Source organism: Gemmatimonadaceae bacterium (genome assembly GCA_019752115.1).
Taxonomy (GTDB): Bacteria; Gemmatimonadota; Gemmatimonadetes; order Gemmatimonadales; family Gemmatimonadaceae; genus Gemmatimonas.
The window spans coordinates 1-56761 of the sequence record JAIEMN010000033.1; the positions used below are offsets into that span (position 1 = coordinate 1).

51 protein-coding genes and 9 tRNA genes (1 of these 60 cut by a window edge) are annotated in these 56761 nt (G+C 68.6%); 24 read left to right on the forward strand and 36 right to left on the reverse strand.

Translation table 11 applies throughout. The features are described from left to right. From K2R93_16180 to K2R93_16195, 4 genes are all read left to right on the forward strand, one after another. Positions 1-370, forward strand: a 370-nt coding sequence (locus tag K2R93_16180) for an FMN-binding protein (GenBank protein ID MBY0491383.1), incomplete at its 5' end; no start/stop codon positions are given. Next, on the forward strand, positions 367-1320 hold the full coding sequence (locus K2R93_16185) for an FAD:protein FMN transferase (protein ID MBY0491384.1): 954 nt from the start codon (positions 367-369) through the stop codon (positions 1318-1320). The genes K2R93_16180 and K2R93_16185, both read left to right, overlap by 4 nt. 19 nt (positions 1321-1339) lie before the next feature. Beyond that, positions 1340-2179 carry an RnfABCDGE type electron transport complex subunit D gene (locus K2R93_16190; protein ID MBY0491385.1) on the forward strand — a complete coding sequence of 280 codons (840 nt, stop codon included), beginning with the start codon at positions 1340-1342 and terminating at the stop codon, positions 2177-2179. Then, positions 2176-2610 carry an acyl-CoA thioesterase gene (locus tag K2R93_16195; protein ID MBY0491386.1) on the forward strand — a complete coding sequence of 145 codons (435 nt, stop codon included), beginning with the start codon at positions 2176-2178 and terminating at the stop codon, positions 2608-2610. The genes K2R93_16190 and K2R93_16195 overlap by 4 nt, the downstream gene beginning before the upstream one ends. A gap of 19 nt (positions 2611-2629) precedes the next feature. On the opposite strand, the gene K2R93_16200 is transcribed toward K2R93_16195, so the two are convergent. Next, complete coding sequence (locus K2R93_16200) at positions 2630-2959, reverse strand: hypothetical protein (protein ID MBY0491387.1); 330 nt, start codon at positions 2957-2959, stop codon at positions 2630-2632. A gap of 100 nt (positions 2960-3059) precedes the next feature. On the opposite strand from K2R93_16200, the gene K2R93_16205 reads away from it, so the two are divergent. Further along, positions 3060-4100: an LLM class flavin-dependent oxidoreductase gene (locus tag K2R93_16205; protein ID MBY0491388.1), complete on the forward strand. Its 1041-nt coding sequence runs from the start codon at positions 3060-3062 to the stop codon at positions 4098-4100. A gap of 50 nt (positions 4101-4150) precedes the next feature. After that, positions 4151-7765 carry a response regulator gene (locus K2R93_16210; protein MBY0491389.1) on the forward strand — a complete coding sequence of 1205 codons (3615 nt, stop codon included), beginning with the start codon at positions 4151-4153 and terminating at the stop codon, positions 7763-7765. Positions 7766-7776: 11 nt separating this feature from the next. Here K2R93_16210 and K2R93_16215 read toward each other — a convergent pair whose 3' ends face one another. From K2R93_16215 to K2R93_16235, 5 genes are all read right to left on the reverse strand, one after another. Further along, entirely contained in the window at positions 7777-9267 is a 1491-nt protein-coding gene (locus K2R93_16215) for a hypothetical protein (protein ID MBY0491390.1), read from the reverse strand. Beyond that, positions 9267-10070, reverse strand: coding sequence for a hypothetical protein (locus K2R93_16220; GenBank protein MBY0491391.1), 804 nt, complete (start codon positions 10068-10070; stop codon positions 9267-9269). The genes K2R93_16215 and K2R93_16220 overlap by 1 nt, the downstream gene beginning before the upstream one ends. Beyond that, positions 10067-10660, reverse strand: coding sequence for a sigma-70 family RNA polymerase sigma factor (locus tag K2R93_16225; GenBank protein ID MBY0491392.1), 594 nt, complete (start codon positions 10658-10660; stop codon positions 10067-10069). Before K2R93_16225 ends, K2R93_16220 begins: the two co-directional genes overlap by 4 nt. Positions 10661-10704: 44 nt before the next feature. Continuing rightward, positions 10705-11223 carry a tryptophan-rich sensory protein gene (locus tag K2R93_16230; protein MBY0491393.1) on the reverse strand — a complete coding sequence of 173 codons (519 nt, stop codon included), beginning with the start codon at positions 11221-11223 and terminating at the stop codon, positions 10705-10707. 91 nt (positions 11224-11314) lie between these two features. Then, positions 11315-11388: transfer RNA gene (locus K2R93_16235), tRNA-Pro, on the reverse strand. A 119-nt stretch (positions 11389-11507) separates the two neighbouring features. On the opposite strand from K2R93_16235, the gene K2R93_16240 reads away from it, so the two are divergent. Beyond that, positions 11508-13835 carry a hypothetical protein gene (locus tag K2R93_16240; protein MBY0491394.1) on the forward strand — a complete coding sequence of 776 codons (2328 nt, stop codon included), beginning with the start codon at positions 11508-11510 and terminating at the stop codon, positions 13833-13835. 32 nt (positions 13836-13867) lie between these two features. On the opposite strand, the gene K2R93_16245 is transcribed toward K2R93_16240, so the two are convergent. From K2R93_16245 to K2R93_16265, 5 genes are read right to left on the reverse strand one after another with little or no spacing between them, the layout of a single operon-like run. Continuing rightward, entirely contained in the window at positions 13868-15781 is a 1914-nt protein-coding gene (locus tag K2R93_16245) for a response regulator (GenBank protein MBY0491395.1), read from the reverse strand. Continuing rightward, positions 15778-18045 (reverse strand): hypothetical protein, encoded by a 2268-nt coding sequence (locus K2R93_16250; protein ID MBY0491396.1) that lies wholly within the window; start codon positions 18043-18045, stop codon positions 15778-15780. Before K2R93_16250 ends, K2R93_16245 begins: the two co-directional genes overlap by 4 nt. Further along, positions 18032-18883 (reverse strand): polyphosphate kinase 2 family protein, encoded by an 852-nt coding sequence (locus tag K2R93_16255; protein MBY0491397.1) that lies wholly within the window; start codon positions 18881-18883, stop codon positions 18032-18034. Before K2R93_16255 ends, K2R93_16250 begins: the two co-directional genes overlap by 14 nt. Then, positions 18880-19335 (reverse strand): pyridoxamine 5'-phosphate oxidase family protein, encoded by a 456-nt coding sequence (locus K2R93_16260; GenBank protein ID MBY0491398.1) that lies wholly within the window; start codon positions 19333-19335, stop codon positions 18880-18882. The genes K2R93_16255 and K2R93_16260 overlap by 4 nt, the downstream gene beginning before the upstream one ends. Next, positions 19332-20237 (reverse strand): cation diffusion facilitator family transporter, encoded by a 906-nt coding sequence (locus K2R93_16265; protein MBY0491399.1) that lies wholly within the window; start codon positions 20235-20237, stop codon positions 19332-19334. The genes K2R93_16260 and K2R93_16265 overlap by 4 nt, the downstream gene beginning before the upstream one ends. A gap of 36 nt (positions 20238-20273) precedes the next feature. Between K2R93_16265 and K2R93_16270 the strand changes: the two genes are divergently transcribed. Both K2R93_16270 and mtgA read left to right on the forward strand, forming a co-directional pair. Then, complete coding sequence (locus K2R93_16270; GenBank protein ID MBY0491400.1) at positions 20274-21212, forward strand: lysophospholipid acyltransferase family protein; 939 nt, start codon at positions 20274-20276, stop codon at positions 21210-21212. 5 nt (positions 21213-21217) lie between these two features. Further along, complete coding sequence (mtgA, locus tag K2R93_16275; protein MBY0491401.1) at positions 21218-22009, forward strand: monofunctional biosynthetic peptidoglycan transglycosylase; 792 nt, start codon at positions 21218-21220, stop codon at positions 22007-22009. A 27-nt stretch (positions 22010-22036) separates the two neighbouring features. Here mtgA and fabG read toward each other — a convergent pair whose 3' ends face one another. Further along, positions 22037-22816: a 3-oxoacyl-ACP reductase FabG gene (gene fabG / locus K2R93_16280; protein MBY0491402.1), complete on the reverse strand. Its 780-nt coding sequence runs from the start codon at positions 22814-22816 to the stop codon at positions 22037-22039. A gap of 201 nt (positions 22817-23017) precedes the next feature. Here fabG and K2R93_16285 point away from each other — a divergent pair, with 201 nt between their 5' ends. From K2R93_16285 to K2R93_16305, 5 genes are read left to right on the forward strand one after another with little or no spacing between them, the layout of a single operon-like run. Further along, complete coding sequence (locus tag K2R93_16285; protein ID MBY0491403.1) at positions 23018-24109, forward strand: hypothetical protein; 1092 nt, start codon at positions 23018-23020, stop codon at positions 24107-24109. A 45-nt stretch (positions 24110-24154) separates the two neighbouring features. Continuing rightward, a complete protein-coding gene (locus K2R93_16290; protein ID MBY0491404.1) occupies positions 24155-24727 on the forward strand; it encodes a gluconate 2-dehydrogenase subunit 3 family protein in 573 nt (190 codons plus the stop codon). Continuing rightward, entirely contained in the window at positions 24720-26459 is a 1740-nt protein-coding gene (locus K2R93_16295) for a GMC family oxidoreductase (protein ID MBY0491405.1), read from the forward strand. The genes K2R93_16290 and K2R93_16295 overlap by 8 nt, the downstream gene beginning before the upstream one ends. Next, positions 26459-27331, forward strand: coding sequence for a TIM barrel protein (locus K2R93_16300; GenBank protein MBY0491406.1), 873 nt, complete (start codon positions 26459-26461; stop codon positions 27329-27331). The genes K2R93_16295 and K2R93_16300 overlap by 1 nt, the downstream gene beginning before the upstream one ends. After that, positions 27328-27666 carry a hypothetical protein gene (locus K2R93_16305; protein ID MBY0491407.1) on the forward strand — a complete coding sequence of 113 codons (339 nt, stop codon included), beginning with the start codon at positions 27328-27330 and terminating at the stop codon, positions 27664-27666. Before K2R93_16300 ends, K2R93_16305 begins: the two co-directional genes overlap by 4 nt. Here K2R93_16305 and K2R93_16310 read toward each other — a convergent pair. Next, the gene (locus K2R93_16310) at positions 27663-28394 is read right to left on the reverse strand and encodes a hypothetical protein (protein ID MBY0491408.1); all 732 of its coding nucleotides are present in this window, start codon (positions 28392-28394) and stop codon (positions 27663-27665) included. The two genes, K2R93_16305 and K2R93_16310, sit on opposite strands and share 4 nt — an antisense overlap. Beyond that, the gene (locus K2R93_16315; GenBank protein MBY0491409.1) at positions 28394-28879 is read right to left on the reverse strand and encodes a hypothetical protein; all 486 of its coding nucleotides are present in this window, start codon (positions 28877-28879) and stop codon (positions 28394-28396) included. Before K2R93_16315 ends, K2R93_16310 begins: the two co-directional genes overlap by 1 nt. A gap of 327 nt (positions 28880-29206) precedes the next feature. Between K2R93_16315 and K2R93_16320 the strand changes: the two genes are divergently transcribed. The 3 genes from K2R93_16320 to K2R93_16330 all read left to right on the forward strand — a co-directional run bounded on the left by K2R93_16320 (position 29207) and on the right by K2R93_16330 (position 31541). Further along, positions 29207-29581, forward strand: coding sequence for a BlaI/MecI/CopY family transcriptional regulator (locus tag K2R93_16320; GenBank protein ID MBY0491410.1), 375 nt, complete (start codon positions 29207-29209; stop codon positions 29579-29581). Beyond that, the gene (locus K2R93_16325) at positions 29578-31080 is read left to right on the forward strand and encodes a TonB-dependent receptor plug domain-containing protein (GenBank protein MBY0491411.1); all 1503 of its coding nucleotides are present in this window, start codon (positions 29578-29580) and stop codon (positions 31078-31080) included. Before K2R93_16320 ends, K2R93_16325 begins: the two co-directional genes overlap by 4 nt. Before the next feature lie 308 nt (positions 31081-31388). After that, a complete protein-coding gene (locus K2R93_16330; GenBank protein MBY0491412.1) occupies positions 31389-31541 on the forward strand; it encodes a hypothetical protein in 153 nt (50 codons plus the stop codon). 63 nt (positions 31542-31604) lie between these two features. Here K2R93_16330 and K2R93_16335 read toward each other — a convergent pair whose 3' ends face one another. Beyond that, a complete protein-coding gene (locus tag K2R93_16335; GenBank protein ID MBY0491413.1) occupies positions 31605-32753 on the reverse strand; it encodes a metallophosphoesterase in 1149 nt (382 codons plus the stop codon). Beyond that, positions 32753-33280, reverse strand: a complete 528-nt coding sequence (locus K2R93_16340; protein ID MBY0491414.1) for a hypothetical protein — start codon at positions 33278-33280, stop codon at positions 32753-32755. The genes K2R93_16335 and K2R93_16340 overlap by 1 nt, the downstream gene beginning before the upstream one ends. A 163-nt stretch (positions 33281-33443) precedes the next feature. Between K2R93_16340 and K2R93_16345 the strand changes: the two genes are divergently transcribed. Then, positions 33444-38171, forward strand: coding sequence for a 2-oxoacid:acceptor oxidoreductase family protein (locus K2R93_16345; GenBank protein ID MBY0491415.1), 4728 nt, complete (start codon positions 33444-33446; stop codon positions 38169-38171). 99 nt (positions 38172-38270) lie between these two features. Here K2R93_16345 and K2R93_16350 read toward each other — a convergent pair whose 3' ends face one another. From K2R93_16350 to K2R93_16365, 4 genes are all read right to left on the reverse strand, one after another. After that, entirely contained in the window at positions 38271-39416 is a 1146-nt protein-coding gene (locus K2R93_16350; protein MBY0491416.1) for a metallophosphoesterase, read from the reverse strand. Positions 39417-39496: 80 nt separating this feature from the next. After that, positions 39497-40051, reverse strand: a complete 555-nt coding sequence (locus K2R93_16355) for a hypothetical protein (GenBank protein ID MBY0491417.1) — start codon at positions 40049-40051, stop codon at positions 39497-39499. A gap of 157 nt (positions 40052-40208) precedes the next feature. Next, a tRNA-Gly gene (locus K2R93_16360) sits at positions 40209-40281 on the reverse strand. A gap of 56 nt (positions 40282-40337) precedes the next feature. Next, positions 40338-41642: an MFS transporter gene (locus K2R93_16365; GenBank protein ID MBY0491418.1), complete on the reverse strand. Its 1305-nt coding sequence runs from the start codon at positions 41640-41642 to the stop codon at positions 40338-40340. A gap of 90 nt (positions 41643-41732) precedes the next feature. Here K2R93_16365 and K2R93_16370 point away from each other — a divergent pair, with 90 nt between their 5' ends. Next, entirely contained in the window at positions 41733-42602 is an 870-nt protein-coding gene (locus K2R93_16370; protein MBY0491419.1) for a hypothetical protein, read from the forward strand. Between the two features lie 147 nt (positions 42603-42749). Here the strand turns inward: K2R93_16370 and K2R93_16375 are convergent. The 10 genes from K2R93_16375 to K2R93_16420 form a co-directional block, all read right to left on the reverse strand. Further along, positions 42750-42821 (reverse strand) — tRNA-Thr (locus tag K2R93_16375). 60 nt (positions 42822-42881) lie between these two features. Continuing rightward, positions 42882-42963: transfer RNA gene (locus K2R93_16380), tRNA-Leu, on the reverse strand. Positions 42964-43021: 58 nt separating this feature from the next. Beyond that, positions 43022-43096, reverse strand: a tRNA-Asp gene (locus K2R93_16385). A 29-nt stretch (positions 43097-43125) separates the two neighbouring features. Then, a tRNA-Glu gene (locus K2R93_16390) sits at positions 43126-43197 on the reverse strand. A 24-nt stretch (positions 43198-43221) separates the two neighbouring features. Further along, positions 43222-43294, reverse strand: a tRNA-Glu gene (locus K2R93_16395). 9 nt (positions 43295-43303) lie between these two features. Then, positions 43304-43376, reverse strand: a tRNA-Trp gene (locus K2R93_16400). Between the two features lie 33 nt (positions 43377-43409). Then, a tRNA-His gene (locus K2R93_16405) sits at positions 43410-43483 on the reverse strand. 105 nt (positions 43484-43588) lie between these two features. Then, positions 43589-44155: an elongation factor P gene (efp, locus tag K2R93_16410; GenBank protein ID MBY0491420.1), complete on the reverse strand. Its 567-nt coding sequence runs from the start codon at positions 44153-44155 to the stop codon at positions 43589-43591. 180 nt (positions 44156-44335) lie between these two features. Then, a complete protein-coding gene (locus tag K2R93_16415) occupies positions 44336-44941 on the reverse strand; it encodes a hypothetical protein (protein ID MBY0491421.1) in 606 nt (201 codons plus the stop codon). 9 nt (positions 44942-44950) lie between these two features. Continuing rightward, positions 44951-45517 carry an arylesterase gene (locus K2R93_16420; protein ID MBY0491422.1) on the reverse strand — a complete coding sequence of 189 codons (567 nt, stop codon included), beginning with the start codon at positions 45515-45517 and terminating at the stop codon, positions 44951-44953. Positions 45518-45689: 172 nt separating this feature from the next. Between K2R93_16420 and K2R93_16425 the strand changes: the two genes are divergently transcribed. Both K2R93_16425 and K2R93_16430 read left to right on the forward strand, forming a co-directional pair. Further along, positions 45690-46427 (forward strand): ABC transporter ATP-binding protein, encoded by a 738-nt coding sequence (locus tag K2R93_16425; GenBank protein ID MBY0491423.1) that lies wholly within the window; start codon positions 45690-45692, stop codon positions 46425-46427. Continuing rightward, complete coding sequence (locus K2R93_16430; protein ID MBY0491424.1) at positions 46424-49237, forward strand: ABC transporter permease; 2814 nt, start codon at positions 46424-46426, stop codon at positions 49235-49237. The genes K2R93_16425 and K2R93_16430 overlap by 4 nt, the downstream gene beginning before the upstream one ends. Positions 49238-49280: 43 nt before the next feature. On the opposite strand, the gene K2R93_16435 is transcribed toward K2R93_16430, so the two are convergent. After that, positions 49281-50039 carry a hypothetical protein gene (locus tag K2R93_16435; GenBank protein ID MBY0491425.1) on the reverse strand — a complete coding sequence of 253 codons (759 nt, stop codon included), beginning with the start codon at positions 50037-50039 and terminating at the stop codon, positions 49281-49283. A 308-nt stretch (positions 50040-50347) separates the two neighbouring features. On the opposite strand from K2R93_16435, the gene K2R93_16440 reads away from it, so the two are divergent. Continuing rightward, the gene (locus K2R93_16440) at positions 50348-51547 is read left to right on the forward strand and encodes a tetratricopeptide repeat protein (GenBank protein ID MBY0491426.1); all 1200 of its coding nucleotides are present in this window, start codon (positions 50348-50350) and stop codon (positions 51545-51547) included. 44 nt (positions 51548-51591) lie between these two features. Here K2R93_16440 and infA read toward each other — a convergent pair whose 3' ends face one another. Beyond that, positions 51592-51813, reverse strand: coding sequence for a translation initiation factor IF-1 (gene infA, locus K2R93_16445; GenBank protein MBY0491427.1), 222 nt, complete (start codon positions 51811-51813; stop codon positions 51592-51594). Positions 51814-51943: 130 nt separating this feature from the next. On the opposite strand from infA, the gene K2R93_16450 reads away from it, so the two are divergent. Both K2R93_16450 and K2R93_16455 read left to right on the forward strand, forming a co-directional pair. Then, entirely contained in the window at positions 51944-52801 is an 858-nt protein-coding gene (locus K2R93_16450) for a hypothetical protein (protein ID MBY0491428.1), read from the forward strand. 4 nt (positions 52802-52805) lie between these two features. Beyond that, positions 52806-53219 (forward strand): hypothetical protein, encoded by a 414-nt coding sequence (locus K2R93_16455; protein MBY0491429.1) that lies wholly within the window; start codon positions 52806-52808, stop codon positions 53217-53219. On the opposite strand, the gene apaG is transcribed toward K2R93_16455, so the two are convergent. From apaG to K2R93_16475, 4 genes are all read right to left on the reverse strand, one after another. After that, entirely contained in the window at positions 53212-53625 is a 414-nt protein-coding gene (gene apaG / locus K2R93_16460) for a Co2+/Mg2+ efflux protein ApaG (GenBank protein ID MBY0491430.1), read from the reverse strand. The two genes, K2R93_16455 and apaG, sit on opposite strands and share 8 nt — an antisense overlap. Further along, positions 53615-55189 carry a family 10 glycosylhydrolase gene (locus K2R93_16465; protein MBY0491431.1) on the reverse strand — a complete coding sequence of 525 codons (1575 nt, stop codon included), beginning with the start codon at positions 55187-55189 and terminating at the stop codon, positions 53615-53617. The genes apaG and K2R93_16465 overlap by 11 nt, the downstream gene beginning before the upstream one ends. A 107-nt stretch (positions 55190-55296) precedes the next feature. Beyond that, a complete protein-coding gene (locus K2R93_16470) occupies positions 55297-56499 on the reverse strand; it encodes an aminotransferase class I/II-fold pyridoxal phosphate-dependent enzyme (protein MBY0491432.1) in 1203 nt (400 codons plus the stop codon). Between the two features lie 10 nt (positions 56500-56509). Then, positions 56510-56761, reverse strand: the 3' end of a protein-coding gene (locus K2R93_16475; protein ID MBY0491433.1) for a homogentisate 1,2-dioxygenase. It continues 942 nt past the right edge of the window; only the last 252 of its 1194 coding nucleotides appear in the window; the start codon falls outside the window, past its right edge; the stop codon is at positions 56510-56512.

Consider the following 56761-nt stretch of genomic DNA (forward strand, 5'->3'; position numbering starts at 1 on the left):
GTCGGCACCCGTCGCGACGCCGCCAGCCTCGGCGCCCGCGCCGACGCCGGCACCGAGTGCGCCGACCGGAGCGCCCGCCGCGCCGCATGCCGACAGCGCCAAAACGGTGGGGTGGCGTGACGGGACGTACACCGGCTGGGGAACCTCGCGCCACGGCGACATCGAAGCCACGGTGGTCGTCGAGAACGGCAAGATCACGGGGGCGATCATCAGTCGGTGCCTGACCCGCTACTCCTGCTCGTGGGTCGCGCATCTGCAGGCGCAGGTGGTCGCACGGCAGAGCCCCGAGGTGGACAATGTGTCCGGGGCCACGCAAAGCGCGAACGCCTTCTACTACGCCGTCGTCGACGCCCTCGCCAAGGCCAAGTGACGTTCGCCGGTCCGGTGGTCGAGGTCGCCGAGGCCGCGATGGGCACGGTGTTCGCCGTGCAGCTGTCGGACCCGACGGGGTCATGGGAGGTGGACGCACTCCGGGCCGAGGCGCATCGCGCCCTGACTGCCGTGCACGACGTCGAGCGTGTGTGCTCCCGCTTCGACGCGACCAGCGAGCTGCGCCGGCTCAGCGACCACATCGGCGAGCCCGTCCCGGGGAGCCCGCTGTTGGTGGAGCTGCTGGCGTTGGCGCTGGCGATCGCCGAGGCCAGTGACGGGGCGTTCGACCCGACGGTCGGCGCCGCGATGCTGGCGCATGGGTTCGATCGCCATTGGCGCACCGATGTTGCCGTCGGAGACGTTGGGCGCGTATCGCCGCCGCGTCATGGGGGCTGGCGTGACCTCACCGTCGATCAGGCGCGTGGTACGATTCGCCTCGACGCTGCGCATCAGCTCGACCTGGGGGCGCTCGCCAAAGGCTTTGCCGTGGATCTCGTGGCCGCCGCCATTCCCCACGCGCTCTCCGCCTCGATTCACGCCGGCGGTGACGTGCGCTGTGTTGGCGCCCATCCCGAGGGACGCGCCTGGACGATCGGCGTGCGCTCGCCGACACACACCGATCGATTCGCCGCGGTGGCGCACATCGCCGACGGCGCGGTCTGCACGAGCGGGGACTATGAGCGCGTGAACGCGGCCGGCGTGCATCACCTGCTGGACCCGCGCACCGGCCACGCCGCCACCGGTTTTCGCAGTGTCAGCGTCGTCGCGCCAACGGCCGTCGTCGCCGATGGCCTCGCCACCGCGGCGTTCGTCCTCGGCCCGGCGCGGGCCGCCGACTGGTTGGCCACGCAGCACGTCGATGCGTTGCTGATCGCGCCCGATGCCGAACCGCACACGGTGACCGGCGCCGGTACGACCACGTGGGAGCTCCTCCCGTTGGATTCCTGATTGACCTGACTGGGCCCTGATGACCACCCGACTCGACGTCGCGCACGCCAAACGATGGATCCGCTCGCCCAAAGGGCTCTTCGCCGGGGTGCTCGCGGTGCTCACCGTGCCCGCCGCCCAACAGGCGGGGTGGACACTCGTCGGGCCGTCGCTCGTGGCCGCCATGGCCGCTGCGATGCTGGTGGATCTGCCGCTCATCCGGTGGCGCGATGGCCACTGGAGTGTGCCGGACGGCGCCCTGCTCACCGGATGGCTGGTGGCGCTCACGCTGAGCCCGCACGAGCCGTGGACCGCCGCCGCGGGCGCGGCCATACTCGGGATCGTCGCCAAGCACGCCCTCAAGGTGAAGCGCGCGAACGTGCTCAACCCGGCGGCGGCGGCGCTCGTGCTCTCGTACTTCGTGTTCAACACGGGCCAGAGTTGGTGGGGCGCCTTGCCCGAGTTGCCCACGGCCTACGTCACCCTCGTGCTGGCGACGGGGGCCTTCATGGCGTGGCGTCTGCACAAACTCCCGCTCGCCCTCGCGTTTCTGGGCGTACACTTTCTCCTGGCGACGCTCCTCGCCTTCGTGGGCGATCCAGCCCATGTGGCGGAGCTCTACCGTGCCCCCGACGTGCACATGGCCCTCTTTGCGGCCGGCTTCATGGCCACCGATCCCCCGACGTCACCGCCCAAGTATGGCGATCAGATTCGGTACGGCATCCTGGCGGCCGTGGTGAGCTTCGCGCTGTTCGAGTTCGTGGGCGCCGTCTACTTCCTCCCCGGCGGCCTGCTCGCGGCGAACTGCTGGGAAGGGTGGCGCAAGTGGCGGCGCCAGCATCCGGCGCGCACCGTCGCCGCCGCCGCGGTTGCCTCATGAGTGACGCGAATCCGCTCCTGCACCGCGACGCCTATCGTCATCTGGCGTCGATCGATACGCGGTGGATGGACAACGACGCGTACGGTCATGTGAACAACGTGACGTACTACAGCTTCTTCGACACGGCGGTCAATCGCTGGCTCATCGAGCGCGGCCTGCTCGATGTCCAGACCAGCCCGGCCTTTGGCGTTGTGGTGGAAACCGCCTGCCGTTTCCACGCGTCCCTCAGCTTTCCCGACCGCGTGACGGCGGGCCTTCGCGTGGCGCATCTGGGCACCTCGAGTGTGCGCTACGAGATCGGCCTGTTTCGCAATGCCGAGCCGACGGCCGCGGCCACCGGACATTTCGTGCACGTCTACGTTGATCGCACCACCCGCCGGCCAGTGCCCATCCCGGACGCGATCCGCCTGGCGCTGTCCACGTTGCGCTGATCCGGAGCGCCGTGGGCGCCTAGCGCTCGGCGCGTTCGTACCGCGACAGAATGTCGCTCGCCGCGGGCAGATAGGCTTCGACGGGTGGCAGCCCACCATCGAGGAGCGGGCCGGTATCGCGCAGCGCCATCGCGATGTGGTACTCGAGCGCCGAAACGTCGCGGTGCTCGTGCACGCAGGCATCGAGCAGCAGGAGCAGATGATCGGCGAGCTCCTCCGGGGTCGGCTCGCGGACTGCACGCCATCCGATCGCCTCGAGGGCCGCGGCCAATGGCGGGATGGCGCCCGGACCACCGGGGCGGGTGTCGTCGAGGTAGCGCGCGCGCAAGGCGCTGAAGCTGGTCGCCATCGGCGGAGAATAACGGCGCATGCACCGGCCCGCGATGGCGTGACATATTCCCTCGGGCGCGCGTGCCGCACGCCCCTCCCCTCTCTCCTGCGTTGATGCCATGACCGCCCCGCTCGAACTCGGCCTCGATACCTTCGGCGACATCACCGAGGGCCCGGACGGCCAGCTCCTCGCCGCCCCCGACGTCCTGCGGAATGTGGTCGCCGAGGGCGTCCTCGCCGATGAGGTGGGCGTGGATTTCTTCGGCGTGGGCGAACATCATCGCGACGACTTCGCCGTCTCCGCGCCGGAGGTCGTGCTCGCGGCGATCGCGGGGCGCACCAGCCGCATTCACCTCGGATCGGCCGTGACCGTGCTCAGCTCGGATGATCCGGTGCGGGTGTACCAGCGCTTTGCCACGCTCGACGGCATCAGCGGCGGCCGCGCCGAGATCATCCTGGGCCGCGGCTCCTTCACGGAGTCGTTCCCGCTCTTCGGCTATCCGCTCGATCAGTACAACGTGCTGTTCGAAGAGAAGCTCGAACTCTTCGCCGAGCTGCTGAAGGAAGGCCCGACCACCTGGCGGGGCACCACGCGCGCCCCGCTGGTGAAGCAGCAGGTGTATCCGCCCACCGCCACGCCGCCCATCCGGACCTGGATCGGCGTGGGCGGCAGCCCCGAATCCGTCGTGCGAGCGGCCCACTATGGGCTGCCACTGACGTTAGCCATCATCGGCGGCGACCCGCGGCGCTTTCTGCCGTACGTGCAGTTGTATCATCGTGCGCTGGGGGAACTGGGGCGGGACCTGCTCCCCATTGGACTCCATTCCCCGGGGCACATCGCCGACACCGACGAGGAGGCGCGCGAGGCCATGTGGCCCGCCTTCAAGGCGATGCATGACCGCATCGGCCGTGAGCGGGGGTGGCCGCCAATGCAGCGCGCGCACTTCGAGCAGGAGATCGCCAGCGGCTCCCTCTACGTCGGGTCGCCCGAAACGGTCGCGCAGAAGATTGCCGCAACGGTGCGAGCCCTTGGCGTCTCCCGCTTCGATCTCAAGTACAGCGCCGGCCGACTGGCCCACAGCCGCCTCATGCGCTGTATCGAGCTCTATGGGCGCGTCGTCATTCCGCGGGTACGCGCCCTGCTCGGCCAGACATCCTGACGGCGCGCCCCACCCTCCGCCTTCCGCCCGCCCCTCACCTGCTTTCGTCCGTGTCGTTCCGCCGCCTGCTGACCGTCTGCACTGCCGTCGGGGCCCTTGGGCTCCCGGGGGCAGCGGTCGCACAGCCGTTGCAGGCGCCGTCGTTCGTCAAGGACGTCGTGGACGTGCGCAATGGCATGCCCGACACGCAGGTCTCGGCGGTGGCCCAGACCGCCGACGGCTTCCTGTGGCTCGGAACGCGTCGGGGGTTGGTCCGCTTCGACGGCCTCTCCTTTACGAGCTATACCCCGGCGCTCGAGCGCGAGCTGCCCTCGGCCAGCATCAATGCGCTGATCAGCGAACCCGACGGGTCGCTGTGGATCAGTACCGACAAGGGGCTCGTGCGCTACGCCGACCGCGCCTTTCACCGGATTCCGGCCACGGAGATCCCTGCGGTCGTGACGTGGAAGGTGCTGCGCGATCGGCAGCAGCGGGTCTGGGTGGCGGGGGCCTTTGGCGTGCGGGTCGGCGATGGCACCCATTTCCGAGAGGTCGCCGGCGTGTCCGCCCACATCTACGCGCTGGCGGAGGATGCCAGTGGGCGGATCTGGCTTGCCGGGCGTGATTATCTGGCGGTACTGACGAGCCCCACGGCCGCGCCGCAGATCGCGCCGTTCAGCACGGGCGAACGGTTTTTTGATGTCGCCGCCGACGAACGCGGGACCGTCTGGGCGGCCACCCGACACGGGGTCATCGAGCTCAATACCACGGGGGCCAACCCCTTCGTGATCGCGCAACGGATCGCGACGGCGAATGGGGAGGAGTGGGCCCAGGTGTGGGCGATGACCCGCGATGCCCGTGGCGATCTCTGGCTGGGCACCGACACGCGCGGGGTGCTGCGGGTGGACCATGGCCAAGCCGTGCCGGTGGACCCGCCTTCCGGCATTCGCGCCGACGCGGTGTGGGCGCTCACGACTGATCGGCGCGGCCGCCTGTGGGCTGGCACCTCCGGTGGTCTGGTCCGCTACCAGCGATCGGCGTTCCACACGATTGCCCAGGGCATGGGCGTTCGCTCCACCTGGTCGATTCGTCCGGACCATTCCGGCGCCGTCTGGGCTACGACCGACGATGGGCAGGTGTGGCTGCTCGGCTCGACCGGCTGGCGCCCGATGCTTCCCTCCGTCGCGAATCGCATGCCCGGATCGACCTGGCCGCGACGGGACGGTGGCATCTATTTCGCCGATGACGCCGGCCGCCTGTTTGCGATCGACCGCAATCGAGTCGCCGACATCACGGCGCGCCATGGCTTCCCCGGTCTTGGCCCGCTCGGGCTCTTCGAGGATGGGGACGGCGCGCTGTGGGCCAGCACACACAACGGGCTCCTGATTTCCCACGCGGGCGCGCCAGCGCGTCCGGCATTCGACTCCCTGCATCTCGCGGCGACCGATGAGCCGCGGGTCCTCATGCGCGACCGGCGGCAGCGCCTGATCGTGGGCGGCCCCGGGCTCACGATCGTGGACGCTGCCGGCGTGCGCCGCATTGGTGCCGCCGAAGGGCTGACCGACCCGGAAGTGCTTTCGGCCTACGAAGACGGCGATCGCCTCTGGATTGGCACCGCCGACAGCGGCCTCTTTGTGGTGCAGAATGATCGCGCCACGCTCGTCTCCACGGTGAACACACGCCTGCGGCGCGATATCCACGGCATCGTGCGCGATGATCTCGGTTCACTCTGGCTGACGTCCAGCTCCGGCCTCCTGCGCGTGAACCTGAGCGATCTGGAGCGCAGCCTGCGCGAGCCGGGCGGCAACGTGCGGGTGCGCGTCCGGGAGTTCAGCCGACTGGACGGCCTGCCGAGCAATGACATCAACGGCGACTATCAAAGCACGCTGTTCAAGGACGCGAGCGGGGGGATCTGGCTCCCCACGGCGGGCGGGCCGGTGTACTTCGATCCCCGCGGCGTCGCCGAAGACACCGTGGCGCCACAGGTGCACATCGACCAGATCGTGATCGACGGGGTGACGCAGCGGTTTGCGCCAAGCCTGACCCTCGAGCAGCATCCAACGCGCGTCGACGTGAGCTTCGCCGTCACCGACGCCCTGTTCCCCGAACGCGCGCGCGTGGCGTACCGGGTGATCGGCGTCGATACCACCTGGACCGATCTCGGACGGCGACGCGCCATCACCTTTGGCCCGCTGCCGGGTGGCACCTTCCGGGTCGAGGTCCGCGCAGCGTCCGAACATGGCGACTGGAACGCGCGACTGGCCACGGTCGACTTCAATGTCGAGCGTGATTGGAGTGAGCGCTGGTGGGCCGTCCCGATGCTGGTGGCCCTGGTGCTCGCCGCGTTCGCCCAATCCGTCCGCATCGTGCGCATCGAGGCGCGCGAGCGCGAAGAGCGCCTGTCGCGGCTGGTGGCCGAACGCACCGCCGATCTCGAGGCCAGCCGGGCCATGCTCGAGACGCGCGTGCAGGAGCGGACCGCGGCCCTCGCGCGCGAACTCGACGAACGCACGCAACTCGAGCAGCGCCTGGCGTCGAGCCGCAAGGCCGAGAGCCTCGGGCGCCTGGCCGGTGGCGTGTCACACGAGATCAACAACGCCCTCGCGACGGTGCTCGGGTTTGCGCAGCTCGCGCGCAGTACGGCCAACGGCAACCCGAATCTGCAGGCCGACATCGACGAAGTCGTGCGGGCCGGGCGGCGCGCCGCCAACATCACGCATCAGCTGCTCGCCTTCGCACGGCAGCAGCATACGCCGATGCGTCGCGTGCAGATCGATGGCATGGTGCGCGAACTGGTTCGCTCGCTCGAGCAGCTGCTGGGGCCCGAGCTGTCGCTGCACACGCGCCTCGCCGACGCCGTGCCGCCCGTGCTCGCCGATCCGCTGCAGGTCGAGCAGCTGCTGGTCAACCTCGTGAAGAACGCGCGCGATGCGAAGCCGCGGGATGGTACCGTGACCATCAGCGTGGAGCCCGTGGCGCTGACCGCCTCGCAGGCCATCGGTGATCAGGTGCTGCCGGCCGGTCATTACGTGACCCTGGCCGTGATCGACACCGGTGAGGGGATCGCGCCGGAGGTCCTGGAGCACCTCTTCGAACCGTTCTACACAACCAAGGATATTTCGACGGGCAGTGGTCTCGGTCTCGCCGTGTGTCAGGGGATCGTCGCGCGACACCAGGGCGCGATCGAAGTCGAAAGCACCGTGGGCGAGCGCACCTGTTTCCGGGCGTGGTTCCCGGCGCAGGCGGCGACGCTGTCGACCCCCAGTCAGGGCCAGCCGGCCATCGGCGGCAGCGAAACGCTGCTCTTTGTGGAAGACGAGGCGAGCATCCGCACGTTTGCGGTGCGCATGCTGCGCGCGGATGGTTATACCGTGCTGGATGCCGAGGATGGTGCCGCCGCACTGCGCGTCATCGGCAACACCACGGCCACGATCGACTGCGTCATCACCGACATGATGATGCCCAACGTGAACGGGCTCGAGCTCGCGCGTCTGCTGCGCGCGACGCGGGCCGATCTGCCCATCGTGTTCATCAGCGGCTTTGCCGGTCTGGATGAACAGGCGCTGCGCGACATGCGCAGCATCGGCCCCATGATCGCCAAGCCGTTCACGCAGGAAGAGCTGGCGGCGGCCGTCCGACGGGCACTGGATGCCCGTCGGCGGGTGGCCGACTCACTCAGCAGCTGACGACGCGCCGCTCACCACGGAATGACGGTGCCGCTCCAGGCGCCGGGGTGGCCATCGAACAGCGTACCGGTCAGCTGCTGCAGCACCTCCGGCACCGTCGCCCCACTCAGTCGCATGGTCCCCAGGCGGACGAGCAGCCACGGCATCGAGAGCGGGCGCGCCACCGCGAGGACCACGAGATACCGGTCATTGGGGGCGCTGGCGGTGAGGCTCTGGCGAAGGATCGTCGTCGCTGGCGGCGCGGGCGCCGTTCGCGACGCCACGGTGGCACAGCTCGCGGCGGCATAGGCCTGCGACGCACCGCCCACGCCGGCGTAATCGACGCGCCCCCCCGCCGGATTGATCGCCACTTTGCGCCCGTTCTTGTTGGGATCCGCGCGGAACTGTCGATCGAACTCCGCCTGCAGTTGCGCCGTCTGGCGGGAGAGGCACGCCTCGATGGCCGCTTCGCGCCGCAACGCGTCGGTGTCGGTGAGCGATGACGAACCGGCAATCACCGTGGCCGTCACCGCCAGATCGGCGGGACGCAGATCGACCGGAATGGGGCCACTCGCCAGCAGGCGCGCGTTCTTCGGTTGATCAGGCGCGAGCAGGATCGGCGCCTCGCCCAACGTGAGCGAGAGCACGACCAACTGCGCCGGACGCGGCAACCGCACACTCACCCGACCGTCGCGCGGCGGGCCGAGGGTCACGCGCCCGACCAGCGCCGTGTCTCCGAGAAAGACCGCCGCTGTATCCGCCGGCGCGCGACGCGGCGGCAGACGCTGCGCCACCGTCGTAAGCGCCGACGTCCCGACGGCACCCGCCTTGGCCAGCGCGAGCTGGGCGTCGCGCCGAACCTGCTCACTCGGGTCCCGCGTGACCACCACCTCGAGCATGCGGCGCCCATCGGCATCCAGGCGCTGCGCGAGCAGATAGACCGCACTGCGTCGCAGTTCGGTGGCGCAGGGCGTCCGCATCGCGAGGAGTGTCGCGAGATAGCCGGTGATGACCTGCGGATCCGAGAGCATCGTCAGCGTGGAGAGCGCCGCCATCGCCGCGGCATCTTCGCGGTCCGCACACGGCGCCCCCTCGGGCGTGCGCGGCGGGAGCTGCGCGACGACACTCTCCACGCGCGCGCGCAGCGCGAGCACATCATCGCTGCCGGCCGCCTCGGGGAAGCGCAGCTGCTGCTCATCCAGCACCATCAACGCTTGCTGCATCAACGTCGGCTCATCGATGCGCTGCAGCGCGAAGGCCTGCCAGTAGTAGCTGTCCGGTACGTAGGGGGAGCGCGGATACGTCAGTCGCAGCGCGGCGAACAGCCCGGCGGCACGCCGATAGTTCCCCTTCGTCAGCGTACGCGTTGCCTCCCGGAACACCGTATCAGCGCCCTGCACCACCGCCTGCCCGGTGACATTGGGCAGGTTCTGCGCCGCGGCGGTCGACCGCGCCGCGCCGATGGCGAAGGCGGCGATGACGAGCGCGCGCCCGCACACCGGAAAATGGCCCCATCGCGACATCACGGTTCCTCCGACCCGCTGCGCGCTTCGGCAGCCGCGCGCAGGCGGGGTAACAGATTGGTTTCCCGCATCGCCTCGTCGGCGGCGGCACGCGTCGCCGGCGCTGTGGCTCGCGCCCGCGCGAGCTGCGCGAGCACCAGTTCAAGATCCTGCAGCAAGCGATGCGTACGCGCGGCGCGGCCGCCCGGCTCATCGAGCAGGGTACGCGTGGTCGTCAACAGCTGCTGCAGCTGGAGCCGTGTGGCACTGTCCGCATCGGTGGCGTGCTCCCCATCACGTACGGCCGAGAGCACGGCGACCGTCTGCTGCAGGTGTTCCGCCACCACCGGCGTGATCGGCATCGCGCGACGCGTACGTGACACGCCGCTCAGCGCAGCGCTGGGTACCTCAAGAGACGGCGCGGACGGCATCGGCGCGACGTGCGGCGTGTCCACGTTCGTGGCGGCGAGCGGCCCCGGCGCCGGAAGCGTACCGGCCGCCGTGACGCGATTGGCGGACGCACGATCGGCGCTGCGCACGGGCCACGCGAAGCGTCCGAGTGCGACGCCGAGCACGAGGCCCGCGGCGAGCAGGGCCGGGCCGCGCCACCGCGACCTCGTCGGCGATGTCGGGATGACCCGCGGCGCGACCGCCGCGTCGTTCCGCTCGAGGACGCGCCCATCCACCAGGCGCGGCGCCTGGGCCACCCGGGCCCACATCCGGTCCATCGGAATGCTGGCGTCGGCCGGCGTCATCGCCCGCGACACCTGCGCCTCCATCCACGGATCGAGCGGCTCGCTCTGTTCCTCTGGCCGGTCCATCATGCGCACTCCGAGTTTCGAAACGGGGCGAGCGCGGCTCGAAGCCGCGCCCGCGCCTTGGATAACTGCGACTTACTCGTGCCCTCGACGATCCCGAGCTGCGCACTGATCTCGTCGTGCGTGTAGCCCTCGAGATCGTGTAACACGTACACGGCCCGGGTCCCGGCCGGCAGCGCCGCGATGGCCGCCTCCAGCCGCTCGCGCAGATCGGGGTCGGTCGCCGTCTCCGGTGACGCCACCGACTCCGCCTCCTCCATCGACGCCGCGTACTGTTCGCGCCGGAGCACCGTCTCCATGCGGTTGCGCGTCACCGACACGGCGATCGTCCGCAACCACGTGGCCAGCGAGGCCTCCCCACGAAACTGGTGCAAGCGACTGAATGCCCGAATGAACGTGTCCTGGGTCCAGTCCTGCGCCTGCTCCGCACGTCCGGTCAGCCGATAGATCAACCGATAGATGCCGGGCGCGTACTGATCGAACAGCTCGCGCTCGGCCGCCTGCTCGCACGCCCGCACCCGCGCGACCAGCGCCAGGTCCGCAGGCAGGGCGGTTGGCACCGCAGCGAGGCGATCGTCGACGGGAGGGCGCGTCACATCAGAGGTGACAGGGACAGCCCGGCGAGGGTTGCCCATATGCCCTACAGCAGCGACGGATTGCGCTGCCAGACCGACACGGTGAGGGCGCTGGCGAAGCTCACCCAGGCGAGATACGGCGCGAGCATGAGCGCCGCCGGCCGATCATGCCGCCGGAACGCCAGCACCGTGGCCAGGATGGCGGCCCAGAGCGCCACGACCTCGGCGGTGGCCCAGAGCCCCACATGTCGCTCGAAGAACAGCCACGTCCAGAGGGCATTGAGCACCAGCTGCCCCGCGTACAGCCCGAGGGCGCCCCGCGCGGCGCCGCCGGCGGCGCGCCAGGTGCGCCAGGCCGCCACCGCCATCAGGAGGTACAGCACACTCCAGACGGGCCCGAACAGCCACGGGGGCGGCGCCCAGGCGGGCTTGTCGAGCTGGGCGTAGAAGACCGCCGAGGTGACCGACGAGCGCGCCGCAATGGCGGCGGCGGTCCCGGTCACGACGATCGACACCAGGAGGGCGAGCCAGGCGGCGCCGGACGAGACCGGGGGCTGGGCGGAGGCGGCGGCGCGAGGCGACATACCGCAATCTACCCGTTGGCCGTCGAACAGCTCCGCTGGGCATGACAAAGCCCGCCACCGGCGAACCGGCGGCGGGCTTTCTCGTATGCAATCGGGACGGCGGGATTCGAACCCGCGACCCCCTGAACCCCATTCAGGTGCGCTACCGGGCTGCGCTACGTCCCGTCACCGCCAGACCAGCCGGTGAGCAGACTACGGAACCTAACCCCGTGCACCGCCCGGTTCCAGCCCCAACCGCCCCCGTTCATCCTCGACGGCAGGCACGGCAGACGGTAGATCATGACATGCGCCTTCCCCTCCGTCTCCTCGCCGCCGGTACGCTCAGCGCCGCGCTGGCCACGCCGTCGTTGTCGGCCCAAGCGGCCACCAAAGCCAGCCCCGCCCGTTCGGCGCGCACCCTCCCCTCCCCCGCCTCCATTCTCGGCTGGGAGCCCGGCGCCGACCGCAAACTCCCCACCTGGACGCAGGTCACCGACTACTTCACCGCGCTCGATAAGGCGTCGCCGCGTGTCTCGGTCCGCACGCTCGGCAAGACCACGCTCGGGCGGCCGTTTCTGGTGGCCTTCATCGCCGATGAAGCCACCATCGCCAATCTCCCGAAGTACCAGAAGATCCAGCAGGAGCTCTGGGACCCGCGCACCCGCACGCGCACCCGCGAGGCGCTCATCGCGCAGGGGAAGAACGTCATCCTCATCACCTCGAGCATTCACTCCACCGAAGTCGGCGGCTTCCTCACGCCGTTCGTGATTGCGGACCGCCTCGCGCGTGGCGACACCCCCGAAGCGAAGTCGATCCTCGCGAACACCATCGTGATGCTCGTGCCGAGCCAGAATCCCGACGGCGTGGATATCGTGGGCGACTGGTATCGCCGCACGCTCGACACGCCGGCCGAAGGGAGCACGCCACCGGCGCTCTACCACTACTACTCGGGGCACGACAACAACCGCGACTGGTACGCGTTCAGCCTCAAGGAGACGCGCTACACGGTGGACTCGCTGTACACGCCGTGGGTGCCGCAGATCGTGAACGATGTGCACCAACAGGGTGGCAATGCCGGGCGCATCTTCATTCCGCCGTACATGGATCCGCTCGAGCCCAACATCGACCCTATCCTCACGGCGAGCACCAACGCGCTGGGCATGGCGATGTCGTGGCGCATGATCCAGGAAGGCAAGACGGGCGTGGCCACCAATGCGGCCTACGACCAGTGGTCACCGGCGCGCCAGTATTCGCTCAATCACCGCGGCGCGCGCATTCTGACCGAGACGGCGAGCGCGCGCCTCGCGAGCAGCGTGGACATGCCGTTCAATCGTCTGGGCGCGGGTCGCGGGTACGAAGCCAAGACGCAGTCGTGGAACTATCCCGCGCTCTGGCCCGGCGGCCGCTGGGGGATCGGTGACATTGTGGCCTATCAGGTCAGCGCGACGTGGGCGCTGCTGGTGGAAGCGGCGCGCGACCGGACGGCATGGCTCACGAGCTACGCCACGCTCGCCGACCGCGCGCTGGATGACGCGCACCCGTGGACCGCGACCGATGTGCCGGCGCAGTTCGTCATCAGCAAGACGCAGCCCGATCCGGTGGCGTTGCAGCGACTCGTGTGGACGTTGCAGCACGGGCAGGTCGAAGTGCATGAAAGCGTCCCGGCCGGCAGCTACGTCATCCCGGTGAAGCAGCCCTTCGGCGCGTACGCCAAGGCGCTGCTGGAGCCGCAGGCGTATCCCAACCTCGAGGAGTATCCGGGCGGGCCGCCGAAGCGCCCGTATGACGTCACCGCGCATACGCTGCCATTGCTCTTTGGCGTGGCGGTGACCGCGGAGAAGACGCCGAGTGTGCAAGCGGGGGCGCTGGTGAAACCGGTCGCCGAACCAACCTACCCCGCCCCGTCGCTCGGGAGTGCGCGTATCGCCGTCTATCAGAACCGCAACGCGAGCATGGACGAGGGATGGACCCGGTGGGTGCTCGATGCGAACAAAGTGCCGTTCACGTCCCTCAAGGACCCCGAGCTGCGGGCCGGCAATTTGAACGCGAAGTACGATGTGATCCTGCTCCCCGATCAGGCCGCCGCCCAGTTGACGCGTGGCCTTGCCGCACCGTACCCGGATTCGCTGCGCGGTGGGATCGGCACGGCGGGAGCGGCCGCCCTCAAGACATTCGTGGAGGCGGGCGGCACCGTGCTCGCCTTCAACGAAGCGAGCGACTACGCGATCGAGACGTTCAACCTGCCGGTGACCGATGCGTTGACTGGCCTCAAGAACACCGACTTCTACGCACCGGGATCCATTTTCAGGGTCGAACCCAACCGCGGGTCACCACTGACCGCGACGTTCACGGCGCCTACCCCGGCGGTGTGGTTCGAGGACTCGCCGGCCTTCACGATCACCGACCCGGCGCGCGCCACGGCCGTGTTGCAGTATCCGGCCACGGGGAGTGCGCTGCTCTCTGGCTGGCTGCTCGGCGCCCCCCGCCTCAACGGCAAGGCGGCCATGGTCGATGTACGCGTCGGCCAGGGGCACGTCGTGCTCTACGGCTTCCGCCCGCAGTATCGCTCGCAGACAAACGCCACCTGGCCACTGATTTGGAGCGCCATCGCCCGGAGTGCAGTGCGACAGTAGCACCCGCACCGACGTCGCGGCGCCGCGAGCGGCTACCCGCCGCTCGAGGCGCCCGCGGCGAGGGCATCGTCGACCGCACGCTTGAGCACATCCAGCTCAACGGGCTTGAGCAGCACCGCGCGCGCGCGCACCGCCGCGACTCGTTCGGCCGTCAGGCGATGGCTGTACCCGGTCAGAATCAGCACCGGCAGATTGGGGCGCAACGCCTTCACGGCCTCGGCCAGCTGGTCGCCCGTCATCCCCGGCATGGTCTGGTCGGTGATGAGCAGATCGACGCTCTGCATGCGCTCGCGCATGTAGTCGAGCGCCGTGACGGGATTGAGAAACACCCGAACGACGTGCCCATACTGCTCGAGCGCGCGCTCCACGACGCGTGCGACCGTGGGTTCGTCGTCCACCACGACGATGGTCGTGCCGGCGAAGCGATTATCTTCGGTCGCAAGCGCCACCGGCTGTACCGGCGTCCCCTGCGGTGGCGTGCCAAGCATCAGATTCTCCGTCAGTCCGCCGTCCTCGGCGGGCATGAGATCGAGGTCGTCGTCGAGGTCGTCAAAGAGCCCGTCCAGCTGCGCACGCGGGAAGCGCATCTCGAACGTGGTGCCGGCGCCGGGGGCGCTGATGACCTCCGCGCGCCCCTCGTGCGACATGACAATGCCATGGACCACCGCCATCCCGAGTCCGGTCCCTTCGCCGGTGGGCTTGGTGGTAAAGAAGGGCTCGAAGATCCGCGAGCGAATCTCTTCCGTCATGCCTTCGCCATTATCGCTGACGCGGAGGACCACCACCTCACCGGTCGGCGCCGGCTGCCCGTCGGGAATGGTGGCTGACGCGAGTACGATGCGCAGGTCACCGTCCGTCCGACCACGCATCGCGTAGTCTGCATTGGATACCAGATTGAGCACGAGCTGCTGCAGCTGGGTGGGGTCCCCCATCATGAGCTGCATCGTATCGGCGCCTTCCACGGTGATGTTCACCGTCCGGAGCACCATGCGCCGCAGCAGCGGCTGCAGATCGACCACGAGCGATGACAGGTTCACGTACTCGCGCGTGGGCGTGGAGCGGCGGCTGAAGGTGAGGATCTGCTTCACGATGTCGCGCGCCCGATCGCTCGCATCGAGGATCGCCGTCAGGTACTCCTCGCTGGGCCGTCCCTTCCTCTGGGCGGCCCGAGCCAGCTCCGTGTTCCCGCGCACGACACCCAGCAGGTTGTTGAAGTCGTGCGCGACACCGCCCGCCAGCGTACCGAGTGACTCGAGCTTCTGCGCCTCGCGCACCTGGGCCTCGAACCACGCCCGTTCGGCTTCCGCCTTGCGGACGTCGGTGAGATCGCGCATGACCACGTGCTGCAGCGTGGCCGTTTCCGTGGGTACGTCGGTCACCGTGCATTGCACGGGCACCAGCAGATCCCCGCGACGAATCTGGTGTTCCCCACTCGCGCACACCGGGTTGGGATCCCCAAGCAGGCTGGTGAGGTCGCGTCCGACCAGGTCCTCCTGGCGGGCCACACCGAACAGACGAGCCGCTTCGGCGTTGGCCGCCTGGACGCGCCCCTCGCCCATCAGCAGGTGCGCGTCGAGCGCCTGCTCGAAGAGCGTGCGGAACCGCCGCTCGCTGTCGAGCGCCCGGCGCTCACTGGCGAGCTGCCCCTCGTTGGCCTGCGTGATCGTGCGGACGCGGAAGGCGTAGATCGTGTACAGCGCGCCGCCCGCCAGCAGCAAGTACGCCACCAGCGCATACCAGCGCAGTGCGAGCGGCGTCGCGACCTCGAAGTGCTGAACGGCCGGGCCGTACGCCCGCCCAGCCCAATCATACGCCGTCACCTCGATCGTATAGCGCCCGGGCATCAGATCGTGGTACATGCGGCTGCCGGCATCCAGCATTTCACCGGATTCATCGCCGATGATATGCGTGCCGCCGCCAAAGCTCCACGGCCGCTCGCGTGTCATGCGGATGCGGAAGCGAGTCGACTCCTCGCGGTGAAACGTGAGCAGCTGCGGATCGACGTGGATGTCATCGTTGGCTCCGCGAGTACGGCACCATCCGCCAACGTCTGCTCTGTGGCTCCGACACTGACGTGCAACATCACCCGTCCGGTGGGGGCCGCTTCGGCCCGCGTGCGATCGACAACGCCAAGGCCATAGGGGGTCGCCGCCCACAGGCGCTGCGACCCACCGGCCACCACGTCGCTGACCAGCACCGAGGGCAACCCGTCGGCGTCAGAGACGGAAGTGCGAACACGCCAGGCCGCGGTATCTGCGGCCGCCACATCGAAGACGGCAAGCCCCGTGAAGCTCGAGACCGCCACCTCCCCCTGCGGCAAACAGCGGAGATTGAGCGCGCCCGTGTTGGCAAGGGCGATCACGGGATTGCCGGGAAACGCACGCCACGAGGCGCCCGGTTGCTCGTCGCGCCAATAGACGCCCCGTTCCGGATCGAGCGCAAACAGGCGCTGACCGGTGGCCGTTCGCGTGCGACACAGACGCGTGACGACTCCACGCGCCGTGGACTGCGAGGTCGGTCCCGGCAACGAATCCACGCGCAGGCCGTTGCGTCCAAAGACGCGGACCGCGTGCACCGCACCGATGTAGAGCACCGGCTCACCGCCCAACGTGCCATCGAGGAGCGCGCCGGAGAGCTCCGCCTCAACGCCCGGGACCGGTGTCCACGCGCTCCCCGACCACTGGCGCACGCCACGCTCGGTCCCGGCGACGAGCGTGAACAGCCCGTTCGGCATGCGCACGCGCCGCACATCGAACACCGCCCCCGCGAGTCCGGCCCCAAACGGCACAAAGGCATCGCCCTGCTGCCGCCACGGCACACCGGCGGCGATCGCCAGCGTGACGGTATCACTGCCCGGCGTTGCGGTCGGCGCCGACACCACGTCGCGGCGCACGAGAGAGACCACGCCGTTGGGCGACCCGGCTCGGAACGGATGAACGCGGATGGGGCCTGCGGGTGGCACCTCCACCAAACCGTCGTCCTGCGTCGCAATCCACAGGTGATCGGCGCGATCCGGACGCGCCGCGACCGCGACCGAGGTGACGACGGGCGCCAGGGATTGCGCCGTGAAGTCCACGCTGGCGGCCACGCCATTCGTGATGCGGACGAGCGATCCGTTGCGCGCCGATGCGTAGATCGCCGTCTCGCCCGCTTGCGTCGGAAATGGCTGGAGCAGCGTCACGGTGCCCCGACGCGTGGAGACCGTCGATTCGACGCGGGTCCAGCCGGACGGCCGCCAACGCCACAGCGAGCCATCGCTGGTCCCGACCCACAGCTCATCCTGCCCATCGATCTCGGGAACGAGCGCGAGGCGATACACCCCGCGCGGGCTCCCGGCGATCAGCGTGAAGCGCGCGTCGGGGGCGTCGGTTGGCGCCACGAACACGCCGACACTGGTGGCGACGTAGACACCGCGCAGCGCGCCACGCGTAATGGGGAGGACAAACTGGGCGTCCGGCGCCGTCAGTCCTGCGGTGCGAGAGAATCCGCTCCACACCCCTCGCGCGTAGCGGCCGACACCGCCCGCCGAATTGGCCGCCCACAGTGTGGGCGTGCCGTCCGTGCCGACGCCACTCGCCACCATCACGCCGACCCACGGGTTCCCCACCTCGGGCAGCGCCATCGGCACGAACGTCGCCCCGTTGAACCACGCCGCTCCCGTGGACGCGCCGGCGACGACCCGTGCGGTGCCATCGATGGCCTTCGATTCCGCCAGACTGTAGATGACCGCCCCGGGGAGCCCGTTGCGCTCGCGATACACGGCGGGCGTTCCGTTGGCCGGGCGTCGGATCAGCCCGCGTCGGGTGCCGAGCCACGCCGTGCCATCGGCGGAGAACCAGAGCGAGCGCACCTGCTGGTAGTCGAACTCTCGCAGCACGGGATCGCGACGCCACAGGCCACCCACGTAGCGGTAGATCCCGTCGTCGGCCGCCAACCACGGAATGCCCATGTCATCCAGCGCCATGGCAAACACCGTGGTGGCCCGAAGGCCGGAGGCCGCATCGAACCGTCGCTCGGCGAGTGCCCGGACGCGCAGCGCCGACGGAATGCCCGCGAGAAACGACGACGCGCCACTCCCGGCAGCCGCCGCTGGCGAGGCCGGCGCGGGGGCGGCCGCTTGCGCGTGGATTGCGATCGCCGACGTCGCGACGACCGTGCCCGTCGCCAGCAGCGCACCGATCGTGCGCCGGGTGCGCTTACTGAAAACCACGCGCCGCCTCGCGAACCGCGGGATCCATCGGGGGATACGAGGGCTGCAGCGCCTCGATCGTTTCCACGAGCAGCTTGGCGATCAGGTAATTCCGCACGGTTTTGCTGTCGGCCGGCACGACGTACCAGGGCGCCACGGCGGTACTGCACCGGGCGAGTACCTCCTGATACGCTGCCGTGTAGTCATCCCACCGGGCGCGGTCGTCCAGATCGCCCAGTCGGAACTTCCAGTTCTTGGTGGGATCATCGAGCCGCTCCTGGAGCCGTGCCTGTTGCTCATCGCGCGACACGTGCAGGAAGCACTTGCGGATCACGACATCGTTTTCGCTCAGCATCTGCTCGAACGCATTGATCTGCGCGTAGCGCTGGCGCCAACGCTCCTCGGGCACCAGCCCACGCACCCGCACCACCAGGACATCCTCGTAGTGCGACCGATTGAAGACGCCGATCACCCCCCGCGGCGGCATCACCTGATGCACGCGCCACAGATAGTCGTGCGACAGCTCGCGGTCGGTGGGCGGACCAAAGGATGCCACCTGCACCCCGCCCGGATTGAACGCGCCGCACACCGTGCGAATGACGCCGTCCTTGCCGGAGGCATCGCGCCCCTGCAGCACGAGCAGGACGGCCTTGCGTCGATCGGCATGCAGCGCGTCCTGCAGCGCGCTCAGCCGGGTGAGCAGCACCTCCGTCGCGGCCTGCACCGCCGCCTTGGGCGGGGCATCGTCGACGCGCGCCGCCTTATGCCCCAAAGACGGGACGGCATCGGGCACGACCGGTGTCAGCGACAGCCGGGACAGCGCCGCGGCCACCTCGGCGTCCGAGCCGGCGTGGCTCACGAATGCCCCGGCGGCACGGCCGCGCGCCCCGAGACTTCCGAGACCGGCAGGATGAAGATCAACTCCCGCCCCGGGGTCGGATCATCCTCGGTGAACGCCGTGGGGAGGAGGGTGCGAAACGCGGCCACACCTTCGGCATAGCGCTCGCGTTCCATCGCCGTCCCCACCGGATCGGGAAACTCGAGGCGCCCGTGCACCACGACGTTGCGCCAGCGGAACATCGCCTCGACGCGATCGACCTCGAACGCCACCCACGGATGATGCGCGAGCACGTCGACCTTGGCGCCGTACTGCGTTCGCCCATAGATGTTGCCGGCGTAGAACACGTAGTGCACCGGCTCGATATCCACGCGATCACGAAAGCTGTACGCCAGACGGCCGACGTGCTGCGAGGCCAGCAGGGCCTCGCATTCCGCGCGGTCGAGCACCAGGAATGTCGGAGACGCGTTCATGTCGGGGCTACCGGTTCGTAGGGCTCCATGTGAATCAACACGCCGGCGGCCGCCGGCACCCGCTGCCGGATGGCGCCTTTTACGCGCCCCGACAGAATGTGGGCCTCGTGCAACGACATCGCCGGATCCGCCTGTACGTGAATATCCACGTAAAAAGCGGTGCCGGTTTTGCGCACCTTGAGCTTTTCGATCGCCCGCACGCCGCTCGTGGCCAACGCCGCCTCCGACACCGATTGAATCACCGTCGGCGCGGGGGCACGGTCCATCAGATCCGCGACCGCCGTCCGCAGGATGAGGAGGCCGTTGATGGCGATCACCGCCGCGGCCACGAGCGCCGCCCAGTCATCGGCGGGTTCCCACCCCGGACCACCGATGATCGCGATGCCGATGCCGATGAACGCCGCCCCCGAGGTGATGGCGTCGCTGCGATGATGCCAGGCGTCCGCGGCCACCACGACACTCCCGGTGGCTTCGCTCACGGCCAGCACACGCTTGGCCAACACCTCCTTCACGACAATCACGACCACCAGAATCGCGAGCGTCCAGGGCGCCGGTGCGTGGTGGGGCGTGCGGATCTCCCGCACCGCCTCGATCGCGATGCCGGCCGCGGCGCCCAGCATGAGCGACGCTACGATGGCCCCCGCCACCGCCTCCGCGCGTCCGTACCCGAACGGATACTGCTCATCGGGGTCGCGGCTCGCGATCCGCAGCCCGCCCCAGACCACGACGGAGCCGATCATGTCCATCCCGCTCTCGATGGCGTCGGCCACCAGCGCGTACGCGTTCCCCACGAGCCCGGCGACCAATTTGACGATCGCGAGCAGCGCGTTGACGAGAAGGCCGATCTGGGCCAGCCGCTGCGATGCCTGCGAATCGGGCACGGCCGGTGGGGGAGTGGTCATCACGTGGAATATGGCGGGTGGTTACATTCTCCGGCTATGTCCGAACCGGCCCCAGCGCGCACGCCCACGCTCTCGCATCGCCTCGAATACTGGGGGACCCGGGCCGCCGTCTTCGGCCTGCGCCTGCTCGGGTGGCGCACCGCCAGCGCGATTGGTGGCCGCATAGCCCGCTTAGCCTACAAGCCGCTGGGAATTCGGGCCGGCGTGGTCGAACGGCAGATCGCCGCCGCCTTCCCCGATCGGACACCGGCCGAGGTCCTGGCGCTTGCCGCCGCGTCCTACGACAGTCTCGGGCGCACCTCGATCGAGACGGCCATCATGCCCGGCACCTCGCGGGACGAGATCCTCGCGCGCACCGAGCGGGTGGAAGGATGGGAGCACATCGAGCGCGGTCTCGCCCAGGGCAAGGGGCTCATTGCCGTGACCGGACATCTGGGGAACTGGGAGTACGGCGGTGCCTACTTCGCCGCCCGCGGGGTCCCCACCGATGTCGTCGCGCGGGGCATGGCCAACCCGATCTTCGAAGCGTACGTGACGCGGACGCGTGAAGAGATCGGCATGTCCGTGATTCACGACAAGGACGCCGTCAAGCGCACGCCGCGCGCGCTGCGCGACAATCACATGGTCGCCTTCGTGAGCGATCATGACGCACTGGGACTGGCCAGTACGTTTGTGCCCTTCTTCGGCCGGCCGGCCAAAACCCCGCGCGGACCAGCGGTCTTTGCGCTGCGCTTCGGCGCGCCGGTGGTGTTCATTGCGATTCCGCGCCTCCCGAGCGGGCGCTACGCGGTGATCGTGGAACCGGTGGAGGTGGAACCCACCGGTGATCGCGAAGCGGATGTGGATGCCATCGTCCTGCGGTTCACGCAGATGCTCGAGGACATGGTGCGACGCTTCCCGGCCCAGTACTTCTGGCAGCATCGGCGCTGGCGGCGGCAACCGCCCGATACGCCGCCTCACCTGCGCGAGCCCTGATCGGCATGGCCAAGAAATCGTGTTGGCGCCGCTGGTGGCCCAAGGCGCGGTGGAAGCGCATCCTGGTCGGCGGCCTGCTGCTCGCGCTGCTGCCGGTGCCGTGCATTCTGGTCGTCGCCGTCGTGCAGCCGCCGGTGACGTCGGTGCTGTTGCAGCGCGTCGGCCAGCGCCTGGTCAACGGCGATCGCCCCATCTGGCCCGATCATGAGACCGTCTCCCGGGCCGGCCTGTCGCCGAATCTGCGGCGCGCGGTCCTCGCCTCAGAAGACGACCGCTTCTACCTGCACCACGGCATCGACTTCGTGGAGATGCAGAACGCGCTCGAGCGGCGAAAGCGCGGCGGCAAGCTGCGCGGGGCAAGCACGCTGACGCAGCAGGTGGCCAAGAACCTGTTCCTCTGGAACGGCCGCTCCTTCGTGCGCAAAGGCCTCGAGGCGTATCTCGCGGTGTGGCTCGAGATCCTGCTCTCCAAGGAGCGGATTCTCGATCTCTACCTCAATCTCGCCGAGTGGGGGCCGAACCAGTTCGGCGCCGAGTCGGCGGCGCGCTATCACTTCAAGAAGAGCGCCTTCGCCCTCTCGCGCGACGAAGCCGCGCGCCTCGCGGCCATTTTGCCGGCCCCGCGGCGCTGGTCCCCGCGCGGCAGCATCGCCTCGCGCCGCGCCGCCATCATTCAGCAGCGCATGGCGTACGCCGCGCCCAAGAGCGAGGGGGCCTTCAGCTCCCTCCCCTCGCTCGACGATCTCAAGCAGATCAGCGATCTCGTCACGTCGCCCAGCACGCCGCGCAAGAAGTAGGCGGCCGCGCGGCGCTCAACGCGGCCGTCAGGTGCCGATGACGAGTCCGCCATCCACCGTGAGGGTGGCGCCGTTGATGAACGCCGCCTGCGCCGACGCGAGGAAGCAATACGCGTTCGCCACATCCTCGGGCGATCCCAGTCGCCCGAGCGGCGTGTGCCCGGCCATCCCCTCAAGAACCGGCGCCGGCATCTTCGCCGTCATCTCGGTGGCGATGAAGCCGGGCGCGATCGCGTTCACGGTGATGCCCCGCTTGCCCAGCTCGCGCGCCCACACCTGCGTCATGCCGATCACGCCGGCCTTGGTCGCGACGTAATTCGTCTGCCCGAAGTTGCCGTTCATCGCCACGACACTCGACGCATTGATGATGCGCCCGCGCCCCTTCGCGAGCAGATGCGGCACGACCGCCTGAGTGCAGGTGAACACGCCCTTGAGGTTCACCGCGATCACCGCATCGAAGTCGGCCTCACTCATGCCGCCGGTGACCGCGCCGTCCTTCACCTTGACCAGCTGCGCATCGCGCGTAATACCGGCGTTGTTGATCAGGATGTCGATCCCACCGAAGGTGGCAATCGTGGCCGCGACCGCGGCGTCCACACTCGCGCGGTCGGTCACATCGGTTTGGACGAAGGCCACCGTCAGCCCCTCCGCGGTCAGCGCTGCCTGAGCCGCCGCGCCGGCCTCGGCGACGCGATCCCAGATGGCCACGCGCGCGCCACTCTGCCCCAGTCGCCGCGCCGTGGCGAGCCCGATTCCGTTCGCGCCGCCGGTGACCACGGCGACCTGTCCGTCGAATTGGATATGCATGAGGCCAGAGTAGCGTGCCAATAGATTGGCTGCCAGCGGCGATCCCCCGGCACGCGTCCCACGCCGGAACGTGACGCACGACCGGCCCCGGCGGCACGCGCCCTACACCTCACGAGTCACCCCGGTTAACCTCCTCGCACATCCGGTCCGCCGCGGCTTCGCGGCGACGACCGGCCTTGCGTCGACACGTCCAGTCCATCCATGCGCGTTTCCATTCTGCCGCGGGCGTTCGCGCTCGCCGCTGTTGTTGCCCTCGCCGCCACGCCGGTGCTGGCGCAGTCGTCGGATTCGGTCAAGCCGGCCCCCACCGCCGCGAAGAAGAAGGCGGTGAAGAAAGCGGCCGTCAGGAAGGCGCCGACGAAGAAGAAGGCCACCGCCAAGCAGGATTCGACGGCGCCGCGGAAGGCGACGGGCGGCAGCCTGGGCCCCTCGTCAGGGGATCGGCACCTTTCCTTCCGTGATCAGGGGAGCGACCTCGACTCGCTCTGGCCCCCCAAGATGCCGGCGCCACTGCCGGGCTCGCTACTGCCGGCGAAGCGGATCGTCGCCTTCTATGGCAACCCGCTCTCCAAGCGCATGGGCATTCTGGGCGAGTTCGAACCGGACGAGATGCTCCAAAAGCTCGATGCGGAGGTCGCCGCGTGGAACCGGGCCGATCCAAGCCACCCCGTCCAGCCGGCGCTGCACCTTATCTCGGTGGTCGCGCAGGGTGACCCGGGCCGCGACGGAAAGTACCGCCTGCGCATGGACAGCGCGCTGATCGAGAAGGTCTACGGCTGGGCGCAGAAGCGGAAAGCGCTCCTCTTTGTGGACGTGCAGGTCGGCCACAGCACGCTGCAGCAGGAGCTCCCATGGCTCGAGCGCTTCCTGAAGCGCCCCGACGTGCACCTCGGGATCGACCCCGAGTTCTCCATGAAGGATGGCAACAAGCCGGGCAAGAAGATCGGCACCTACGACGCGGCGGACATCAACTACGCGTCGCGCTTCCTGCAGGAGCTCGTGGACAAGTACAAGCTGCCGCCCAAAGTACTGATCGTACATCGCTTTACGCGAAAGGGCGTCACCAACTACGACAACATCAAGCTGGATCCGCGCGTCCAGATCGTCATGGACATGGACGGGTTTGGCGCCCCGTGGCTCAAGCGCGATTCCTACTACAGCTACATCAAGAAGGAGCCGGTGCAGTTCACCGGCTGGAAACAGTTCTCGAAGCTGAAGAACGACAATCCGCCCACGAGCCGCGAGGCGATCTTGCGGCTCTGGCCGACGCCGCTGTACATCCAAGTGCAGTAGCCCCGGCCGACGTCGTGCCGGGGCGTCTCCCCTGCCCCGGCCGCGATGGAACGTCGTGACTTTCTGAGGGCTGCTGCTGCGGCGGCGGCCCTCTCGCTTGTCCCCCACGAAGCCGAGGCGCAGGCCGCCCGCGCGTGGGCGACCCTTGCCGCTCCGGCATCCCCCGACCTCCCGGTGGCGCCCCTCAGCGAGGCCCATCGCGCGATCATTCGCACCGTCGCCGACGCCATCATTCCGCGCACCGACTCCCCGGGCGCGAATGATGTGAATGTCCTCGGCTGGATCGAGGTCATCGCGCAGGACTACTACACGGACGCCGAGCGCACCGCACTGACGACGGGGCTCGACGCCATGGACGCGCTGAGCCGACAGCTCACGCAGCAACCGTTGGCCGGTCTCGCCGGAGCGCCGCTGGCGCAGGTCATGGACGCGCTGGACGCGCCGACCGATCGCACGACACCGGCGGCGCGCGGCTACAGCCGGCTCAAGGGGCTCGTCATTCACGGCTACTTCACCAGCGAGCGCGTGCAGAAGGACGTGCTCAAGACACAGATCATGCCCGGGCGCTTCAACGGCGCCGCCGACATGCCGACCAAGGGAGCTGGCCGCGATGAGTGACCTCACCTCCACCCTCCTCTCCCTCGGCACCCGGCAGCCGCGCGAACGGCGCGTCTTCGACGCGATCGTGGTGGGGTCCGGCATCAGCGGCGGCTGGGCAGCCAAGGAGCTCACCGAGCGCGGCCTCGAAACGGTCGTCCTCGAGGCCGGTGGCCCGATCGACTTCGGGGGCAAGGACTTCACCGAGCATGTGCAGTCGTACGAGCTCAAGTACCGCGGCTGGGGTGATCGCAACACGATCGCCAAGACGCAGCCCATCCAGGGGCAGTGCTACGCCTGCGACGAAGCCGGCCACAAGTTCTTCGTGAACGATTTCGAGAATCCGTACACGACGCCCGATAACGCCCCCTTCAAGTGGTTCCGTGGCCGGCAGGTCGGCGGACGCTCCATCATGTGGGGGCGCCAGGTCTATCGCTGGAGCGATCTCGACTTCGAGGCGAACGCGAAGGACGGGCACGGCACCGACTGGCCCATCCGCTACAAGGACATCGCGCCGTGGTATTCGCACGTCGAACGCTTCATCGGCATCACGGGCGCCAAGGAAGGGCTGTCGCAGCTTCCCGACGGCGAGTTCCTGCCCGCCATGCAGATGACGGTCGTGGAGCGCGCCGCGCGGGAAAATATTCTCAAGAAGTTCGGTGGCGAGCGCGTGCTCACGATCGGACGCGCGGCGGTGCTCACGCAGAATCACAATGGCCGCGCCGCCTGCCACTACTGCGGCCCCTGTGAACGCGGCTGCGTCACGCATTCGTACTTCAACTCCATCGGCAGCACGCTCCCCGCGGCCAAGAAGACGGGTCGGCTCACGCTGCGCCCGCACAGCGTGGTGACGGAAGTGCTCTTCGACGCCAAGCGCGGTCGCGCCCGCGGGGTACGGGTCATCGATGCGGTGACGATGCAGGAGCACATCTTCGAAGCCAAGGTGGTGTTCCTGTGCGCGTCGGCCATCGAGAGTGTGCGCCTGCTCCTCAATTCCAAGAGCACGCGTTTCCCCGACGGCTTTGCCAACTCGAGCGGCACGCTGGGCAAGTACGTCATGGACCATCACTACGGCTCGGGCGCCGGTGGCACCTTCCCCGGCTTTCTCGACAAGCGCACCGAAGGGCGTCGCCCGAATGGCATCTACGTGGCGCGCTTCCGCAACGTGACGAGTGCGTCTAAGGATTTCGTGCGGGGCTACGGCATGCAGGGCGGCTCGAGCCGCGGCGGCTGGGGTCGCGGGAGCGGGATGCGCGGCTATGGCGCGGCGTTCAAGCAGAGCCTCATCGACGACCTTGGGCCGTGGGGGCTCAGTGTGGGCGGTTGGGGCGAGACGCTCCCCTACGAAGACAACACCATCACCCTCGATCCCACGGTGAAGGACAAGTGGGGCGTGCCGGCGGCGCGCATCAACGTGACGTGGCGCGAGAATGAGATCGCGATGAACAAGGACATCATCGCGAGCGGTGTGGAGCTCATGGAAGCGGCGGGGTGCACCGATGTCCGGCCGAGCCGCACAATGCATCCGCCGGGACATTGCATTCATGAGATGGGCGGCGCCCGCATGGCGAAGACGGCGAAGGAGGGCGTCCTCAACGGCTGGAACCAGAGCTGGGATGTGCCCAATCTGTTCATCACCGACGGGTCGGCCATGGCATCGACTGCCTGCCAGAACCCGTCGATCACCTACATGGCCCTCACCGCGCGCGCGGCCGCGCACGCGGTGGCCGAACTCAAGCGGCGGAGCCTCTGATGATCACGCGACGCAATGCCCTGTCGTCGGTGGGCGCGGCGGCGGCCGCCACCGTGGCGGCCACGGCGCTCACCCCGCTGGCGGCAGCCGCCGACGCGATGGCGCCGCTCCCGCGTGGCCGGCTGCGCCAGAGCGTGGCGCGCTGGTGCTACAGCAGCACCAAGATCCACGACCTGTGCGCCGCGGCCAAGAGCATGGGCCTCGTGGGCGTGGACCTGCTGGGCCCTGAAGAATGGGAGGTCCCAAAGCAGTACGGTCTGCTGTGCACCATGGGCAACAGTTGGGGCACCATTCCGGTGGGCTTCAATCGGCTCAACCAGCATGACAAGCTCGTGGCCGATGGGGAGGCGTACATCCCCAAGGCCGCCGCGGCGGGCGTGAAGAAGATCGTGATCTTCAGCGGCAACAAGGGTGGGATGAGCGATGGCGAAGGCATCGCCAATTGCATTACCGGCATCAAGCGGCTCATGCCGACCGCCGAGAAGTACGGCGTGGTGCTCTGTATGGAGATGCTGAACAGCAAGGTCGATCACAAGGACTATCACGCCGATCACACCGCGTGGGCCGTGGAGGTGGCGAAAGGGGTGAACAGCCCGAGTTTCCGCCTGCTCTACGACATCTACCACATGCAGGTCATGGAAGGGGATGTCATCGCGACGATCAAGGCGAACCTGCCGTGGATCGCGCACTTCCACACGGCGGGCGTGCCGGGGCGCAACGAGATCGACGGGGGCCAGGAGCTCAACTATCGCGGCATTGCCGAAGCGATTGCGGCGATGCCGTACGATGGCGTCTTCGCGCATGAGTTCATTCCCAAGGGGCGCGACGGCATCCAGTCGCTGCGCGACGCCGTCGCCACCTGTCTGGTGTGAGCGTCGTCAACGTCACCGAAGTCACCGAGCTCGCCGGGCTGCAGGCGGTGATCCGCACGCTGATCACCGCCGCCTTCACCGAGCGCCTCCCCGAGGTGACGGTTGACGTGGTGTTCCATCGTGGCTGGAACGGCGGCTGGCGTGCGCGGGCGACCGTGTCGGGGCGGGCGCCGCTCGACTTTGCGATGGTCCGCACCGCCGACGAGGAGCTGCTCGCGCTCCCCGTTCCCTTCCCCGATGGCTGGCGCCGTCGCGGGGTCGCCGGCAGTCATGGCCAGCGGTATCGCGCCAATGCCGCCGGGGCGATCGAGCGCTGCGAGCCGGACGCGCGCTAGAAGGTGCGTCCGATCTCGATCACCAGACCGTCGCCGCGGGTGCCCGGCAAGTTGCCGAACTTGTAGCCCGCGATGAGCACCGTGCCGTGCCGATGATGGCTCAGCCCCGTCACCAGGTCCGCGAACTCGTGACGCCCGCTCCACCACTCCGCCAACAGCGTCACGTGATGCAGCCGGTGTCCAGCCGCTCCGGGTAGCGGCGCGAGCGGCTGCTCCACACTGCCTACGAAGTGCGCCGTCGCCTTGCCGAAGAGCGCCGGCGGTCCATTGCTGATGCCGGCGGTGACGCGGGTGCGTGCGCTGGGCACCCGCACACTGCCATGCGCGTAGCTCCAGAGGCCCACGCGTTCCCCGCGAAGGGGCAGCACCACCATCTGGCCGGCGCCGATGCGCGGCTCCCAGGCCTCGAGATGCGTGCCGACGCCGGGCACGGGCTGCGCGGTCTTCCAGCCGAGCCCCACGGCCGAGAAGCGCTTGAGCGGCGTCCCGAGATTGTACGCCGTCACCGCCGCTTCGACCTTCGCGGTCACGCCGTAGGTCAGAAAGTGCGTTGTCTGCCAGAAGCGTTCCCCACCCCAGTTCCGCGCCTGACTTTCGTGCAGGGCAAACCAGCGTCCGCGCTCGGTCTGGTCAGTCGACGGGGCGTTGATGATCGTTTGCTGTGCCTGGGCCCGAGCGCCCCCGTGCAGGGTGAGCGCGACGGAGAGGGCGAGGAGCGCCCGCCGCATCACGACTCCGCGGGGTGCGAAGCGGCCCCCTGCATCGTCAGCACCGCTTCCAGTCCCAGCTGCTGCACGAAGGCGAGCGCCGCCGGCAACGGCACGTGGTGCAACGCATACGCGCGTCGACGGGTCGTCAGCTCGAGCTGCGCCCAGGTGCCGTCGGTGCGCACGTGGGCCGCGCGCACATCGGTGATCGCGAGGACGCGGTACAGCGCCACCTGACACCGGCCGTGCAGCAGCTGCAACACCCGACGGGGCGTCACGAGCCAGACATACACCTCATCGGCGTCGGCCCCGCGCACAACCCCGCGCACGGTTTCGCCGGCGTGCAGAAGATCGCGCACCGCCAGTTGCTCGTTCGGCAGCAACTCGCCAAATGGGGTATCGACGCTCGTGTCGTCGAGGGCCAACGTGAACGGGGGACGCGGGCGACGGCGTGGGCCGCGCGCATGCGGCGCCGCCGATTCCAACCACTCCGGCAACAGGATCATCGGTGACTCTCTCGGCATGGCCGTGGATCACCGGGGACCGGGCGGTCGATCGGGGAAACCACGGCACGTGAGTGCGGTGGTCTCGCCGCCTGTCGTTGCCGACAGTGTCTGCGACCGGGACACCCGAAGGCATCCGTTCTGACGATCGCAAACCCGCGCAGCTGAGCCGCAGCGGTGGCTACTCCCCTACCAATACGGGATGAAAGTAATCCCCAATGCGCCAACGGCAACGGGTACATCTACGGAAAAACCAGTTGACAGATCCCGAAGGCGCCCCTATTCTACGGAAGATTCCGTAGTCAATGCCCCACCCCCACCCTTTCCCTGGTGACCGACTACCACTTCCCCCCGCGCGAACTCGCCGTCATGTCGGTGCTCTGGAAGCTGGGCTCCGCCAGCGTGGCGGAGGTCCGCGAGCACCTCGACGAAGATCTCGCCTATACCTCCGTCCTCTCGGCGCTTCAGACCCTCGAAGACAAGGGCTACGTGCGCCATGAGCCCGAGGGACGGGCCTACCGCTACTTCCCGACCGTTGCCGCCGACAAGGCCGGCAAGAGTGCGATCGGCCGGATCAAGGACGCGATCTTTCAGGGCTCCGCCGAGCGCATGTTCGCGCAGCTCGTGAGCGACAAGAAGCTGAGCCGCGATGAACTCGAGCGGATGCGCGCGCTGCTCGCCGAGCGGTTGGGAGACGACGCATGACCGCCGCCTTCCTGCTCAGCTGGATCGCCGTCGCGGTGGTCATGTCCGCCCTGATCGCGGCGGCGGCGATGGCGGCGCAGCGACTCGCCGTGCGGGCGATGCCGGTCCGCATGATCTGGGCGGCCGCCATGCTGGCCATGATCGGCGTCACGTTCACGCAGCCCCTGCGGCGCGCGGCGGCCATCGAACGAATCGAGGGGCCCACGCCCAGCGCGCTGCGTCTCACCGCGGTCGAGAGTGCGCCGCCCTCGCCCCTCGAACAGATGCTGGCGTCGCTGCGCCACGCGCCGAGCCGAGCCATCGACCAGGTGATCGCGTCCGCGTCGTTCGTCGCGCAGCAGCTGCCGCCAGCCACGCGGTTGGGGGTGCTGTTCATCTGGCCGGGAGCGACGGCGCTCATCACCGTGATTCTGCTGGGCAGCTATCGGCGACAGCGCGCGCTGCTGCGCCGCGCCGTTCCGCGAGAGATGGCCGGTGCGGTGGTGCATGTCAGTGCCGACACCGGTCCCGCCGTGATCGGTGCGGCGGCGCCGGCCATCGTGGTGCCCGCCTGGTTGCTGGCCCGCACCGAGACCGAGCAGCGGCTCGTCGTGGCTCATGAGTCGGCGCATATCGCGGCGCACGATCCGCAACTCTTGCTCGCGGGCTGTGTGTGCGTGGCGCTGATGCCGTGGAATCCGGCCGCCTGGTTTGCGCTGGCTCGCCTCCGGCTGGCCATCGAACTCGATTGTGATGCCCGCGTGCTCGCGCGTGGCACCGACACCCGTCAGTACGGACAGCTCCTCATCGAGATGTCCGCCGCCGCACCGTCCCCAGCGATCCCGCTGGGCGCCCCCGCGTTTTCCTACCGCGCATCCCACCTCGAACGGAGACTTCGGACGATGACTGCTCGCCCCACTCGTTTTCTCGCCGCGCGTCGTGCGTCGGCCCTCCTCATCGGCTCGGCGGCGGTGCTCGCCGCCTGCGGCGCGGAGCTCCCCACGGCCACGGAGTTGCAGGGCATGGATGTCGCGAAGGCCGAATCGCGGATCGGTGAAGTGGTGAAGATCGACAGCGCCACCACGCGCTACCTGCTGAATGGCAAGATCGTCGAGGCGCGCATCGCCCGCGGTGTGCTGGCCGATTCCATCGCGACGATTGAGGTGCACAAGACCGGGAACAAGGCCAACGAGATTCGCATCGTGACCAAGGGGGTGCCGACGTCGGGCACGGTGAAGGAGGTGGCGCTCGCCAACGTGATCGGCAAGGATGCGCCGATAGTCGTGGTGCGTGGTCAACCGCTCGAGGGGCGCCCGGTGAGCGGCATGGTCATTCGATCGGATTCCACGCGCGGCGAACCGCTGTTCTTCATCGACGGCAAGAAGTCCACGAAGGCCGACCTGGACAAGCTGTCGCCCAACGCCATCGAAAGTGTCTCAGTGCTCAAGGGTCCGACTGCGGTGGTCAAGTACGGCGCCGACGCGGCGAATGGCGCCATCGAGATCGTCCTCAAGAAGTGACCGGTGTGACCTGACCGCTTGACTTTTCGTCACTTCAGACCGAACCTGAGAATCATGACCGCCACGCTCTGGGCCCCGGCCCGACTTATCAGCCTTATTCCCGTCGTCGTAACGCTTCTTGTTACGGCGGTACTTGTCGTACTTACGACTCGGGAGCAGGGCCAGAGCGTCGCGGCGATGTAGCGCGACTCCCCGCCCCTCCCGACACCAACCGGGAGCGGCGGACTGATCGAACGACAGCCCAGGCCCCTCCCACGGAGGGGCCTTCTTCGTTTCCGGGCCGGGCCCGGAAGGAGACTCCGATGTACATGGCTTTCGATCGATTCCAGACCACGTCTCGCCACACCCAGTCCAGCGCCGACGCCACCGGCACCCCCTTCACCACCCGCAACACGCCGAACGCCGCCCGCCCGAACACGGAGAGCAAGGACTACCGCGAACAAGCCGACGGCGCCCCCTAACCGCCGTCCCCGAAGTCCAGCTCCCGCCGTCCAGCTTCCGCCGTACAGGCTTCCGTGGTGCGTTCAGCGAATCGAGTCCGTCAGTACTACGCGTCCCGCCGAGTACGGCTGCCACGACGCCCCAATCGCCACCACCTCCATCCACATCGCGCTCCCATCCACATGCACAATGCAGAAGTGGTACGGTGAATCGCCCGCTCGAGGTCCCGGTCGCACCAGCTGGGTCAGCCGCACGCCGTCGCCTTTCGACGCGCGCAGGTATGCCCGCTGGTCCGGGTTCCCCTCGAAGGCGTAGAGCGGCGCGCCACCGCCCCCGCTGACAATTTCGTCGAGCCGCCACGCGCCCTGCGCGTCGGTCCAGCGCTCGACCCAATGTTCGAACAAGTGCTCGTGTCCCGTCACGAGCAGCCGCACGTGATGCTGGCGAAAGAGCGGCATGTAGCGCCGCCGCACGGCATCGGCCGGCGGTTCCACGGTCGCGCCACCATGCGGACCGGAGCTGAGCACCGGATGGTGGAACATCACCACCACGTGCACATAGCGCGTACGATCGAGTCCCTCGAGCTGCGCCTTCACCCACGCGTACTGCTTGCTGTCGTCAGCGATGTTCGAGTCGAACGCCAGCACGAACGTGTTGCCATAGCCAAAGGCGTAGGTCGGATAGCCATCCAGTCGGCGCATCGACCCGTTCGCCGGAATGAGCGGCGCCACGGCGGCAAGATAGTTCGTGAGCCCCTCGCGGCGCCCGGGATCGCTCAGCGCCTCGGCGGCGGTCACGTCATGATTGCCGGGCGCCAGGAAGTACGGCACGCCGCCTTGCTGGGTGAGGCGATTGATCAGCCCCACGAAGCTCACATTCCACTGCCGCGGGTCGCGCCCGTTCACGACCGCGTCGCCACTCTGCAGCACGAAGCGCACGGGATCGGGGCCGCCCTTGAGTCGCTCGATCGCTGCGAGCATGCCGTCGACCACGAATTCGTGCTCTTCCTGGGTCGCCACGCCATCGCGCCGCCCGCGCGTATCGCCGTAGGCAATGAACGAGAAGCGGGTCGCCGAGGCACTGGCCGCCTCGGTCGGCAGCGGGGTGGCCGGCGCCTGGATGGGCGTGACGGCGGCGCGGTCGCGTTGCGCCCCCGCGGCGCAGGCCCACAAGGAAGCCGCCGCCATCCCCGCGGTGGTGAAGCCCGAGAGCCGTCGCAGCGCAGATCGCATCAGAAGTACCGTTGGCAGCGTTCGATGTAGCGCGCGAGCAGCGTGCGTCGCGCGGCCAGTTCGGTGGCGGCGGGCGAACGGCCCACCCAGAAGGTCAGCGCCGTGAGCTCCTCGCGCGGCACGCCCGGGCGCATCCCCTGCAGCACCGGCATCGCGTCGCGGGTGAGCACCCGAAGCCCCGTGACGCCGGTCGTGTCATTCACCACCGGTTCAATGCGGTCGGCGAGATCCCCGGCGTCTCCCATGATCCGCGTGGGTAGCATGGAACCGTTTACGGGGCGCTGCACCACCACCGTCAGCCGGCAGGGGAGCGCGTTGAGCACCTCCTGATGCACGGTCGGCAGCGTCAGGCGAAAACCCGTCTCGAGATCGCGCGACAGCTGCTGCAGGTCGCTCACCGAGCCATGCCGCCGCAGAATCTCGAACCGCTCGGCCAGGGTCTGTGCCGCCAGCGGGCGCCCCAGGCACGCCGACAGCAACGCAAGCAGGGGCCCGACCCGACGGCCCCGAACGAGGAGGGGAAGCATCTCGGAACGCTGCATGGCGGGCGGGCCGCTGGAAAGGGGCCCTCGCCATGGCCCGGCGATGGGGAGAATCCCGATGGCGGGATGCTGGTCCACACCACACTGTTTCGGAGACGGCCCAGGCCGTCCACTCCCCTGTACGACTCGCACCCGCGCCCCACCAGCCATGTCTGACGCCACGGCCGCCGTTACGCCTCCGCACGTCTCGCACCACGGCAAGCACAAGTATCCCGGCTTCCACGTGACCTGCAGCGGCAATCAACTGGTCACGCAGTACGTCGAGACGCGCATTACCGAGGGTGGCGTCTTCTATCCCATCACGCCGAGCACCGAAGGCGGCGAGATCTACCAGCAGTCGTTCGCCACCGGCGAACTGAATGTCTGGGGGCAGCAGAAGGTCGCCGCCGAAACGGAAGGCGAGCATGCGGCGCAGGGTGGCGCCACCGCCTTCGCCGTGACCGGCCGACGCACGGTGAACTTCACCTCCGGGCAGGGCATCGTCTACGCGATGGAGCAGTACTACCACGCGCCGGGCAAGCTCTCCACGATGGTGCTGCAGGTCGGCGCCCGCGCGCTGACCAAGCATGCGCTCAACGTGCACTGCGGCCATGATGACCTCTACGCCGCACTCGATGTGGGCTGGATCATGCTCATGGCACGCGACGCGCAGCAGGCGGCCGACCAGGCCATCATCCTGCGCAAGACGTGCGAGCTCGCGCTCAATCCGGGGATGAACATTCAGGACGGCATGCTCACGACGCACAGTGAGCGCATGTACCTGGCGCCGGAGGCCGAGTTCCTGCGCGAGTATCTCGGCGCCGCCGATGACATCATCCCCTGCCCCACGCCGGCGCAGCGCGAGCTCTTCGGGCCCACGCGCCGCCGCGTGCCGCAGATGATGGACCTCAAGAACCCCGCGCTGCTGGGCCCCGTGCAGAACCAGGAGCACCACATGAACGGCGTGGTGGCGCGGCGCAACAACTTCAGCGAACACGTGCTTCCCATGCTGGAGGCGTCGTACAAGGAGTTCGCCGACCTCACCGGCCGCGAGTACGGGCTCATCTCGCAGTACAAGACCGACGACGCCGACACGGTCTTCATCTCGCTCGGCTGCGCCGCTGAGAACATCGAAGCCGCCTGCGATTACCTGCGCGACCAGCGCAACGCGAAGGTGGGCTCGATCCACATCAACGTCATCCGCCCCTTCCCCGAAGACGCGGTCATCAACGCACTCCGCGGCAAGAAGCGGGTGATCATCCTCGAGCGCACCGACGAAAGCTTTGCCGGTGACAACCCGCTCGCCCGCGACATCCGCGTGGCACTCGGCAAGGCCAACGAGATCACCAAGTTCGGCGGCCCGCACCCGGCGCTGACCCCCGACGAAACGCCCCGGCTCTTCCGCGGTGCGTATGGCATCGGCTCGCGCGACTTCCGCCCCGAGCACATCATCGGCGCCTACGAGTTCGCCACCGGCGTCTCGGCGCGCACCGACGGCCGCACCGCCGACGATGGCGAGACGTACTTCGTGCTCGGCGTGCAGCACCCGTACGCCGTCATCAGCAAGGACACCCCAAGCCTGTTGCCGGAAGGCGCGATTGCCGTGCGCTTCCACTCGATTGGCGGCTGGGGGATGATCACGACCGGCAAGAACCTGGGTGCCATCATCGGCGACCTGGGCCAGTACCTCGCCGAGCAGAACCCGAGCTACGACGACGAAGGCATTCTCGAAGACAAGCTCTTCGTGATGGCCAACCCCAAGTACGGGTCGGAGAAGAAGGGCGCGCCCACGAACTACTACCTCACCGTGGCGCCGTCGCAGATCAAGGTGAACTGCGAACTGAACCACGTGGACGTGGTGCTCTGCTGCGACCCCAAGGCGTTCACGCACACCAACCCGCTGGAAGGGCTCAAGCGCGGCGGGGTGCTGGTGTGGGAATCGAGCGAAAGCCCGACGAGCGCCTGGCAGCGCATTCCGGCGGCGCACCGCGAGTTCATCATCGAGCAGGACATCAAGGTCTACATCCTCCCAGGCTTCGATATCGCCCGGAAGGCCACGAACCAGACCGAACTCCAGCTGCGCATGCAGGGGAACGCGTTCCTCGGGGCGTTCTTCAAGGTCTCGCCGTTCCTCGACACGTATCACATCTCCCCCGAAGAGTTCCGCAAGATCATCTACAAGCAGTACGTGAAGAAGTTTGCGCGCTTCGGCGATGCGGTCGTGGAATCGAACATGACCGTCATGGACGAAGGGTTCTCGCGCGTGGTGGAGATCACGCGCGGCGACATGGGCGATCCCGATCGCTCGAGCATGCGCAACCCGCTGCTGGCGCCGCTGGGTGAGCACTACTTCCCGCCCACGGCCGGCTGCGGCTCGTGTGGTGGCGGAGGCATCTCCTTCCCCACCGCACAGCTCTCGCGCGCGCCCCTCAAAACGATGGGCAAGTTCGACAGCGAGTTCCGCTCGGGGCTGGGCTACCATCAGCCGGCCAGTGCGCTCGCCTCGGTGGGTATCATGGCCGCCGGCACCGGCGCCACGCAGTCCAAGTATGTGGCGCGCCGTGAAACCCCGGTGTACGTGCCCGAGAACTGCACGCAGTGCATGGAGTGCATCTCGGTCTGCCCCGACACCGCGCTTCCCAATACGGCGCAGGAAGTGGGCACCGTGCTCCGCACGGCCGTGGTGAACTACGTGCGGGACGGCGGGGATCGCCAAACGCTGCTCACCGAGTTGCCGGCGCTCGAACAGCGCGCCCGAACCCGCATGATGGACGCCGTAAAGGCCAAGGCCTCGGTCCCCTTCAAGACCATCGTGCGCGAAGAAGCCGCCGCCATCACCGGCATCGCCGACGCCTCGCGCGAGGAGTTCTGCGGCATCATCGACAAGCTGCCGCTGGCCTACAGCAATGTGCCGGCCATCTTCCGCACCGTCGAAGCCAAGAACCCGGGTCAGGGCGGCCTGTTCTCGATCTTCGTAAGCGACCTGTGCAAGGGGTGCGGCGAGTGCGTGCAGGTGTGCGGCGACCACGACGCGCTCCGCATGACGCGCGAAACCGAGGAGCTCAACGCCGAGCTGACCACGGCACAGGTCTTCTCGCGCCTGCTCCCGGACACGCCGCAGAAGTTCCTCGGTCTCTACAACGACGACGACATCACCAGCTCCAAGGACGCCACGCTGCGCAATCACCTCATGGTGCGGCGCAACTACGAGGCACTCGTCAGTGGTGACGGCGCCTGCGCCGGCTGCGGGGAGAAGAGCGTGCTCCGCTCCATCGCCAGCATCACCGAGGCGTACATGCGGCCGATGTACCACAAGAAGGCCGAGCGCCTCACCGCCAAGGCCTCGCGGCTCGATACGGAAGGCGTCGCCCGGCTGAACGCCCTCAAGGCCAGCAGCCCCGACGAGTACGCCCGCTTCCGCACGGCTTTCATGCACATCGTCATGGGGCTCGGCGGCGAGAACGACGCCGACACGGCCAAGCGGATCGCCGCGCACGAGGCCAAGCACGGCCCGGTGAGCGATGAGCACATCCTGGGGGGCCTGGCCGCGGTACTGCGCCAGGACGCCTTCAACCACCGCGAGCTGCAGGCGGTGGACGGCCGCCGGGCGAACGGCATGTCGGTCATGATGATGGGTGCCAGCACCGGCTGCAACACGGTGTACGGCTCCACCCCGCCGGCCAATCCGCACGCCTACCCCTGGATGAACTCGCTCTTCCAGGACGGCGCCACGATCAGCTGGCTCATGGCCGAGTCCATCATCGTGGACCACGCGCGGCGTTCGGTCGCCCCGGAGCGGCTCACCGATGCCCTGCTCGACAAGGCCAGCGACGTGATGAGTGAGGAGGAGTACTTCCACCTCACGCACCTCGACGACACGCTCATGACCGATCAGGAAGTGCGCGAGTTGCCCAAGGTGTGGGTCGTGGGCGGCGACGGCGCGCTGGGCGACATCGGCTTCCAGAACGTGTCCAAGGTGGTGCTGCAGAACCGCCCGAACGTGAAGATGCTGATGCTCGACACGCAGGTGTACTCCAACACCGGCGGTCAGAACTCCGATTCGAGCACCATGCTGGGCGGCTACGACATGAACCAGTTCGGTCATGCCTCGCAGGGCAAGCTCACGGAGAAGAAGAACGTGGCCGAGGCGTTCACGAGCGGCCATGGCTCGCCGTTCGTGGGTCAGGTCTCGGTGGCGAATGCGCCGCGCATGTACAAGGCCATGATCGACGGCCTGGAGTATCGCGGCACCGCCTTCTTCCAGTGCTACACCACCTGCCAGCCGGAGCACGGCGTGGGCGACAACATGAGCGCCGATCAGGCGAGCATGGTGCGCGATGCGCGTGGTGTGCCGGAGTTCGTCTTCAACCCGCGCAAGGGCGAGACGATGCAGGAAGCGTTCGACCTCAAGGGCAACCCGAGCCTCGACCGCGACTGGTGGCACACCAAATACGCCAGCAACGGCGAAGCGTTCACCTTTGGCGTGGCGCACTGGGCGCTCACCGAGGGCCGTTTCCGCAAGCACCTCAGCGAGGTGAAGGAAGCCGACATCGCGGGCATGACGCCGATGCACGACCAGCTGATGTTCGTCACGCAGGACGACGTCACCTACCGCCGCGTCTTCGACCCATCACACCGCAGCTACATCCCCAACCTCGGCTGCTACATCAAGGTCGAACGGAAGGGCGCGTTCAAGTACTACGCGGTGACTCGGCAGATGGTGCTCTTCGCCGTGGAACGCCGGAAGGCCTGGCGCATGCTGCAAAGCAAGGCCGGTATCATCAACAAGGACTACCTCGCCCAGAAGGCGCTGCTGGCGCGCATCGATCGTGGTGAACTCACGGTCGCCGACGCAAAGGCGAATCTGGCGGCGTTGCTGGCGGAGACGGTGTCCTGAGGGGCAACTCGAGAACTGGCCACGGATGACACGGAAACGCACGGCTCCTTCAGCGCGAGCTGAGGGAACCGCGTGTTTCCGTGTCATCCGTGGCAGTTACTATCGAGTCGTCGTATCGCTCAGCACGACACGCGCCGACCGGTACGGCTGCCAGTCGCGCCCCCAATCCACGCCCACGACGTCGAACGAGAGTCGGGTGCCGTCCACGTGCACGATGAGGAAGTGGTACGGGTTGTCCCCCGCCTGCATGCCCGGCTTTACGAGGTGGGTGAGACGCACCGAGTCGGCACCGGCGTCGCGGATATACTGGCGCGTATCGGGCTCACCCTGATACGTGTACAGCGGGGCCCCACCGCCGCCGCTGACGATGTGGTCCATGCGCTGCGGCGCGCCCGAGGCGTCGCGATAGCGTTCGACCCAGTGTTCGAACAGATGCTCATGCCCCGTAAGCAGCAGCCGCACCTTGTGCTTGCGGAAGAGCGGCATGTACCTGGCGCGCACCGCAGCTGTGGGGCGCTCCACGATCGATCCGCCGTGCGGCCCCGACGAAAAGGCCGGGTGGTGTGAGAACACCACCACATTCGTATAGCGCTTCCGGTCGAGCCCTTCGAGCTGTTGCTGCACCCAGCCGAACTGCACCGTGTCTTCGGCGATGTTCGAGTCGAAGGCGATGACGAAGGTGTTGCCGTAGCCGAAGGCGTACGTCGGATAACCGCGGAGGCGCCGCACATTGCCGTCGGCGGGGATCAGCCCACCCACCGCGCGCAGATAGTTGGCCAGCCCTTCCTTGCGCCCCGGGTTCTCGAGATCGCCGGCCGCGGTCACGTCATGGTTGCCCGGCGCCAGATAGTAGGGCACGCCGCCGGCCGTGGTGATGCGGTTGATCAGGCTGACGAAGCTCACGTTCCACTGCTTCGGATCGCGACCATTCACCACGGCGTCGCCGCTCTGCAGCACGAATCGGACCAGGTCGGGCCCCTTCTCGAGTCGCGTGATCGCGCGGAGCATTTCGTCCACCACGAGGCTGTGCTCGTACTGCTCCGCCTGGCCATCGCGGCGGCCGCGCGTGTCGCCATAGGCGATGAACGAGAAGCGGGTAACGCCCGCACTCTGCGCTTCCGGCGGGAGCGGGCGCGTGGGTTTGGCGATGGCGATGACGGAGTCGCGCGGAGCGACCCCCTGGGCCGTCGCGGAGCACGGCAGCAGGATGGCGGCGATCGCCACCGAGAGAGGGAGAGAGCGCATCCCCGGAATTCCCTCTCCGGAGCGCGATCACGCAAGGAGTGGCCGGAAAGACCGCGTCGCGCGGCCCCCGTCAGCGCCGGCTAGTCGACGCGCGTGAACACAAAGTCGGCATTGCGGGCATCGTTCGCCGACCCGGGGCACGACCCGCCCATGCCGGAGTTCATCACCAGTGTGCGGGCGTCACTGACGCGCACGCGGTAGGCGCCGATGCTCCGCCCATTCTCGGTGGCCGAGGTGATCATGATCGTGGGCACCGCGACCGAATAACCGGCGTCGCGCACGCCCACCCATTGCCAGCGCCCGATCGTCACCGTGGGCGACACGCTTTCCGGCGCTCCGTTGGCGGTGCGGATGAGCGCCAACGACCGGCGGAACTCGCCGGAGGCGCCGAGGCGAATGGTATCCTGCAGCGTGGTGACCCAGCGGGTGCCGCTGCAGACGTGATCGAAGATGACCACCGGCGCGCTTTGACCGTCCGCACTGCTCAGCACATACGTGACCGGGCCCGTGGTCAGCGTGGCGGCAAGGGCGCGCTCGAGGTCGGCCTGCGGGGTGGCGGCCGGTGCCGTGGTGTCGGCGCACGAAGCCGCGCCAACGAGGAGCAGTACCGCGGCGAAGGTCGCATTGGCCCGCATCGAGCACACTCCGCGTGGTAGAGACGTCGGCCGCCTGACCCTCGCGGACCTACTTGGGGAAGCTCCCGACCAGGGGGCCTCGCGTCAAGCGATCGCGGCCGTGGCCGCCGGCAACGACAAACGCCCCGCCACCGAAGTGACGAGGCGTCTGGCAAAGAGCGGGCGACCGGACTCGAACCGGCGACGTCCAGCTTGGGAAGCTGGCATTCTACCAACTGAATTACGCCCGCGACGGAATGGGAAGGTAGCCGCCGGTCCGCCGGGCTACAAGCCTCCCTCCACCCTCCTACCCCTCAACCCAGTCCCGGTTCAGCCGCCGGGATGCCAGGAACAACAGCACCGACGCCATCACGTAGAACCCGGCCCCGTAGTACAGCGCGTAGCGCATCGACTCGGCCCCGTACTGGGGCGCCAGCCGGTCGCTCAGGAAGCCGAAGATCCAGAGCCCCACGGCAATGCCGAGCAGGTTGTTGATCAGCAGAAAGAGCGAATTGACCGTCGTGCGCATCGACGCCGGCGCCAGATGCTGGACCGCACCGAGGACCGGGCCGAGCCAGGCGAGATTGAGCCCCGTCGGCACGAGGAACAACGCGAACGCCCAGACCAGCGACGTCGTGTTCATCGCCGCATACGCGAACGGCAGCGCGACCAGAAAGCACACGGCGGGCGTGAGCGCATACGCGGCCCGCGTACGCCTGGCGAACCGATCGGCAAAGGCCCCACCCAGCCAGATGCCAACCACGCCGCCGACGAGCGTGATCGCGCCGTAGTACCAGCTCGTCTGCGTGAGCGTGAGCCCGAGGCTGCGAATGAAGAAGCTGGGGAGCCAGAAGGCCACGCCGTAGCCGCAGATCGACGAACAGGCGGCACCCAGCGCGAGCAGCCAGAAGGTGGGCTTGGGGAAAACGGTGGCCATCACGCTGGCGAGTGACGGCGCCGGTGCGGTGGACACCGCGCCGTCCAATCCACCACGCGGCGGGTCCTTCACCACGAGCTTGAAAAATGGCGCAAGCAGCACCCCCGCCCCGCCCACGATGAAGAACGCCACGCGCCAGTTCATCGAGGCGGCGATCAGCCCGCCGAACAGAATGCCAAGCGCCGAGCCCACGGGAATGCCGAATGAGTACGCCGCGAGCGCGCGCGCGCGCTGCGCCTTGGGGAAGTAGTCGCTCACCAATGAATAGGCCGGCGCCACGCCCCCGGCTTCGCCGAAGCCCACGCCCACGCGCGCGAGGAAGAGCGACCAGAAGCCGCTCGCGAGGCCGCAGGCCATCGTGAACGCGCTCCAGAGGGCGAGCGCCGCGGTCATGATCCACGTGCGGCTCATGCGATCGGCGAGCCACGCGATGGGGACGGCGAGCGTGGAGTAGAGCATCGCGAAGGCGAGCCCGCCCATCAGGCCGAGCTGGGTGTCCGTGAGCCCGAGCTCCTTCTTGATCGGCTCCTTCAGGATCCCCAGGATCTGCCGATCGAGGAAGTTGAACGTGTACGCGAGCACGAGCATCGCGAGCACGACGTAGCGATAGCGGGCGTCGCGCGGCGCAGGGTCCAACGCCTCGCGTTCGGGGGCAGCGGGAAGCGGAGCGGGCATCCGTGCAATGTGCATCGCGGTGCGCGTGCGCACAGGACCACCCGCCCCTGCCAATGCTGCCAATATCGGGCAGCCGCGGTAGCTTGGGAGATGGCCCTGCCCCACCTCCTTGTCATCGATGCGCAGTCGCTGGCCGCGCGCGCCGCGCACGTCGCCAACGGCGACCCCGAGGCCGGCGTGCGCCTCTGGTGTCAGATGGCCCGTGGCGCGGCGCAGGATCTGGGCGCGACGCACCTCGCGGCGGCGTGGGATCACGAGGGGCCGACCTTCCGCCATGCGCTGTTCGCGGGCTACAAGCAGCGCCGCACCGGCGAAACGCGCTCACGCGTCGCGCCGATTCGCGCCGCGCTCGAGCAGACCGGGCTCCTGAGTCTGAGCGTCGCGGGGTTCGAGGGCGATGATGTCGTCGCGTCGATCATGGCGCGCTATCGCGCGGATCTCGCGGTGACGTTGCTCTCGAACGACTCCGACCTGCTGCAGTTTCTGAGCGACGGGGTGGCGGTGGTGAGCTACGTGGGGATGGGCAAAGGGACCGACGGCACGCGCGTCCGCCGCTGGCAGCCCACCGATGTGCAGGAGCGCTTCGGCGTGACGCCAGCGCAGCTTGCCGACTTCAAGGCGCTCGCCGGTGAGACGGGCGACGATATCCCGGGCGTGCCGCGCATCGGCAAGGACACCGCGGCCAAGCTGCTGCGCCGCTGGCAGAGTCTTGAAGGCGCGCTCGAGGCCAGCGAGTTCGTGAGTCATCGCGACGAAACCGCCAAGCTCGCGGGGCAGCATGATCACGCGCGCCTGATGCGATCCCTCACGACGATTCGCACCGACGTGCCGCTGCCGGTGTTTGCGCTCGAGGCGTGCGCGCTCGAGGTCATTGCGTGGCCCGGCGCCACTCGATCGTCGGGCACAGCAAGGCACGTCGAGGCCGGCCCCGGACTTGAGCAGGTCCCGTGGCCTGAGTAGACCATGTTGTCGCCACGGAGCACACGGAAACGCACCGTTCCCTCCGCGCGCGTTGATGGAACCGTGCGTTTCCGCGAAATCCGTGGCCAAAGTCGATGCACGTCAAACAAAAACGCCCCGGCCAGCGAGCTGACCGGAGCGTTGAAGAGCCACAGATCGGGATTGAACCGATGACCGCCCGATTACGAATCGGGTGCTCTACCACTGAGCTACTGTGGCGACGTGCGCGGAGCAAACTAACACGCTCCGGGACCATCGTGTACTGCGAAAACACCTGCATGCTCTGGCGCGGACTCGAACCGCGACGCCTTGCGGCACCGCCCCCTCAAGACGGCGTGTCTACCAATTTCACCACCAGAGCGAGGGGTCCCGGCTTGCACCAGGAACCTGCAACCAACACCTGCGAGCCGTACTACTGACGGGAGCGACGGGGCTCGAACCCGCGACCTCTCGAGTGACAGTCGAGTGCTCTAACCAAACTGAGCTACGCCCCCCAACCACACCTGCACCTGCAACCTGCTAGTAGCTCCAACGGGAATCGAACCCGTCTCTCGACCTTGAAAGGGTCGCGTCCTAACCGATAGACGATGGAGCCGTTTTCCCGTTGTGACTACCTACATAGCGGTAACGGGATTCGAACCCGTGTTCCAGCCTTGAGAGGGCTGTGTCCTAGTCCCCTAGACGATACCGCCAAGATCCAACAGGCCCGGAGGGAATCGAACCCCCAACCGCCGGTTTTGGAGACCGGTGCTCTACCAATTGAGCTACGGACCTCCAGAGATCTTTGCAGATCTCCGAGTGACTCAGGGTGACCGACGGGAATCGAACCCGCAACCCCCGGAACCACAATCCGGTGCTCTAACCGATTGAGCTACGGCCACCATGATCTCCGGAAATTCCAACGGAGACACCCATGGTAACCAGTCGGCCTTCGAACTTCAAGCGGGGGCGGACTCGACATTTTCCGTCGAGTCCGCCCGCGTCGCTCAGTCCTTCGCGCGATCGAGGTACTCGCCCGTCGTCGGGTTCACGCGAATGCGCGTCCCCTGCTCGATGAATTCCGGCACGTTCACCACCACGCCGTTCTCGAGCTTCGCCGGCTTCGACGACGCCGTCTTGGTGGCGCCACGCACGACCGGCGCCGTGTCCACGATCTCGAACACGAGCGAGTTCGGCAGCTCGATCCCGATCGGCCGCCCGTTGTACCACTCGGCCAGGATCTTCATCCCCGGCTGCATCCACGGCGCCGAATCACCGAGCGTCTCCTCGTCCAGCTCGAGCTGGTCGTAGTTCTCGATGTTCATGAAGTGGTACGTGTCGCCGCCCTGGTAGAGGAACTCCAGTTCGTGCGTTTCCATGTCCGCCTTCGTGATCGTGTCGGCGGCGCGGAAGCGATGCTCGAAGCTCGACCCGGTGCGAAGGTTCTTGAGCTTCGCCTGCACCATCGCGCGCAGGTTGCCCGGCGTGTGGTGACGGAACTCCAGCACGCGGCACGGATCGCCTTCGAAGACGAGCACCATGCCGCGACGGATCTGCGTTGCGGTGACGGCCATATAGTCAGACCTGCGAACAGGGAAACAGACGGGAGCCAGCGCCCATCGGTGTGGCACACCAACGGCAGCCGGATTCGGTACAGCCTCGAAAAATAGACGAGCTAAGCCGTGAAGGGAAGGCCATTTACCGCCCCCCGCCCGGGTCGGGACGGCCGGCCAGATCCCCCGCGAGATCCCGAGCTAGATCCCGAGCTTCCGCCGGAACTCCTGCCCGCTGGGCGGCCGCGCCGGCGTCTTCGGGTCGCGGCGCTCGGCCCCGACCTTCACGTCGAGCATCCGGCGGTCCGGCGCAAAGGCCGGCGGCGACACCCGGGTCGTCTCCGCCCGCTCGCCGTAGTGCTTGGCCAGGCCGAGCGCGATCCCTTCGAACGCCGCCAGCATCTCGGCCGGTCCCTCGAACCGGATGCGCATCGTGTCGAGGTCGATCAGCTCGACGTCGAACTCCGCATACGGAATGCCGGGGATCAGCGTGTCGAGCACCGTCGGTGCCAACCGCGTGATCTGCATCAGCACGGTGCGCGCCGACGTATGCCCCTTGAGCAGCGCGCCGTACTCCTTGAGGACCAGCGGCACGAGCTGCATCGCCACGAACTGGTAGACCTCGTGCACCGGCCGACGCCGCACATCGGCGATCGCTTCCACGAACGCCATGACCCGCCCCGGCGCCCCGGGGAGGCGCCCCACGTCATTCAGGTGCTCGGTCGACGCCGCGCGAACGGCCGCCAGCTCACGAGGGCCGAACTCCGCCTGCACCAGGTCTTCCAGCAGCACGAGGATGGAACGCATGGCGAGAACCTAATGCGTTCCGGCAGGCGCCGCCCACGAGGCGATCGCGGCTTGCAGCGGCCCCCACAGCGTGGCGGCGACGAGCCGTGATCCTTCCGGGTTGGGATGGATACCGTCCGCCTGGTTGAGCCGCGCGACGCCCGCCACGCCATCGAGGAGAAAGGGCCACAGGGGCACCTTCGTCTCCTGCGCCGCCCGCGCGTAGACGGCGTGAAAGCGCGTGGTGTAGGCGCGGCCGAGATTGGTGGGCGCCTCCATCTGCACGAGCGCGATCGCCGCCTCGGGGCGCTGCGCCCGCACGATGCCAATCAGCTTGATGAGGTTCGCGTAGGTCGAATCGGGATCGACGCCGCGCAGCCCGTCATTCGCGCCCACCTCGAGCACCACCAGACGCGCCGGCTGGTCGAGCACCCACGAGGCGCGGCGCACCGCGCCCGCCGAGGTTTCGCCGCTGAGCCCCGCATTCACGATGCGCACCGCGTACCCTGCCGAATCGGCCTTGGCCTGCAGCAGGGCGGGATAGGCCTGGGCCGGATCGAGCCCGAGTCCGGCCGTCAGGCTCGTCCCGAGGAGCACGACCCGGGGAACTCCCGCTGCGGCCGGACTTCCCGTTGATTGCGGATCGCGCGCCGCCGCCGAGGCGCCGACCGCTCCCGATGGAGCGCGTCCGGAATCCTTTCCCGACGCGCTGCCGTTGGAGGAGCGATCGGCGGCGTTGGCCCCGCAGGCGGCCAACCCGCCCAGCAGCATGGCCGCCAGCGCCCGAACGCCCCGAAATCTGACCCGCACCCGACTCTGCATGCTTGTTGCCCGTGGATTGACCAAGGAATACCTGAGCGGCACCCAGCGCCTGACGGTGCTGCGCGACGTGTCCTTCGACGTCCCGGCCGGCGCCTTCGTGTCCATTGTCGGACCCTCGGGCAGCGGAAAGACGACCCTGCTCGGCCTGCTGGCCGGACTCGATACCCCGAGCGCGGGGTCGGTGTCCCTCGATGGCGTGGATTTCTCGCGCCTCGACGAAGATGCCCGGGCCCGGCTGCGCGGTGAGAAAGTTGGGTTTGTCTTCCAGAGCTTTCAATTGATCCCCACGCTCACCGCGCTCGAGAATGTACAGGTTCCCCTCGAGTTGAGTGGGGCCGCGAGCACCACCGAGGCCGCCGTGCGCGCGAAAGAGCTGCTCACGCGCGTCGGTCTGGCGGATCGGACGCATCACTTTCCCCAGCAGCTGTCCGGCGGCGAGCAGCAACGGGTGGCGCTCGCGCGTGCGTTCGTGAACGAGCCGCGCATTCTCTTCGCCGATGAGCCCACCGGCAACCTCGATGGCACGACCGGTGAGCGCATCGTGGAGCTGCTGCAATCGCTCAACCGCGAGCGCGGCTGCACGATCGTGCTCGTCACGCACGACCCGAGCCTCGCCGCGCGCACGCAGCGTACCATCCGCCTGCGCGATGGCGTGATCGTGGAAGACATCCGGCACGACGCATGACGACTCAGGCCCTGCTCCGCCTGGCCTGGCGCGAAAGCCGTACGGCGCGCCGGCGGCTGGCGCTCTACATGTCGTCCATCGCGTTCGGTGTCGCTGCACTGGTTGCCATCGACTCGTTCGCCGGCAATGTCACGCGCTCCATTCGCGAGCAGTCGCGAACGCTGCTTGGCGGCGATCTCGCCCTGTCGTCACGGGCGGTGATGCCGGCCGTGGTGGACACGGTGCTCGACTCATTGGCCACCCAGCAGGTGCGCACTGCGCGCGTGACCACGTTTGCCTCGATGGCGCTCGCCGAACCGTCGGGCGGAACGCGGCTCGTGCAGGTGCGTGCCGTCTCGCCGGGCTACCCGTTCTACGGCGCCATTGAAACGGTCCCCAGTGGTGCCTGGGCCCGCGTGCACGCCGACACGGTGGTGTTCGTCGATGCGTCCCTGCTGGTGGCGCTGGACGCGAAGGTGGGCGACGTCCTGCGGCTGGGGCAGCAGGCATTCACGATTGGCGGCACGCTGGGCAATGTGCCGGGCGATGCCGGTATCGCCTCGGTAATCGGGCCGCGGGTGTACGTCTCGGATCGGTGGATCGAGCGCACCGGGCTGCTGCGCTTCGGCAGTCGTGCGGAATACGAAGTGGTGATGCAGCTGCCGCCGGCGCTCGCCGAGCGCGCGCGCGCCCGCACGCTCAAGTACGCCCTCTGGAAGCGCGTCGATCCGGAGTCGTTCGCGCGGGACTCCGTGCGGCGCGCCCGTGACGGCGACCGACGCAATCCCGGCGGCGGCGACGACGAACCCGACACCACGGCCGCCAATGATCGCGCCACCACGACCGCCGTGGCGGCGGTCGGGCGCCCGAACGATTCCACGCCCACCGCGGGATCGCCCACGGCGGACAGCACCGCCGTCGCGGCCCGCCCGGCGGCGCCCGCTGCACTCGCCGCGCCGCGCGCGCGCATCAGCGTGCGCACGGTGGCCGACACCGAGCGCGACTTCACGCAGGCCGTCGCGCAGCTCGCCGACTTTCTCAGCATCATCGGGCTGATCGCCCTGCTCCTGGGCGGCATCGGCGTCGCGTCGGGCGTCAACGCCTTTGTCAGCGCCAAGATCGACACCGTGGCCGTCCTGCGCTGCCTCGGCGCCACGAGCGGCCAGGTGCTGGCGCTCTATCTCGTGCAGGCGGTGGCGATGGGGCTGCTCGGTGCGACCGCCGGTGCCGTGCTCGGCGTTGGCGTGCAGTTCCTGCTACCGCGCGTGATGGGCGACTTCCTGCCCGTGGACGTCACCATCGCGCTCGAACCGCTCCCGCTGCTGCTTGGGCTCGCGACGGGCGTATGGGTGGCGCTCGTCTTCGCGCTCCGCCCGTTGCTGGCGCTCCGGCGCGTGTCGCCGCTTCAGGCCATTCGTCGCAACGCCGACCCGGCCGCGCTCCCGAGTGAGTGGCGTGATCCGGCGCGGCTGACCGTGGATGTGCTGCTCGTGGCCAGCATCCTCGGCATCGTCCTCTCGCGCGTGGAAGGGTGGCGCAACGGACTGGCGATGGCCGGCGGTATTCTTGGCGTGGTGGTCGTACTGTGGTTGGCCGCGACGGCGCTGATTGCGGTCGCGCGCCGCAGTCCGCGACCGAGCTGGCCGTTTCCGCTCCGCCAGGGCGTGGCCAATCTGCATCGTCCGGCCAATCAGACGCGCGCCGTGACGCTGGCCCTGGGCTTCGGCGCCTTTCTGCTCAGCACTGTCTACCTCGTGCAGGCCAACCTGCTGCGCCGCGTGCAGACCACCGCCGAAGCCAGCGCTGGCAATCTGCTGTTCTTCGACGTGCAGGATGATCAGGCGGCGCCACTCGATTCGCTGCTGCGGGCGCGCCAGCATCCCATCGTGCAGCAGACGCCGATCGTCACGATGCGCGTGGAGTCGATCAACAACCGCTCGGTCTCGGCGCTCACGGCCGATACGACGGTCCGCCGTGCCGGCTGGACGTTGCGTCGCGAGTATCGCTCGACCTATCGCGACTCCCTACAGGGGTCGGAGACGCTGGTTCAGGGGAAGTGGTTCCCATCCGCCGCGGAGCGTGAGAAAAACCGCGCGGCGAATCCCGACGCCCCCTTCCTCGTGTCCCTCGAGCAGGCGGTGGCGCGCGACATGGCCGTCACGATCGGCGATACGATCACCTGGAACGTGCAGGGCGTGCCCGTGCGCACCGTCGTGCACAACATCCGCACGGTGAACTTCGCGCGCTTCGAAGCAAACTTCTTCGTGGTGTTCGAACCGGCCGCGCTCAAGCGCGCCCCGCAGCAGTTCGTGATCGTGTCGAACGTGCCGGCGGGCACGGCGATGGCCGAGGTGCAGCGCGATGTGGTGCGCCGCTTCCCGAACGTGTCGAGTCTCGACCTCACGCTGGTGCGTCAGACCATTGGATCGATCGTGGACCGGGTGACGCTCGCGATTCGTTTCCTCGGCATCTTCTCACTCGCCATGGGCGTTCCGGTGCTCTTCAGCGCGGTGGCCGCTACGCGCCGCGCCCGCTTGCGTGAAGGGGTCCTGCTGCGCACGCTGGGCGCCACGCGGCGTCAGGTCGCGCGCGTGTTGCTCGCGGAGTACGGCGCCCTCGGCGCCCTCGGCGCGCTCACCGGGATGGTGCTCAGCTTCGGCAGCGCCTGGGCCATCACGCGGTTCGTCTTCGACGACGCCTTCGATCCGGCGATCGGGCCGACGGTGCTGATTGCGGCCGGGCTGCTGCTCCTCACGATGACGATCGGCGTGCTGACGAGCCGTGACGTCTATCGGGAAACGCCGATGATGGCGATCCGCGAGCCGGGATAACCGGCTCGCGTACGCGTTGGCGTACGCGTTGGCGTGCGCGACGTCAGCGCGGGATTACGCCACCGGCGACGGCCGCGCCGTTCTTGACCGCCACCCAGACGCGCGTGCCGGTGACCCCGCGCAGTTCGGCGGGGAGCGGCACGCGCTTGGTGCCGGAGCCATCGGTCAGCCGCAACGTGCCGCCTTCTTCGAGCAGACCATCAAAGGCCGGGGCGCCGTGCGCCGCGCGCACCACGTAATCGTTGACCACCACATCGCGTGGCGTGATCTGCACACCATGCACGACGATTTCGGCGCCGGCGAGACGCGACAGTCCGGTCGTGGCCATGCCACTGAGCGCGATGGTCTGCTCACCAGCCTTGAGGACGACCTGCCGCGCCGGCTCGGTCCCGATCATCGTCAGCACGCCGCGCACGGAATCGCCGCGCGCGCGACCCGTGTTGCCCCCCGCCAGCTGCGCCGCGATGGCACGAGCCATCGAATCACCGCGCGCCTGCGCGCGCCGCGACATCTCATTGCCGGCGTCGGTGCCAAGATTGCCGTCCCGGCCCGGCACCACCAGGGTGCCGTCACCGGTGCCGCTCGCCGAGGAATCCGCCAACCGCGGGAGCGAATCGAACACCACCGGCGGCTTGCCCGCGTTGGCGATCAGCGAATCGGCGCGTGTCGCGAGCGTGTCCAGGCCGGCCACATCGCCCTTGATGGTGACGCCATCGCCTTCACTCGCGCCGCACGCGCTGAGCAGCGCCGTCGTGGTCAGCAGGACCGCGGCCACCCGCACCGCACGGAGTCGGGGGATCATGAAGGGGCGCATACGTTGCCAACCTAGGACAATTCCAGAACCCGTCAACCAGTCACAGCATGGGAATACCGCGCCGTGCCCGTCTCGGCGTCAGGCGCGCCGGATCTCCCGATCGATCATATTGCCTCACCAGTCGCACACGGGGCATGCTGGGCGTGTGTCGGACAATCCGACCGGTTCACCGGAATCCAAGCAGTCCCGGCCGCTGGCTGGCATCGCGGGTGTGACGCCGGGTGCACAGTCGTCACACCACGGGCACAACGCGTTCAAACGGGTGACCTCCCATTCCACGGGGCGTCAACCATGGCATGGCTGATACGGGTACAGAGACGGGCATGGTTCTCGACGGCGATTCGCAGGCGCTGAGCGCCTGGGCGCACGACAACGATCGCGGGCTGGCGCTCGCGGCCGATGGCGCGTGGGCGGATGCGGCCGCAGCCTTTCAGGCGGCGGCCGACGCGCTGGCGCAGGATCTGCCGCTCCGCCCCGCCACGCATGAGCCGCTCGCGCTGGTGCTCGGCAACCTCGCCCACGCCTGCTTCAAGGCGGGGCGTACCGACGAGGCGCTCCAGCACGCGCAGCGGACCTGTGCGCTCCGCGTCGCCATTGCCGGTGAAGATGGCATGCCCGTCGCCCGCGCCCGCATGGATCTCGCCGTGATGCTGGCCTCCTGCGGCCGCGGCGAGGAGGCGATGACGCTGGTGCAGCGCGCCATCGCCACCATCGAGCACCGCGTGGGCGACGAAGATGCACGCCTGGCCATCGTGCTCGAGAACGCGGCGCGCATCGCGCTCGCGTTGGGCTCGCCGTCCAACGCCGAGCCGTTGCTGCTGCGCCTGCATGCGCTGTTGCACGCCCACGAGCTCTCCACCGGCCGCGCCGACAAGCTGCTGGCGAAAGTGGCCGAAGTGCGCGAGCAGCAGCGGGTGGCGCCACGTACGCGCACGCCCGCACCACGCCTGGCGACCCCGACCAGCGGCGCCATGTTGCAGCGCGTGGCGGAAACCATTGAGCTCCGCCGCCTGACGCTCGACGATCTCGAGCCGCTCGACGAACCCACGCCGCCCTCGGTGATCGCCTTCGAGACGCCGGGGTCGTCCGACGCGCTCGATGTCCGCGAGTATGCGCACGCGAGCATCGAGACCGCCGCCCCGTGGGAAGAGGGACCGGTGATTGAACGGCCGCCGATCGCCGAACCGGTAGTCAGCGCGGCGCCGCGCCATGCGGTATCACCGGTGTTTCGTGATCTCGATCGCGGGCCGACGATTGCGATGCCGACGCCCGATCGCGGCGTCCGCACGATCGAGACGCCATCCCGCGCCCCGCGCGCCGTCGTCCGTGACGAGGCGCCCTCCCGCCGCGAGTCACCCGCGGAGATCCCCGCACCGCGCGCGGCCAAGGCGCCGGCACCCGAGGGTAAATCGGGGGTCTATCTGCCGATGATTCTCGGCACCGTGGCCGCCGTGGCGGCCGGCGCCGGTGCGGTGTGGTGGTTCATCCTGCGGTGACTCCGCAGCGGCTCAGCACAGAACCGACCCGTTCGCGGCGCAGCTCAGTTCTTGTGACGGAAGGTGATGCGGCCGCGCGTGAGATCGTACGGCGAGACTTCCACAGTGACGCGATCACCGGCGAGGACGCGAATGCGATTCCGTCGCATGTTGCCCGCCAACGTGGTGAGGACTTCATGCCCGCTCGGAACGGTGACCCGGAACGTCGCATTTGGCAGCAACTCGGTTACTGTCCCCTCGAGTTCGATCGCGTCCTGCTTCCCCATGTATGTGCGGATCCTGTGCAATCGGTGATGTCGGCTCGGACCAGATTCCGGCCAAGACCCCCGGAATTTATAGCGTCCCTGGCGCGTTCAGCCAGCGACGTCACGGGCTGCTGGCCGTGAGTCGCGATCCATGAGCCGCTCTGTTTTGCTGGTCGGCCCGGGATGGCTGGGCGGCCCCACGGCGACGCTGCTCGCCGCCCAGGGGGCGCACGTCTTCACCCTCCAGCGGTCCGAGCACGCCCCGCCAGCCGGGTGCACCGCGGTGACCGGCCACCTCGAGACGGCCGCGCACGACGACGCCGTCCTGTCGGCGGTCTCGCGCACGGTGGATCACCTGGTCGTCTGCGTCTCCCCGTCGCGCGCCCGCGGCGACGACTACGGGCTCTATCCGGCCGCGGCCGAAGGCGCGGCCGCGCTGGCCGAGGTGCTCAGCTGTCGCTCCATCGTGTGGGTCTCCAGTACCGGCGTCTATGACCGCCAGGACGGCAGCGTGGTGACCGAGCAGACGCCGCTCCGCCCGGCGGACGTGCGGGTGCAGGCGCTGGCCGACGCCGAGATGTACATCGCCCGGGCCGCCAATCCGCGTATTCCGCGGGTCGTGCGCATTCTGCGCGTAGCGGGGCTCTATGGCCCCGGTCGCGACCCCGCACCTCGGTTCATCAGCGGCGCCACGCCGCCCGACATCTGGTGCAACTTTGCCTGGCGCGACGACGTGCGCGACGCGATCGCGCACCTGCTCGCCACGCCCCCCGAGGCGGCGGTGGAGATCTTCAACTGCGCGGATGGGCATCCGGTGCAGGCCGGCGAGATCACGCGGGCCCTGACGGGCCGGGCGCCGTCGGCGACGACGGCTCCCACCGATGGCCCGGTGCGTTCCGGCCGCAGCAACCAGCGGATCGTGGTGGACGCCCTCAAGGCGACCGGGTGGAGCCCGAGCATGCCCACCGTCTTCGACGGGCTGCGGGCGCTTGGCCACCGCATCGCCTAGCCCGATGGCCAGCACCCTGCCCTATGGTCCGCAGTCGGCGGCGGTGCGGGCCATGCTCGTGCAGCTGGCGGGTCTGGGGGCGGCCGATCGCGCGCGCGTCGTCGCCGCGCACACCGCGTTGTGCACGACCCGCGCGTGGGTCACCGCCGAGCGCCAGCTGGCCGAGACGATGGCGCGCAGTGACCGCGAAGCCTATCGCGAGGCGCTGAGTGGCCCGCTGCTGCAGCTGGTGCGCGTCCCCGATGCGCCGACGCCCCAGACCGAGGAGGAGGCGTTGGCGACGCTCGATCCGGTCGCGGAGCCCGCGCTGGCCGCGCTGCTCGCGGTGTTGGTGCAGGACCTGCTGCCGCCCGACACGGTGCGCACTCTGTGCGCTCCGTTCGCCGACGTGCTGTCGGCTACCAGCCCCGTCAGCTGACGGTGTCGGCGCGCGGTTCGGCGGCGAGCTGAAAGCGCGGGATGACGGCCAGAAAGCTCGACCCGTCGTCGCGGACGAAGCGATAGGTCCCCTCCATCCACCCGTTCGGGGCCTTGAGCACGCAGAAGCTGCGATACTCGTGCACCTGTCCCGGCAGCAGGTGGGGCTGTTCGCCTACGACCCCTTCGCCTTCGACCACCGTATCGCCAACCGCCTCGTCGTGAATCAGCCAGCGGCGCGTGCGCAGCTGCGCCGCCTGTTCGCCGACGTTCTCGATGCGGATGTGATAGGCGAAGACGAACTGCCCCAGAAGGGGGTTCGAACGCTCGCGCAGATACGACGGGCGCACCGTGATGCGGATGCCCGACGTCATGCGATAGTAGAATGGAATCCGTTCAGCGCCCATCAGAACGGCCTCGGCTCGCTGGCGATGTCGCGGTCGGCGTGGGGAGCGTGATCGTCACCGGCTGACTCTCGGCCCCCACGCGGTTCACCGAGCTGACGGTGGCGGCGTTGGCCGCCAGATCGCGCGGCAGCGCCCACCGGTCCGTCGTTCCCGGTAGTACCATGGTAATCCAAGCCGTGTCGGTTCGCAGCCTCACCACCCACTGCCAGGGGGCCGGTTGCCCCGCCAACGGCAGCCGCAGTTGCCAGTTGGCCCCGCTCCGCTCCGCCTGCGGAGCCGGCCGCGGGGGTGCGGGGGCCCGCAGCCACGGCGTCGCCGGCACGAGAGCGGGCTCCGCATACGGCCCGGTGGCCAGCACTTCGTTCATCCCGGCCTGATCGCGCAGGAACGAGGTCATGCTGAAGTGCACGTTGCCGGTGGCGCCGCTCTGCAGACGGGTCAGGCGGATCTGCTCGACCAACTCACTTACCGGGAACGCCGTGGACCCGCGGCCACCGGCCAGCGAGGTGAAGTTGCCGGGCCAGAGATGGCGCGCCTGCACGTTTTCCGACGCCCACCAGTTGAGCAGCACCGGATACGACTGCTGCGGCCGCGTCGTGGGCCAATACAGCTGGGGCGTGAAGTAGTCCACCCACCCTTCGCGCAGCCATTTGCGCGCGTCGGCGTAGAGCTTCTCGTAGGCGTCGAGTCCGCGCACGGACTCCGGGTAGCCCGGCCGCCAGATGCCGAACGGGCTCACGCCGAAGCGAACCCACGGCTTCGTTTGGTGAATGCCGTCGTGGAGCGCCTCGACCAGCTGATTGACGTTCTCGCGGCGCCAGTCGGCGCGTGAGAGCGTGCCGCCGCTCTTCTTGTAGCGGAGCCAGCTCCGTTCATCGGGGAACGCGATGGGCCGTCCCCGCCGCGTGGTTTCGGGATACGGATAGAAGTAGTCGTCGATATGCACGCCATCGACGTCATAGCGCTTGACCACATCGAGCACGACCTTGAGCGTGCGCGCGCGCACCGTCGGCTCCCCGGGATCCATCCAGAGGTACTTGGCGTAACGCTTCACCACCGCCGGGTTGGTCTTGGCGATGTGGTTGGCCGCGAGCGGCGAGCGGCCATCGGTGTTGCGGGCGCGATAGGGATTGAACCACGCGTGCAGCTCGAGATTGCGCGCATGCGCCTCGCGCACCGCAAACTCGAGGGGATCCCAATACGGATCGGGCTTCTTGCCCTGGGTGCCGGTGAGATACTCCGACCACGGTTCGATGCTCGACGCGTACAACGCATCGCCCGAGGGGCGCACCTGAAAGATCACGGCATTGAGGCGCAGGGCCGCGGCGCGATCGAGCAGGGCGATCAGCTCGGCCTGCTGCTCCGCCGTGGAGAGCGTGCGCTTCGAGGGCCAGTCCATGTTCCCCACGGTCGCGACCCACACGCCGCGAAACTCCCGTGGGAGCGGCGGCGCTTCCGCGGGCACGACCGGCCGCGCCGGGGCCGGCGCCGGGCGCGCCGTTCGCGATGCGGTCCGCGGCGCGGGTGGGACGGCCGAGATGACGGAGTCGCGCGCCGTCGGCATCGGCGCATCCGGCCCCGTTACCGGCCGCGGCCCGTGACAGGCGAGCGTGACAGCCGCGATGGTCGCGGCCGTGAGGCGGATGCGCCGCCCCGCGAGCCGCGAGGTCGTCACGCGGACACCGCCTCCGTGGCGAGTTCCGCCGTCATCGCCGCCAGGACCAGCCCGGCCCCACGCGCCGCTTCCGCGATCCGTTCGCCCGACTGAATGAACGAAATACGGAAGAACCCTTCCCCGCCCGCGCCGAAGCCGGAGCCGGGCATGGCGATCACCCCCTGCTCCTCGCGCAGACGATCGCAGAACGCCGCGCTGGCGATGCCCTCGGGGAGCGGAATCCACAGGTACATCGTGGCGCGTGGCGTCTCGCAGGTGAACCCGTTGGCGCGGAACGCGGCCACGGAGGCATCGCGCCGCTCCTTGAAGACGGCGAGGTTCTGCGGCACGAACTCGGCCCAGCTTTCGATCGCCGCCACGCCGGCCTTCTGGATGCCCATGAACTGCCCGGTGTCGGTAAACGACTTCACCTTGGTGAGCGCCCCAGCAATCTCCGGCTTGGCGACGGCCCAGGCACAGCGCCACCCGGTCATGTTGTACGTCTTCGACAACGAGTGGAATTCGATGGCCACGTCGCGAGCGCCGTCGATCTCGAAGATGCTGGGCGGGACATACCCGTCAAAGCCCATCTCCGAATACGCGTTGTCGTACACGAGCAGGATGTCGCGGTCCCGGCAGGTGCGAACCACCCGCTCCAGATAGTCCCGCGGCGCGATCGCCGCCGTGGGGTTGTTGGGATAGTTGAGGTACACGACGCGCGTGCGCGCCATCACCTCCGCCGGGATCTCGTCGAGCTCCACGAGAAAGTTCGTGCGCGGACGCAGCGCATAGACATACGGCGTGGCATCGCTCATCAAGGTGCCACCCAGATACGCCTGGTAGGCCGGATCCGGAATGATGGCCGCATCGCCCGACCCGAGATAGGCAAAGGCGATGTGGGCCAGCCCTTCCTTGCTCCCGAGCAGCGGGACGATCTCACTCATCGGATCAACGCGCTGCCCGAACCGCGTCTGCATCCACGCGCTGATGGCTTCGCGGAAGGGCACGTGCCCAAGCGCGAAGCCGTAGCGCGACATGGCCGGCTCGGCCGCCGCGTCCTGCAGCGCGGTGATGGCGCGCGCCGGCGGCGGGAGATCGGCATCACCGGCACCGAGGTCGATCACATCGACGCCGGCCGCGATGAGGGCCTTCTTGCGCGCGGGGATGTGCGCCAGCGGATACGCGGGGAACTGCGAGAAACGCGTGGAGAAGCGAGGCATGCGAAACGGATCAGGGCGCCGGCGGACTGAACGCACCATGCTGCGTCTCAATCCAGCTCTGGTGATACTTCGGATCTTCAATCGCGAGCGCCGCCTTGGCCACCTTGAGCGGGCGGAAGCTGTCCATCATGACCGCCAGCTCGTTGGTGTGCGTGGCGCCAATGCTCGCCTCGGCACGGCCCGGATGCGGCCCGTGCGGCAGGCCATCGGGATGATGCGTGATCGACCCGTACTCGATCCCCTTGCGGCTCATGAATTCGCT

Bases quoted from the DNA above. Each gene is read 5' to 3' on its own strand.
- K2R93_16450 (MBY0491428.1), top strand. From the start codon at position 51,944: ATGAGCCGCTCTGTTTTGCTGGTCGGCCCGGGATGGCTGGGCGGCCCC.
- K2R93_16370 (MBY0491419.1), top strand. From the start codon at position 41,733: ATGGCCCTGCCCCACCTCCTTGTCATCGATGCGCAGTCGCTGGCCGCG.
- K2R93_16200 (MBY0491387.1), bottom strand. From the start codon at position 2,959: ATGGCGACCAGCTTCAGCGCCTTGCGCGCGCGCTACCTCGACGACACC.
- K2R93_16365 (MBY0491418.1), bottom strand. From the start codon at position 41,642: ATGCCCGCTCCGCTTCCCGCTGCCCCCGAACGCGAGGCGTTGGACCCT.
- K2R93_16455 (MBY0491429.1), top strand. From the start codon at position 52,806: ATGGCCAGCACCCTGCCCTATGGTCCGCAGTCGGCGGCGGTGCGGGCC.
- K2R93_16340 (MBY0491414.1), bottom strand. From the start codon at position 33,280: ATGCTTCCCCTCCTCGTTCGGGGCCGTCGGGTCGGGCCCCTGCTTGCG.
- K2R93_16345 (MBY0491415.1), top strand. From the start codon at position 33,444: ATGTCTGACGCCACGGCCGCCGTTACGCCTCCGCACGTCTCGCACCAC.
- K2R93_16435 (MBY0491425.1), bottom strand. From the start codon at position 50,039: ATGATCCCCCGACTCCGTGCGGTGCGGGTGGCCGCGGTCCTGCTGACC.
- K2R93_16430 (MBY0491424.1), top strand. From the start codon at position 46,424: ATGACGACTCAGGCCCTGCTCCGCCTGGCCTGGCGCGAAAGCCGTACG.
- K2R93_16190 (MBY0491385.1), top strand. From the start codon at position 1,340: ATGACCACCCGACTCGACGTCGCGCACGCCAAACGATGGATCCGCTCG.
- K2R93_16245 (MBY0491395.1), bottom strand. From the start codon at position 15,781: ATGACACGCGAGCGGCCGTGGAGCTTTGGCGGCGGCACGCATATCATC.
- K2R93_16215 (MBY0491390.1), bottom strand. From the start codon at position 9,267: ATGTCGCGATGGGGCCATTTTCCGGTGTGCGGGCGCGCGCTCGTCATC.
- K2R93_16415 (MBY0491421.1), bottom strand. From the start codon at position 44,941: ATGCGTTCCATCCTCGTGCTGCTGGAAGACCTGGTGCAGGCGGAGTTC.
- K2R93_16355 (MBY0491417.1), bottom strand. From the start codon at position 40,051: ATGCGGGCCAATGCGACCTTCGCCGCGGTACTGCTCCTCGTTGGCGCG.
- K2R93_16240 (MBY0491394.1), top strand. From the start codon at position 11,508: ATGCGCCTTCCCCTCCGTCTCCTCGCCGCCGGTACGCTCAGCGCCGCG.
- K2R93_16195 (MBY0491386.1), top strand. From the start codon at position 2,176: ATGAGTGACGCGAATCCGCTCCTGCACCGCGACGCCTATCGTCATCTG.
- K2R93_16425 (MBY0491423.1), top strand. From the start codon at position 45,690: ATGGCCGCCAGCGCCCGAACGCCCCGAAATCTGACCCGCACCCGACTC.
- K2R93_16220 (MBY0491391.1), bottom strand. From the start codon at position 10,070: ATGATGGACCGGCCAGAGGAACAGAGCGAGCCGCTCGATCCGTGGATG.
- K2R93_16440 (MBY0491426.1), top strand. From the start codon at position 50,348: ATGGCTGATACGGGTACAGAGACGGGCATGGTTCTCGACGGCGATTCG.
- K2R93_16230 (MBY0491393.1), bottom strand. From the start codon at position 11,223: ATGTCGCCTCGCGCCGCCGCCTCCGCCCAGCCCCCGGTCTCGTCCGGC.
- K2R93_16310 (MBY0491408.1), bottom strand. From the start codon at position 28,394: ATGCGGCGGGCGCTCCTCGCCCTCTCCGTCGCGCTCACCCTGCACGGG.
- K2R93_16205 (MBY0491388.1), top strand. From the start codon at position 3,060: ATGACCGCCCCGCTCGAACTCGGCCTCGATACCTTCGGCGACATCACC.
- K2R93_16270 (MBY0491400.1), top strand. From the start codon at position 20,274: ATGTCCGAACCGGCCCCAGCGCGCACGCCCACGCTCTCGCATCGCCTC.
- K2R93_16260 (MBY0491398.1), bottom strand. From the start codon at position 19,335: ATGAACGCGTCTCCGACATTCCTGGTGCTCGACCGCGCGGAATGCGAG.
- mtgA (MBY0491401.1), top strand. From the start codon at position 21,218: ATGGCCAAGAAATCGTGTTGGCGCCGCTGGTGGCCCAAGGCGCGGTGG.
- K2R93_16325 (MBY0491411.1), top strand. From the start codon at position 29,578: ATGACCGCCGCCTTCCTGCTCAGCTGGATCGCCGTCGCGGTGGTCATG.
- K2R93_16330 (MBY0491412.1), top strand. From the start codon at position 31,389: ATGGCTTTCGATCGATTCCAGACCACGTCTCGCCACACCCAGTCCAGC.
- K2R93_16265 (MBY0491399.1), bottom strand. From the start codon at position 20,237: ATGACCACTCCCCCACCGGCCGTGCCCGATTCGCAGGCATCGCAGCGG.
- K2R93_16295 (MBY0491405.1), top strand. From the start codon at position 24,720: ATGAGTGACCTCACCTCCACCCTCCTCTCCCTCGGCACCCGGCAGCCG.
- K2R93_16465 (MBY0491431.1), bottom strand. From the start codon at position 55,189: ATGCCGACGGCGCGCGACTCCGTCATCTCGGCCGTCCCACCCGCGCCG.
- fabG (MBY0491402.1), bottom strand. From the start codon at position 22,816: ATGCATATCCAATTCGACGGACAGGTCGCCGTGGTCACCGGCGGCGCG.
- K2R93_16290 (MBY0491404.1), top strand. From the start codon at position 24,155: ATGGAACGTCGTGACTTTCTGAGGGCTGCTGCTGCGGCGGCGGCCCTC.
- infA (MBY0491427.1), bottom strand. From the start codon at position 51,813: ATGGGGAAGCAGGACGCGATCGAACTCGAGGGGACAGTAACCGAGTTG.
- K2R93_16335 (MBY0491413.1), bottom strand. From the start codon at position 32,753: ATGCGATCTGCGCTGCGACGGCTCTCGGGCTTCACCACCGCGGGGATG.
- K2R93_16315 (MBY0491409.1), bottom strand. From the start codon at position 28,879: ATGATCCTGTTGCCGGAGTGGTTGGAATCGGCGGCGCCGCATGCGCGC.
- K2R93_16350 (MBY0491416.1), bottom strand. From the start codon at position 39,416: ATGCGCTCTCTCCCTCTCTCGGTGGCGATCGCCGCCATCCTGCTGCCG.
- K2R93_16285 (MBY0491403.1), top strand. From the start codon at position 23,018: ATGCGCGTTTCCATTCTGCCGCGGGCGTTCGCGCTCGCCGCTGTTGTT.
- K2R93_16300 (MBY0491406.1), top strand. From the start codon at position 26,459: ATGATCACGCGACGCAATGCCCTGTCGTCGGTGGGCGCGGCGGCGGCC.
- efp (MBY0491420.1), bottom strand. From the start codon at position 44,155: ATGGCCGTCACCGCAACGCAGATCCGTCGCGGCATGGTGCTCGTCTTC.
- apaG (MBY0491430.1), bottom strand. From the start codon at position 53,625: ATGGGCGCTGAACGGATTCCATTCTACTATCGCATGACGTCGGGCATC.
- K2R93_16470 (MBY0491432.1), bottom strand. From the start codon at position 56,499: ATGCCTCGCTTCTCCACGCGTTTCTCGCAGTTCCCCGCGTATCCGCTG.